The organism is Streptomyces chengmaiensis, from assembly GCF_029846775.1.
Classification (GTDB): Bacteria; Actinomycetota; Actinomycetes; order Streptomycetales; family Streptomycetaceae; genus Streptomyces; species Streptomyces chengmaiensis.
This window is the reverse complement of record NZ_JARWBG010000003.1, coordinates 229,570-287,240: the sequence shown is the minus strand read 5'-3', so window position 1 is coordinate 287,240 and position 57,671 is coordinate 229,570. Positions and strand designations below refer to the sequence as shown.

45 protein-coding genes and 2 tRNA genes (2 of these 47 only partly in view) are annotated in these 57,671 nt (G+C 72.5%); 26 read left to right on the top strand and 21 right to left on the bottom strand.

Annotation, left to right across the window (positions count from 1 at the left end; genetic code table 11):
• A protein-coding gene (locus tag QCN29_RS04595) for a transketolase (protein ID WP_279926375.1) crosses the window boundary here: on the bottom strand, nt 1–412 show its 5' portion. 293 nt of this gene lie to the left of the window's left edge; 412 of the gene's 705 nt are visible here — the first part of the coding sequence; the start codon lies at nt 410–412; its stop codon lies beyond the left edge, outside the window.
• Nucleotides 413–635: 223 nt separating this feature from the next.
• Here QCN29_RS04595 and QCN29_RS04590 point away from each other — a divergent pair.
• The 7 genes from QCN29_RS04590 (at nt 636) to QCN29_RS04560 (ending at nt 7,092) form a co-directional block, all read left to right on the top strand.
• Nucleotides 636–709 (top strand) — tRNA-Pro (locus tag QCN29_RS04590).
• A gap of 315 nt (nt 710–1,024) precedes the next feature.
• Nucleotides 1,025–1,729, top strand: coding sequence for a hypothetical protein (locus tag QCN29_RS04585; protein ID WP_279926374.1), 705 nt, complete (start codon nt 1,025–1,027; stop codon nt 1,727–1,729).
• A gap of 167 nt (nt 1,730–1,896) precedes the next feature.
• Complete coding sequence (locus QCN29_RS04580) at nt 1,897–2,670, top strand: sigma-70 family RNA polymerase sigma factor (RefSeq protein ID WP_279926373.1); 774 nt, start codon at nt 1,897–1,899, stop codon at nt 2,668–2,670.
• A 207-nt stretch (nt 2,671–2,877) separates the two neighbouring features.
• Nucleotides 2,878–4,104, top strand: a complete 1,227-nt coding sequence (locus QCN29_RS04575) for a cytochrome P450 (protein WP_279926372.1) — start codon at nt 2,878–2,880, stop codon at nt 4,102–4,104.
• Between the two features lie 143 nt (nt 4,105–4,247).
• Entirely contained in the window at nt 4,248–4,967 is a 720-nt protein-coding gene (locus QCN29_RS04570) for a (Fe-S)-binding protein (protein ID WP_279926371.1), read from the top strand.
• Nucleotides 4,964–6,427: a lactate utilization protein B gene (locus tag QCN29_RS04565; RefSeq protein WP_279926370.1), complete on the top strand. Its 1,464-nt coding sequence runs from the start codon at nt 4,964–4,966 to the stop codon at nt 6,425–6,427. Before QCN29_RS04570 ends, QCN29_RS04565 begins: the two co-directional genes overlap by 4 nt.
• Nucleotides 6,424–7,092, top strand: coding sequence for a LutC/YkgG family protein (locus QCN29_RS04560; RefSeq protein WP_279926369.1), 669 nt, complete (start codon nt 6,424–6,426; stop codon nt 7,090–7,092). The genes QCN29_RS04565 and QCN29_RS04560 overlap by 4 nt, the downstream gene beginning before the upstream one ends.
• A gap of 2 nt (nt 7,093–7,094) precedes the next feature.
• Here QCN29_RS04560 and QCN29_RS04555 read toward each other — a convergent pair whose 3' ends face one another.
• Nucleotides 7,095–7,631, bottom strand: a complete 537-nt coding sequence (locus QCN29_RS04555; RefSeq protein WP_279926368.1) for a DUF309 domain-containing protein — start codon at nt 7,629–7,631, stop codon at nt 7,095–7,097.
• A 142-nt stretch (nt 7,632–7,773) separates the two neighbouring features.
• Here QCN29_RS04555 and QCN29_RS04550 point away from each other — a divergent pair.
• The 6 genes from QCN29_RS04550 (at nt 7,774) to QCN29_RS04525 (ending at nt 12,414) form a co-directional block, all read left to right on the top strand.
• A tRNA-Pro gene (locus QCN29_RS04550) sits at nt 7,774–7,847 on the top strand.
• A gap of 612 nt (nt 7,848–8,459) precedes the next feature.
• A complete protein-coding gene (locus QCN29_RS04545; RefSeq protein ID WP_240137100.1) occupies nt 8,460–8,834 on the top strand; it encodes a hypothetical protein in 375 nt (124 codons plus the stop codon).
• Between the two features lie 199 nt (nt 8,835–9,033).
• Nucleotides 9,034–9,405 (top strand): ArsR/SmtB family transcription factor, encoded by a 372-nt coding sequence (locus QCN29_RS04540; protein ID WP_279926367.1) that lies wholly within the window; start codon nt 9,034–9,036, stop codon nt 9,403–9,405.
• Between the two features lie 429 nt (nt 9,406–9,834).
• The gene (locus QCN29_RS04535) at nt 9,835–10,398 is read left to right on the top strand and encodes a TetR/AcrR family transcriptional regulator (RefSeq protein ID WP_279926366.1); all 564 of its coding nucleotides are present in this window, start codon (nt 9,835–9,837) and stop codon (nt 10,396–10,398) included.
• Nucleotides 10,395–11,288 carry an aldo/keto reductase gene (locus QCN29_RS04530; RefSeq protein WP_279926365.1) on the top strand — a complete coding sequence of 298 codons (894 nt, stop codon included), beginning with the start codon at nt 10,395–10,397 and terminating at the stop codon, nt 11,286–11,288. The genes QCN29_RS04535 and QCN29_RS04530 overlap by 4 nt, the downstream gene beginning before the upstream one ends.
• Before the next feature lie 106 nt (nt 11,289–11,394).
• On the top strand, nt 11,395–12,414 hold the full coding sequence (locus tag QCN29_RS04525; RefSeq protein ID WP_279926364.1) for an NADPH:quinone reductase: 1,020 nt from the start codon (nt 11,395–11,397) through the stop codon (nt 12,412–12,414).
• A gap of 110 nt (nt 12,415–12,524) precedes the next feature.
• Here the strand turns inward: QCN29_RS04525 and QCN29_RS04520 are convergent, their stop codons facing one another.
• The 5 genes from QCN29_RS04520 to QCN29_RS04500 all read right to left on the bottom strand — a co-directional run bounded on the left by QCN29_RS04520 (nt 12,525) and on the right by QCN29_RS04500 (nt 18,318).
• A complete protein-coding gene (locus QCN29_RS04520; RefSeq protein ID WP_279926363.1) occupies nt 12,525–13,295 on the bottom strand; it encodes an AfsR/SARP family transcriptional regulator in 771 nt (256 codons plus the stop codon).
• Between the two features lie 321 nt (nt 13,296–13,616).
• On the bottom strand, nt 13,617–14,834 hold the full coding sequence (locus QCN29_RS04515) for an alpha/beta hydrolase family protein (RefSeq protein ID WP_279926362.1): 1,218 nt from the start codon (nt 14,832–14,834) through the stop codon (nt 13,617–13,619).
• Between the two features lie 247 nt (nt 14,835–15,081).
• Nucleotides 15,082–15,711, bottom strand: a complete 630-nt coding sequence (locus QCN29_RS04510; RefSeq protein ID WP_240139877.1) for a TetR/AcrR family transcriptional regulator — start codon at nt 15,709–15,711, stop codon at nt 15,082–15,084.
• A gap of 3 nt (nt 15,712–15,714) precedes the next feature.
• Complete coding sequence (locus QCN29_RS04505; protein WP_279926360.1) at nt 15,715–17,325, bottom strand: DHA2 family efflux MFS transporter permease subunit; 1,611 nt, start codon at nt 17,323–17,325, stop codon at nt 15,715–15,717.
• Between the two features lie 153 nt (nt 17,326–17,478).
• A complete protein-coding gene (locus QCN29_RS04500; protein ID WP_279926359.1) occupies nt 17,479–18,318 on the bottom strand; it encodes a 4'-phosphopantetheinyl transferase family protein in 840 nt (279 codons plus the stop codon).
• A 216-nt stretch (nt 18,319–18,534) separates the two neighbouring features.
• Between QCN29_RS04500 and QCN29_RS04495 the strand changes: the two genes are divergently transcribed.
• The 8 genes from QCN29_RS04495 to QCN29_RS04460 are packed head-to-tail and all read left to right on the top strand — an operon-like array spanning nt 18,535 to nt 28,242.
• The gene (locus QCN29_RS04495; protein WP_279926358.1) at nt 18,535–20,388 is read left to right on the top strand and encodes a fatty acyl-AMP ligase; all 1,854 of its coding nucleotides are present in this window, start codon (nt 18,535–18,537) and stop codon (nt 20,386–20,388) included.
• 48 nt (nt 20,389–20,436) lie between these two features.
• Complete coding sequence (locus tag QCN29_RS04490; protein ID WP_279926357.1) at nt 20,437–20,802, top strand: acyl carrier protein; 366 nt, start codon at nt 20,437–20,439, stop codon at nt 20,800–20,802.
• Nucleotides 20,799–23,942, top strand: a complete 3,144-nt coding sequence (locus tag QCN29_RS04485) for a type I polyketide synthase (RefSeq protein ID WP_279926356.1) — start codon at nt 20,799–20,801, stop codon at nt 23,940–23,942. Before QCN29_RS04490 ends, QCN29_RS04485 begins: the two co-directional genes overlap by 4 nt.
• Nucleotides 23,939–24,961 (top strand): 3-oxoacyl-ACP synthase III family protein, encoded by a 1,023-nt coding sequence (locus QCN29_RS04480; RefSeq protein ID WP_279926355.1) that lies wholly within the window; start codon nt 23,939–23,941, stop codon nt 24,959–24,961. Before QCN29_RS04485 ends, QCN29_RS04480 begins: the two co-directional genes overlap by 4 nt.
• Entirely contained in the window at nt 24,958–26,967 is a 2,010-nt protein-coding gene (locus tag QCN29_RS04475; protein ID WP_279926354.1) for an HAD-IIIC family phosphatase, read from the top strand. Before QCN29_RS04480 ends, QCN29_RS04475 begins: the two co-directional genes overlap by 4 nt.
• Complete coding sequence (locus QCN29_RS04470; RefSeq protein ID WP_279926353.1) at nt 26,964–27,218, top strand: acyl carrier protein; 255 nt, start codon at nt 26,964–26,966, stop codon at nt 27,216–27,218. Before QCN29_RS04475 ends, QCN29_RS04470 begins: the two co-directional genes overlap by 4 nt.
• Nucleotides 27,215–27,397, top strand: coding sequence for a hypothetical protein (locus tag QCN29_RS04465; protein WP_279926352.1), 183 nt, complete (start codon nt 27,215–27,217; stop codon nt 27,395–27,397). Before QCN29_RS04470 ends, QCN29_RS04465 begins: the two co-directional genes overlap by 4 nt.
• A complete protein-coding gene (locus tag QCN29_RS04460; RefSeq protein ID WP_279926350.1) occupies nt 27,394–28,242 on the top strand; it encodes a thioesterase II family protein in 849 nt (282 codons plus the stop codon). Before QCN29_RS04465 ends, QCN29_RS04460 begins: the two co-directional genes overlap by 4 nt.
• Here the strand turns inward: QCN29_RS04460 and QCN29_RS04455 are convergent.
• From QCN29_RS04455 to QCN29_RS04440, 4 genes are read right to left on the bottom strand one after another with little or no spacing between them, the layout of a single operon-like run.
• Nucleotides 28,202–29,062, bottom strand: coding sequence for an MBL fold metallo-hydrolase (locus tag QCN29_RS04455; RefSeq protein WP_279926349.1), 861 nt, complete (start codon nt 29,060–29,062; stop codon nt 28,202–28,204). The two genes, QCN29_RS04460 and QCN29_RS04455, sit on opposite strands and share 41 nt — an antisense overlap.
• Before the next feature lie 27 nt (nt 29,063–29,089).
• Nucleotides 29,090–31,069 carry an AMP-binding protein gene (locus QCN29_RS04450; protein WP_279926348.1) on the bottom strand — a complete coding sequence of 660 codons (1,980 nt, stop codon included), beginning with the start codon at nt 31,067–31,069 and terminating at the stop codon, nt 29,090–29,092.
• Complete coding sequence (locus tag QCN29_RS04445) at nt 31,069–32,241, bottom strand: thiolase family protein (protein ID WP_279926347.1); 1,173 nt, start codon at nt 32,239–32,241, stop codon at nt 31,069–31,071. The genes QCN29_RS04450 and QCN29_RS04445 overlap by 1 nt, the downstream gene beginning before the upstream one ends.
• Nucleotides 32,241–33,647 carry an MFS transporter gene (locus QCN29_RS04440; RefSeq protein ID WP_279926345.1) on the bottom strand — a complete coding sequence of 469 codons (1,407 nt, stop codon included), beginning with the start codon at nt 33,645–33,647 and terminating at the stop codon, nt 32,241–32,243. Before QCN29_RS04440 ends, QCN29_RS04445 begins: the two co-directional genes overlap by 1 nt.
• Nucleotides 33,648–33,774: 127 nt before the next feature.
• Here QCN29_RS04440 and QCN29_RS04435 point away from each other — a divergent pair, with 127 nt between their 5' ends.
• A complete protein-coding gene (locus QCN29_RS04435; RefSeq protein WP_279926344.1) occupies nt 33,775–34,392 on the top strand; it encodes a TetR/AcrR family transcriptional regulator in 618 nt (205 codons plus the stop codon).
• A gap of 109 nt (nt 34,393–34,501) precedes the next feature.
• Here the strand turns inward: QCN29_RS04435 and QCN29_RS04430 are convergent, their stop codons facing one another.
• Complete coding sequence (locus tag QCN29_RS04430; RefSeq protein WP_279926343.1) at nt 34,502–37,741, bottom strand: AAA family ATPase; 3,240 nt, start codon at nt 37,739–37,741, stop codon at nt 34,502–34,504.
• A 185-nt stretch (nt 37,742–37,926) separates the two neighbouring features.
• On the bottom strand, nt 37,927–39,741 hold the full coding sequence (locus tag QCN29_RS04425) for a S8 family peptidase (RefSeq protein ID WP_279926342.1): 1,815 nt from the start codon (nt 39,739–39,741) through the stop codon (nt 37,927–37,929).
• Between the two features lie 488 nt (nt 39,742–40,229).
• Here QCN29_RS04425 and QCN29_RS04420 point away from each other — a divergent pair, with 488 nt between their 5' ends.
• Nucleotides 40,230–41,018: a VOC family protein gene (locus QCN29_RS04420; protein ID WP_279926341.1), complete on the top strand. Its 789-nt coding sequence runs from the start codon at nt 40,230–40,232 to the stop codon at nt 41,016–41,018.
• A 196-nt stretch (nt 41,019–41,214) separates the two neighbouring features.
• Here QCN29_RS04420 and QCN29_RS04415 read toward each other — a convergent pair whose 3' ends face one another.
• The 8 genes from QCN29_RS04415 to QCN29_RS04375 all read right to left on the bottom strand — a co-directional run bounded on the left by QCN29_RS04415 (nt 41,215) and on the right by QCN29_RS04375 (nt 50,261).
• Nucleotides 41,215–43,218, bottom strand: a complete 2,004-nt coding sequence (locus QCN29_RS04415) for an ABC transporter ATP-binding protein (RefSeq protein ID WP_279926340.1) — start codon at nt 43,216–43,218, stop codon at nt 41,215–41,217.
• 152 nt (nt 43,219–43,370) lie between these two features.
• Nucleotides 43,371–43,793: a DUF350 domain-containing protein gene (locus QCN29_RS04410; protein ID WP_240135757.1), complete on the bottom strand. Its 423-nt coding sequence runs from the start codon at nt 43,791–43,793 to the stop codon at nt 43,371–43,373.
• A gap of 389 nt (nt 43,794–44,182) precedes the next feature.
• Nucleotides 44,183–45,061 carry a carbohydrate ABC transporter permease gene (locus tag QCN29_RS04405; protein WP_398859112.1) on the bottom strand — a complete coding sequence of 293 codons (879 nt, stop codon included), beginning with the start codon at nt 45,059–45,061 and terminating at the stop codon, nt 44,183–44,185.
• A complete protein-coding gene (locus QCN29_RS04400) occupies nt 45,058–46,014 on the bottom strand; it encodes a carbohydrate ABC transporter permease (RefSeq protein WP_279926339.1) in 957 nt (318 codons plus the stop codon). The genes QCN29_RS04405 and QCN29_RS04400 overlap by 4 nt, the downstream gene beginning before the upstream one ends.
• A gap of 24 nt (nt 46,015–46,038) precedes the next feature.
• Entirely contained in the window at nt 46,039–47,421 is a 1,383-nt protein-coding gene (locus QCN29_RS04395) for an ABC transporter substrate-binding protein (RefSeq protein WP_279926338.1), read from the bottom strand.
• Between the two features lie 15 nt (nt 47,422–47,436).
• Nucleotides 47,437–48,420, bottom strand: a complete 984-nt coding sequence (locus QCN29_RS04390; RefSeq protein WP_279926337.1) for a sugar-binding transcriptional regulator — start codon at nt 48,418–48,420, stop codon at nt 47,437–47,439.
• A 9-nt stretch (nt 48,421–48,429) separates the two neighbouring features.
• Nucleotides 48,430–48,912: an ATP-binding protein gene (locus QCN29_RS04385; protein WP_279926336.1), complete on the bottom strand. Its 483-nt coding sequence runs from the start codon at nt 48,910–48,912 to the stop codon at nt 48,430–48,432.
• 401 nt (nt 48,913–49,313) lie between these two features.
• Nucleotides 49,314–50,261, bottom strand: coding sequence for a methionyl-tRNA formyltransferase (locus QCN29_RS04375; protein ID WP_279926335.1), 948 nt, complete (start codon nt 50,259–50,261; stop codon nt 49,314–49,316).
• A 247-nt stretch (nt 50,262–50,508) separates the two neighbouring features.
• Here QCN29_RS04375 and QCN29_RS04370 point away from each other — a divergent pair, with 247 nt between their 5' ends.
• From QCN29_RS04370 to QCN29_RS04360, 3 genes are all read left to right on the top strand, one after another.
• On the top strand, nt 50,509–51,861 hold the full coding sequence (locus tag QCN29_RS04370; RefSeq protein WP_279926334.1) for a lysine N(6)-hydroxylase/L-ornithine N(5)-oxygenase family protein: 1,353 nt from the start codon (nt 50,509–50,511) through the stop codon (nt 51,859–51,861).
• A gap of 135 nt (nt 51,862–51,996) precedes the next feature.
• Nucleotides 51,997–53,049, top strand: coding sequence for an iron-siderophore ABC transporter substrate-binding protein (locus tag QCN29_RS04365; RefSeq protein ID WP_279926332.1), 1,053 nt, complete (start codon nt 51,997–51,999; stop codon nt 53,047–53,049).
• 145 nt (nt 53,050–53,194) lie between these two features.
• Nucleotides 53,195–57,671, top strand: the 5' portion of a protein-coding gene (locus tag QCN29_RS04360; RefSeq protein ID WP_279926331.1) for a non-ribosomal peptide synthetase. 9,959 nt of this gene lie beyond the right edge of the window; only the first 4,477 of its 14,436 coding nucleotides appear in the window; the start codon lies at nt 53,195–53,197; its stop codon lies beyond the right edge, outside the window.

The window sequence follows — 57,671 nt, the reverse complement described above, 5'->3', positions numbered from 1 at the left end:
CGGTCAGCCCCTGAGCCCGCAGCCCGTGCACCGCCCCCACGGCCAGCGGCAGTCCGTGCCCCAGCGATCCGCTGCCGATCTCGGCGCCCGGGACCAGCGTGGCGTCGGGGTGATGGCCGAGCGGGGAGTCGTACGAGCCGAAGCCGGGCAGCCACTCCTCGGGGAAGAACCCCTTGGCGGCGAGGACGGCGTAGTACGCCATCGGCCCGTGCCCCTTGGAGAGCAGGAACCGATCCCGGTCGGGCGCCTCCGCGGTCGCGGGGGACACCCGCAGCACCCGGTCGTACAGCACCCACAGGGCGTCCAGTGTCGAGGTCGCGGCCGGGCCGTGCTTCTCGTCGCCCGTCATCTGAGCCATCAGCCGGTCGAGTTCGCGGATGGCGCCGGCCGAAGCCGCTGCTGTCGTCGTCATGCGCCCACCGTGCAACTTGAAGTCCGGTTGAGGTCAACCGGTCCTCAAGCGGAAGGCGGCCGGGATCCCGAGCGGCGGCCGGGATGGCGGGCGGCGGCCGGGCCGGAAAGCGGTTCGTGACCAGCTGCCGATGTGCGGTATTGTTCTCGTGCGCGTTCGGCCGGGGGAAACCCCAGGCCAGANTGCGCGTTCGGCCGGGGGAAACCCCAGGCCAGACGGGCATCGGGACGTGGCGCAGCTTGGTAGCGCACTTGACTGGGGGTCAAGGGGTCGCAGGTTCAAATCCTGTCGTCCCGACACAGAAAACGCCCCTCTGATCTGGGAAGCCTGCAGATCAGAGGGGCGTTTTTCAGTTTCCGGGGAGTGGCGGGCGGTCCGCTTGCCGGTCGGCGGGTCAGGCCGGAAGCCTGCGGCGGTGGAGTGACGCCGGGCCGCCGGTTGCGTCCATGGGCGGTCCCGGCGCGCTGCGGCACTGCCGCCGCTCCAGCCGCACTCCTGTGTGTCCTGAGTCACAGGTGTAAAGCTGAGTGCCGCGAGAGTCGTCTGCGTAACCCACGGTGAGGCCCGTACGGCGACGTACGGCGATCACGGCAGCGATGGGGATGGAGCCGGATGACGGCGGGGCGAGGGACGCGCGCGGTGCGTGCCGCGGTGTTCGCCGTCGTCTGCGTGCTGCTCGCCGCCCTGGGGCATGCGGTGATGTCCGGCACGCCGGTGCCCCGCTGGGCCATGGCCGCCGGATGCGCGGCGACCGCCGCCGCTGCCTGGGCCCCGACCCGGCGCGAACGCGGCCTCGGCGCGGTCACCGCGGCCACCGTGGCGGTGCAGACGCTGCTGCACAGCGGTTTCTCCCTCGCCCAGGCGATGGAAGGGGCCGCCGCTCCCGGCGGCCGCTCCTCGGCCGTCGACAGCTGGCTGGGCCATGTCACCAGCGGTCTGCTGGGCACGCTCCATCCCGTCGGCGGCACGGCCGCGTCCGCGGGCCACGGCCATGCCGGCCACGCTCCGGACTCCGCCGCCCTGGCACACGGGGCGGTCGGCATGGACCCGCTCGGCATGGACCCGCTCGGCATGGCCGCTGCCCATGTGCTGGCCGCCCTGATCTGCGGGCTGTGGCTGGCCCACGGCGAGCGTGCCGCCTTCCGGGTCCTGCGCGCCGCGGCTTCCCGGCTCGCCGCGCCGCTCCGGCTGCCGCTGAGCGTGCCGCTGCCGACGCCCCGCCCGCCCCGGTCACGGCGGTTCCGCGACCACGCCGTACGCGCGCCGCGACGCCTGCTGCTCGTCTACGCCACCCCACTGAGAGGTCCTCCGTCGTAGCCGCTGTCGAGCGCCGACAGCCGGAGCCCCGAAGCGTGTGCGGCCGCCGCCGTGCGCCCTCGGGCATCCGGCCCCGCCGATCGCGCGGGGCCGCTGTGACGTACCGGCCCGTCCCCGTCCGGGACGGGGCCGGAATCCCGAGGACCTACCACGAGGGACATCAGGCGATGACCACTGCCCTGCCCTGCCCGACCGACCCCGACGACATCTCCGCACACCGTGCCCCGGCCGGTGTGCCCGCCCCGCGCGACGCGGCCGTGACCGGCTGGGCGCTCAAGGCCCGCGGCGGCGACCCCGAGGCGGTGGAGCACTTCGTCCGTGCGCTGCACCGCGACGTCTGGCGCTACGTCGCCGCGCTCAGCGCGGACCGCCAGTCGGCCGACGACCTGACCCAGGACACCTTCGTACGGGCCCTCGGCAGCCTGCACCGCTTCGAAGGCCGCTCCTCCGCCCGGACGTGGCTGCTGTCGATCGCGCGCCGCACGGTGGTCGACAGCCTGCGCCGCGCGGCCGCCCGGCCCCGGCTCGCCGGGGCGGACGACTGGCAGTCCGCCGCCGAACGCGCCCAGCCGCGCGGCCTGCCCGGCTTCGAGGACGGCGTCGCTCTGCTGGAACTGCTCGCCCTGCTGCCTGCCGAGCGGCGCGACGCCTTCGTCCTCACCCAGCTCCTCGGGCTGCCGTACGCGGAGGCCGCCCGGGTGTGCCGCTGCCCCGTCGGCACCGTGCGCTCACGGGTGGCGCGGGCCCGCGCGATGCTGATGGACCTGCTGTACGACGCCGAGGGTCCCGCGGCCTCCACCGCTGAGGCGCCCGCGGCTGAGCCCGCGCCGCGCAGATGCCGGGCCAGCGCGCCCGTCGACGCGCCCGAGCCGACTCCGCCGACGACTGACAGCCGGTCCTGTCCGGTCTCCCGGCGGACGTGGTCGGAGACCGACCGGTAGCCGAGGCAGTGGACGTCGTCGTGGTACTGGCGCATCCAGTGGTACTCGGGGTGCTCGCGAAGGAACCCGCGGCAGGCTGAGACGCCGGGCGGCCCGACTCCGTGTCCCGGGCGTGTTCTGTGGACTCGTGTGCTCCGAACTCCCGTACTGTGATGTTCACTTGCCAGGGCACGCCCGTACCAGAACAGCGACCGGGAGGCGAACTGCGTGACGACGAGAAGAGACCGGACCAGGCTGGACGCGCTGCGGCGCGACTTGTATCCGCACTACGCACAGGCCCGTGACGCCGAAGGCCTCACCTATGTGCCCGAGCTCCAGGCCTGGCTGGTCTCCCGCGACGCCGACGTGCGGGAGGTGCTCCGCAGGCCCGACGAGTTCTCCTCGGCGCATGCTCTGCTGCCCGACGCCTTTCCCTCGCCGGCCGCGCTGGAGGTCCTCGCCCAGGGGTTCGGCAAACGCCCCACCGTCGTGTCCACCGACGGCGCGGCCCATCAACGCCACCGGGCCCCGCTGAACCGCGCCCTGACGGCCTCACGGGTCGCGGACCTCGTGCCGTACGCGGCCGAACGGGCCGAAGCGCTGGTCGAAGCCTTCGCCGCACAGGGGCGCGTGGAGCTGATGCAGGCGTACGCACGGCAGCTGCCCGGCCAGGTGATCGGACGGCTCGTCGGGCTCGACCCCGTGGATGTGCCCGCCGCGGTGCACGGCGGCCACCGGGCGGAACAGCTGCTGTTCCGCCCGCTGGACGCCGGCGAACAGCTCCGCTGCGCCCATGACGTCGTCGCCCTGCAGCTGATGCTCGACGGCTATATGCGCGCACGGCGCGAGAACCCGCGCGACGACCTGTGCTCCATGATGGTGGCCGCGTACGCGCCGGACGAAGGCGAACTCACCCTCGACCAACGCCATGAGCTGGTCTCCAACCTCCAGAACTTCCTGATCGCCGGTCATCTCACCACCACCGCGCTGATCGGCTCCACCGTCCTCAACCTGCTGCGCGACCGCGCCCAGTGGGAGGCGATATGCGACGACCCCGGGCTCATTCCCGCAGCAGTGGAGGAAGCGGCCCGGCATGACAGCCCCGTCCAGGGATTCCGCAGGACCACCACCCGACCGGTGACCCTCGCGGGAACCGAACTGCCGGCCGGGGCCACGCTCTTCGTCTCCTACGGCTCCGCCAACCGCGACGAACGCCGTCATGAGCGGCCGGACCGCTTCGATGTCACACGCCCCCTCTCCCGCCGCCATCTGGCCTTCGGCCACGGCGCCCACGGCTGCCCCGGCGCACAGCTCGCCCGCGAGCAGCTGAGGCTGACGCTCGCGCTGCTCGCCCGCCGCCTGCCCGGACTGCGCCTGGACGCCGAACGCCCGCTGCCGGTCATGCGGCCCACGCTGATCCACCGGTCTCCGGAGGAGCTCCACCTCACCTGGTGAGCCGCCTGTTCGGGACGATGGCCGCGGCGGGGCCGGCCGGCCCTCGGGACCGGTGGCCGCGGCGGGCCGGCCGTGGCTCAGGACGCCCGACCCGGCGGGGTGGTGGCCCAGGCGGGGCGGCACGGAGGCATATCCTCCGGACCATGCGTGTCGCTCTCTTCGTCACCTGCGTCAACGACGCGGTGTATCCCGCCACGGGCATCGCGACCGTCGAGCTGCTGGAACGGCTGGGTGTGACGGTGGACTTCCCCGCCGGACAGACCTGCTGCGGACAGCCCGCCTTCAACACCGGATACCGGCGCGAGACGCTGCCGCTCGTACGGCGCACCGTGCACGCCTTCCAGGGGTACACCCATGTGGTGACCCCCTCCGCGTCGTGCGCCGCCATGGTGCGGAGGCACTATCCGGGGCTGGCCGGGGCGGCCGGAGCGGAACTGGCCACGCGCACCTACGAGCTGACGGAGTTCCTGGTCGACGTCCTGGGAGTGGTCGACGTCGGGGCCTGCTTCCCCCGCAGAGTCACCTACCACCCCTCCTGCCACGGCACACGCCTGCTGGGCCTGGGAGACCGGGCGCATCGACTGCTCGCCGCGGTCAAGGGGCTGGAACTCGTCGAACTGCCCGGCGCGGACGAGTGCTGCGGCTTCGGCGGCACCTTCGCCGTGAAGAACCCGCAGGTCTCGACGGCCATGGGCCGGGACAAGACGGCGAGCGCCCTGACCACCGGCGCGCAGGTGCTGTGCGGGGCGGACAACTCCTGTCTGATGCACCTCGGCGGGCTGCTGCGCCGCCAGGACGCACCGCTGCGCACACTGCATATCGCGGAGATCCTCAACAGCACGGAGGAGAACCCCCGCCCATGAGCCGATCCACCACACCCGCCCACGGCGCCGCCCCCGTGCACCTCGGCATGCCGTCCTTCCCCCGGGCCGCCGCCGAGGCCGTGCACGACCGCACACTGCGCGCCAACCTCCGCCACGCCACCCACACCATCCGTGAGAAACGCGCCGGGGCCGTCGCGGAACTCGACGACTGGGACCGGCTCCGGGAAGCCGGGAAGCGCATCAAGGACCACACACTGCGCCACCTCGACCGCTACCTGGAGCAGCTGGAGGAAGCGGTCACCGGGGCGGGCGGCGCCGTCCACTGGGCCGAGGACGCCGCCGAGGCCAACCGCATCGTCACCGCCCTCGTCAAGCAGACCGGCGAACGCGAGGTCGTCAAGGTCAAATCGATGGCCACCCAGGAGATCGGCCTCAACGAGGCGCTCCGTGCCGAGGGAATCGCCGCCTACGAGACCGACCTCGCCGAACTCATCGTGCAACTCGGCGACGACCGGCCCTCCCATATCCTCGTGCCCGCCATCCACCGCAACCGCGGCGAGATCCGCGACATCTTCGCGGACCGGATGGGCCGGTGGGGCCGCCCCGCCCCGGAGGGCCTCGGCGACGACCCCCGAGAGCTCGCCGAGGCGGCCCGGCTGCATCTGCGGGAGAAGTTCCTGCGTGCGAGAGTCGCCGTCTCCGGGGCCAACTTCATGGTCGCCGAGACCGGAACGCTCGTGGTCGTCGAGTCCGAGGGCAACGGCCGGATGTGCCTGACCCTCCCCGAGACCCTGATCTCCGTCGTCGGCATCGAGAAGACCGTTCCCACCTGGCGCGACCTGGAGGTCTTCCTGCAGACCCTGCCGCGCTCCTCGACCGCCGAGCGGATGAACCCGTACACCTCGATGTGGACGGGGACCGCCGCAGCACGGGCCCGGGACGGCGACGGCCCGCGGACCTTCCACCTCGTCCTCCTCGACAACGGCCGCACCGGGGTGCTCGCCGACGACGTCGGGCGGCAGGCGCTGCGCTGCATCCGCTGCTCGGCCTGTCTGAACGTGTGCCCCGTGTACGAGCGGGCCGGGGGCCATGCCTACGGCTCCGTCTACCCCGGCCCCATCGGGGCGATCCTCAGCCCCCAGCTCCGCGGCATCGGCAGCGACGTCGACGCCTCGCTGCCGTACGCCTCCTCGCTCTGCGGGGCCTGCTTCGAGGTGTGCCCCGTCGCCATCGACATTCCCGAGGTGCTGGTCCATCTGCGGGAGCGGGTCGCGGACCGCGGCGGCGCGGGGCGCCGGCTGGAGAAAGCCGCCGTGAAAGCGGCCGGATGGCTGCTCGACCACCCCGGCGCCCTGGCCGCCGTCGAGCGCACCGCCTCCCGGACTCGGGCGCTGCTCCCGAACAGGCCGCCCGGCGCCGGAGCGTGGACCGCGGAGCGCGAGGTTCCCGAACTGCCCCCCGAGCCGTTCCGCGACTGGTGGAGGAAGAACCGCACATGACGTCCCCCGAACCCCGCGCACCCCACACGCCTCAGTCATCACGCGGCCGCATCCTCGCCCGCGTACGCGCCGCGGTCGCCGGCGCCCCCGAGGCCCCCGAACCGGCCCGCGACCACCTCGCGAGCCATGCCCCCGATGACCCCGCCGGCCTGGCGGACCTGCTGCACGCCAACCTCGCGGACTACCGGGCCGTCGTCCACCGCACGGATGGGCCCGGGCTCCCCGCACTGATCGCCCGGCTGCTGGCCGGCCACGGCGCACGCAGCGTCGCCGTGCCCGACGGGCTGCCGGACCACTGGCTCGGCGACGCCGACGCCGAGCGGCGCACCGACGAAGAGCCGCTGACCACCCGTCGGCTCGATGAGACGGACGCCGTTGTCACCGGCTGCGCGCTGGCGATCGCCGAGACCGGCACGATCGTGCTGGACGGCGGACCCGGCCAGGGCAGACGCGCCCTCAGCCTCATCCCGGACCTGCATATCTGCGTGGTGCGCGCTCCCGGTCAGATCGTCGCGTCCGTGCCGCAGGCCCTGCCCCTCCTCGACCCGGTCCGCCCTCTGACCTGGATCTCCGGACCCTCCGCCACCAGCGACATCGAGCTGGACCGGGTGGAGGGCGTCCACGGCCCGCGCCGGCTGGAGGCCGTCCTGCTCACGGGGGCGTAACGCTAGCGGGCCGCCGGCTGCCGACCGGGCCCGGAGCGCAGCAGGGGCGAGACGGCCGCCGCGTCCACCGCACGCTCCGGCTCCTCCTCCAGCCGGGCCGCCAAGTGCCGGGCCCAGAGAGTCAGTCCGGGCACGTCGATGCCGTACGGACGGGCCTCGCCGGTCAGCTCCGTGTGCTCGCGGATGCGGTTCGCACCCCGCAGCAGCAGCCGGGCGCCGCCCTTCGCATTGCCCCGCGCCCCATGCGTCAGTCCCACCGCCAGCTGGGCGAGCCCGCGCCACAGCTCCGCCTCGGACGCCGGGCCCGACTTCCACGCGTCCTCGAACACCTCGTGCGCATGGAACGGCATGCCCGCGTCCAGCAGCCGCTGCGCCTCCGCCACCGTCTCGCCGGGGGAGCGCACCACCCCCTCGGGCTGCCGCTCCACCCCCGCCGCCCCATAGGGAAGCGGGCGGCCCAGACCGTCGCGTGGCCGCGCGCTGCGGGCGCGCCCCTCGTCGTCGCGGTCCCGCGACCGTTCGCCTCGTCCTCCGTCCATCCGTCGATTCTCGACCAGCGGACCTCCGCGAGGCCACTCGAGGCACTCTCGACCCTCGGGGCCCGATGTGATCCGGGCACGGGGAGTGAGGTAATGTTCTTCTCGCACGCCGGGGCCGGGAAGCACCGGGAGAGGCGGGCATCGGGACGTGGCGCAGCTTGGTAGCGCACTTGACTGGGGGTCAAGGGGTCGCAGGTTCAAATCCTGTCGTCCCGACTTGTGAAAGTCACAGGTCAGGGGCCGTTTCAGAGTAATCTGAAACGGCCCCTTGATCATTTTGGGGACCAGTTGGGGGCCAATCGCCCTGACCGTGTCACCGGGTGGCGACGATCGGGCTTCACGGCATCGTCCCACTGGGTCGCGTCGCGCAGGACCGCGGCGGGGATTCGGCCGCCCCGGGGGCCCGTGAACTGCGGGCGTCACAAGCGGGGCCGACAGGCTCAAGGTCGAGTACATCCACCCGCACTGCTTCGCCACCACGCCGAGGCGCGTCTGAGGATTGCGACCTGGATCGCGGACTTCCTCAACACGCGCCGCAGACACAGCACGGCCGGCGGACTGGCTCCGGTGGAGTTCGAGCGAACCGTCACCGAAGCGCGGTCCCGCTGGCATCAGGAGGCTCAAGCCGCATAAGGAAGTCCTCCACGTTTCCAGGGGATTGTCATATGCCGCTTACCGGCGATCAACAACGCTCAAGTTATGCGTTCTTCTGATACTCCTCAATCGACCCTGGAACAACTCAACTCCCCACCGGACACAGTGCGTAAGGTCCCAGACACGACCTGAGGCCGACAGCCTCGGGCAGGAACGACAGGGAGCACACGCGATATGGCAAACGTGGAGATCTCGCTCAAGGAAGCGCTGACCTCGGTCGAGGGCGCCATGGGGGTCGCCTTGGTCGACTACACGAGCGGCATGGCACTGGGCACCTTGGGAGGCGACAAGAACCTCGACCTGTCCGTCGCCTCCGCCGGCAACACCGACGTGATCCGCGCCAAGACGCGCACCATGGACCACCTCGGCCTCAAGGACGACATCGAGGACATGCTGATCACGCTCGGCAGCCAATACCACCTCATCCGGCTGTTGACGGGGCGCGGCGGCAACGGCCTCTTCCTCTACCTCGTGCTCGACAAGGCGAAGTCCAATCTGGCGATGGCCCGCCACCAGCTCAAGCGCATCGAGGCCGAACTCGAGATCTAGACAGCGCTTCCGTCCGGGCTTCACATGCCCATGAGTTGAAGATTTCTTCATGTAGCCACATCCAGATCAGGCCAAAATTCTGGGTGTGCGGGGCCCGGACCAGGAAGGATCGAGGTGCAGGACGCCGTGCGCGGCAGCCGTCACCGGTCGCCGCGCAGGACACAGCCCGTCAAACGCGGCAGGGAGCGAGCAATCCACCATGCAGGTGCCCCTCTACCAGGCCAAGGCCGAGTTTTTTCGCATGCTCGGACACCCCGTGCGCATTCGGGTCCTGGAGCTACTGCAGAACGGGCCCGTCCCCGTGCGCGACCTGCTGGACGACATCGAGATCGAACCCTCCAGCCTTTCCCAGCAGTTGGCCGTGCTGCGTCGATCCGGGATCGTGGTGTCCATCCGTGAGGGCTCGACGGTGAGCTACGCCCTGGCCGGGGGTGATGTCGCCGAACTCCTGCGCGCCGCTCGTCTGATCCTCACGGACCTGCTGGCGGGGCAGAGCGAGCTGCTGGCCGAGCTTCGGCAGGCGGAGGTCCAGCCGAGCCTGGCTTCGGGCGGCGCCGAACGGCCCACGTGACCCGGACGCGGCCATGACACCGCCCTTTCGGCGGTCATGACCGCCACCACGGCTTGAAGCCGCCTCGGACGGGGCGGCCGAGCCGAGCACCGTTCGGGGAGGCGAACCCGACGCCCGCCCCACCGCCTCCGTCCACCGTTCCGGCACCGGGAACGCCGACCGGGGGGCGGCGCAGCAGAGAATCCTCCGGGGCGGCATGGCGGCCGCGCCGCCCGCTCCCGGGAAAGTCGTCTGCCCGTCGATACGTCCCGCGCGCCAAGCCGCTGGCCGGGGAGAACAAGCCGCTGGCCGGGGAGAAGCGGACGGCCGCCGAGTCGACGGTGCTCACCCCGCTCGGGCTGGAGAGTGAACCGGCCGGACACATACAGAACGGCGATTCTGCTAGTGTCCTCCACAAGAAGAACAGCCCTTCTTTTTGTGGGAGGTGTGGTGCCTCGGCTCACCGACGCGCGCAAGGAACTCCGGCGTACTCAGATCGCCGAGGCCGCCGTCCGCTGTTTCAGCCGCAACGGGCTGGAGCGGACCTCGATCGCCGACATCACCGCCGAGTCCGGCCTCTCGGCCGGCTCGATCTATGCGCACTACCGCAACAAAGCCGACCTGGTCCGGGTCGCCGCCCGCGAGGTGCTCGCCAAGCGCGCCGACGTCCTCGGCGAGTACGCCGCGGCCGACGCCCCACCCGGCCCCGACGAACTGCTCTCCCGGCTGATCGCCGCGATCGACCCCGCCGAGGCCCGGGTCGGCGTGCAGACCTGGGGTGAGGCGACCACCGACCCGGCCATCCACGGCATCGTCGTCGACATGACCGACCGGATGCGCGCGATGCTGCGCGACTGCGTCACGGCGTGGCTGGTCAAGGTCGAGCACCACGAGCCGGCCGAGGCCCGGGAGCGCGCCGTTCCGATCGCCCGCCGGGTCATGGCGCTCTACCAGGCCGAACTGCTGTACACCGCCTTGCGAACACCGCCACCGACCGAGGAGACCGCGTCATGACCACCGCGACCGCTTGGTTCGCCGCCCGCACCGTTTCCAGGGTCGGCTACGGCGCGTTGCAGCTCGAGCGTCTGCCCGACCGCCGCGGCGAGGCCGTCGCGTTGCTGCGCCGCGCGGTCGAGCTGGGCGTCGACCACGTGGACACCGCCCAGTTCTACGGCTTCGGCTTCGCCAACGACGTGATCCGCGAGGTGCTGCGCCCCGAGGACGGCGTCCTGGTCGTCACAAAGGTCGGCGCCGACCCCGACCCGGGCGGGGATCTGCCGTTGCGTCTGGCGCAGCGGCCCGAGCAACTGCGCGCCAGCGTCGAGGACAACCTGCGCAGTCTCGGTCTCGACCGGCTCCCGGTGGTCAACCTGCGGCGCCTCGACTCCGGCCCCGGGCTGCGTCCCGAGGGCGACCAGGTCGTCGACCTCGACGACCAGCTCGCCGTGATGACCGCCCTGCGCGACGAGGGCAAGATCGGCGCGATCGGTCTGAGCAGCATCACCCTCGACGTCCTGCGCCGCGCCCTGCCGGCAGGCATCGTCTGCGTGCAGAACGCGTACAGTCTCGTCTCCCGTGATGACGAGGACATGCTGCAGCTGTGCGCGTCCGAGGGCATCGCCTGGGTGCCGTTCTTCCCGCTCGGCGGAGCCGTCCCCGGCCTGCCCAAGGTCACCGACGAGCCGGCGGTGCTCGCCGTGGCCGAGTCCCTGGGCCTCACGCCCTCCCAGATCGGCCTCGCCTGGCTGCTGCACCATGCGCCCAACGTGCTGCTCATCCCCGGCACCGCCAACGCCGCCCACCTGGAGGCCAACATGGCGGTCGGCGAGATCACCTTCGACGCCGCGACCCTCGCCGCCCTCGATGCCGTCGAGTCCCGCTCCAACGAAGTCCCCGTCGGCTGACCGGAACCAACGCGGCCCGGGCCGCGAACACACCCCACACCGGACACCCTGACGAACCGCCAGGCCACGCCGGGAACCCCGCTCTACCAGGCTCCAAGGACGGATCATGAAGGCCATCATCTACCGCGACAACGGCGCCCCCGACGTTCTCCAGTTCGTCGACCGTGACCTGCCGGCGCCCGGCCCCGGCGAGGTTCGCGTCCGGGTCGCCGTGTCCGGGGTCAACCCGACCGACTGGCAGGCGCGCTCCGGCGTCGGCCATCCCAAGCACTTCCCCGAGATCACCCCGCACCTCGACGGCGCCGGCACGATCGACGCCGTCGGTGAGGGTGTCGACCAGAGCCGGGTCGGTCAGCGGGTCTGGCTGTTCATGGCGGCCGCCGGGCGGCCCACCGGCACCGCCGCCGAGTTCACCGTCGTGCCCGCCGGCCAGGCCGTGCCGCTGCCCGACGAGGCCGGCTTTGACGTCGGCGCCGCACTGGGAGTCCCCGCGTTGACCGCGCACCGCGCGCTCACCGTCGCCGAGGACGGGCCGCGTCGGCTGCGGCCCGGGGCGCTCGACGGGAAGGTGGTGCTCGCCGCGGGCGGGGCCGGAGCGGTCGGGCACGCGGTGATCCAGCTCGCCCGATGGGCCGGCGCTACCGTAATCAGCACGATCAGCAGCCCGGAGAAAGCCAGGCTGGCCACCGCCGCGGGAGCCCACCATGTGATCAACTACCGTGAGGGCGACCCGGCCGCCGAGATCCGCAGTATCGCCCCGGACGGCGTCGACCTCGTCGCAGAGGTGGCGCTGGGCACGAACCTCTCACTGGACCTGGCCGTGCTGCGAACCCGCGGCACGATCTCGACCTACGCCAACGACGGTGGCAAGCCGGTCGAACTGGACGTGCTGCAGAACATGGTGCTGAACACACGCCTCCAGTTCCTGGTGCTCTACACGGCCGGTCCGGAGCCACGCGCCGCGGCCGCCCAGGACGTCGCCGCCGCAGTGCGCGACGGCGCGCTGCCGGTCGGCGAGGAGCACGGCCTGCCGCTGATCCGCTTTCCCCTCGACCGCACCGCCGACGCGCACCGAGCGGTCGAGAGCGGCGCGGTCGGCAAAGTCCTAGTGGACGTCAGGCCCTGACGCCCAGTCGGCGAGCGCCCGGCCGCCCGGGGGAAGACTCAAGAGTGGTCCGGACCCCCTGCTGACACCTGCCTCCCCAAAGGCCTGCCCGAGCCGTGCGGTACGGACGGTCAGTGGGCGAGCGGCGCCACGCCCGCCGTGTCGAGGAAGGCCGCGTCGGCGCGCAGGATGGCTTCCTGGGCGCGGCGCAGCCCGGGGCCCGGTTCGACGCCGAGCTCCTCGTGGATCACGCGGCGGGCGCTGCGGTACACGTCCAGGGCGTCGCCCTGACGGCCCGCCCGGTACAAGGCGATCATCAGCTGCCGGTAGAACGGTTCGCGCAGCGGATGCCGGACGACGAGGCCCATCAGATCCTCGATCACCTCATGGTGGCGGGCGAGCTCCAGGGCCGACGCGATGCTCAGCTCGGTGCAGTTGAGCCTTTTCTCCTCCTCGATCGCGGCGAAGGAGTCTGTGCCGCAGGAGCCGGAAATTCCGTCCAGCACGGGTCCGCGCCATATTTCGAGTGCCCGTTGGAGCAAGTCCGAGGCGAGCGCGAAGTCCCCGGCGGCATAGTGCACCCGCCCGATTTCATAGAGCTTCTCGAACTCCGCGGCATCGAGCGTCGCCGTGCTGATGTCGAGGATATAACCGGGCGGCGCCGTCAGGATCGGCGAGCAGCCGCCCGGATGGTTGAGCAGCTTGCGCAACTGCGACACATACACCCGCAGGCTGGCGGTCGCGCAGCGCGGCGGATCCTGCTCCCACAACTCCGTCACCAGCCGGTCACCGGGGATGGTCTCGCCCGAGTGCACGATCAGCAGGGCGAGCAGCTTGGCGATCTTGGGCGGGGCGGGCGTCAGGTCGACGCCGCCCCGGGTCACCCGGAGGGGACCCAGCACTTCGTATCGTATTGGACGGTCGGCCTGCGCGGAGGACCGGGACACGTGAACCCCCTGAATGCGTGCTGCGCATTCACATAGAGCATCATTCCCCCGTCGGCTCCTAAGCGTAGCGGCAGACAGTGAATGTGTGGCGGATCGGTCGTTATTCCCAAGCTATCATCGGTCGGCGACGTCCGGCTCACGGGCTGTTGCAGGCCCGTTAAGTGATGGGAAAATGGCCTGCTTCAATTCAATTATTGAGGTGGGCAAAGGTGGCTGAAAAACGGTTCAGGCCGGCAGGGCGCCGGCCTGAACGCAAGCTGTGCGACCCGACATACGTCAGGCGGCGCCCGTCCTGAGCGGGCCGAGCGTCTGCGACAGCCATGAGAACAGCCGGTCGTGGTACAGATGCATGGCCCCGGAGTGGCAGTGCGCCCCACCGCCTTCCTCACGGGTGAAGACATGCAGGGTCTTTGGGGAGTTCAGCGCCGCGTACACCTTCTTGGCGTGTTCCAGCCCGGCGAAGAACATGTCCTCCTCGGCGTCGAGCACCAGCACGGGGCAGTCCACGGCGCCCAGGACCTCGGAGAGGCCGAACGCGGGCAGCCTGCGCAGCAGTTCGGCGGGGGTGTCCGCGCCGAAGGTCCACATCGCCTGACGCAGCAGCCAACGGGTGAACGTCTGCTGCGCGGCTATTCCGTACATCACCGGGTTGGCGAAGTCGTCGCAGCCCTGCTCGACCCATTCCAGCACGAAGGGCGGCAGGGCCACCACATCGCCGAGCTGCCAGACCGCGTCATGGGCGACGCATCCGGCCAGCCGGTGCTCGAACGCCGCGGCCCGCAGGCACAGCAGGCCGCCCAGGCTGGTGCCGACCAGCGCCAGCCGGGAGGCGTCCACCCCCGGGAGGGTCAGCGCATAGTCCACCACCGGCCCGACCACCTCCTCCCAGTCCGGGCGGAAGGTGAGCCCCTGGTCGCGCAGGACCGACCCCTGGCCGGGCCCCTCGAAGCACAGACAGTGGTAGCCGCGCGCCATCGCGGCGGCGGCGATGAAGAAGTAGCCCTCCTCCAGCGTCGAGTCGATTCCGCCGTGGTGGATGATGGTCGGCCGGGGGGCGCCGGAGTCGTCCGCCCGGTAGAAGTGGCCCGGAAGCCAGGTGTTCTCGTACGGGATGCGCACCGGCTCGGGCGGCCGCTCCAGCAGCACGGCGGCCTGCGAGAAGACGTCCTTCGACGCCTTGAACAGACGCAGCGCCGCGGCGTCCCGGCCGGGGTCGTCGCGCAGGAAGAACTCCGCCGTGCGGTAGTAGTTGTGGGCGCGCAGCAGCGAGGCGCGCGCGTCGGCGGTCCGGTCCTCGTCCAGCGCGTTGTAGCCCAGCCGGGCGACCCGCTCAGCCAGGGCGGACCACTCGCGGCACCAGGAGTCGGTGTCGCCTTCCGGGACGCGCGAGGTGACCGCCATGACCTCGCCGAGCTGCGCGCCGCCGAAATCGGCGTATCCGGCCGTGCGCAGCGCCTGGTAGTCAAAGGCCGGGTCGTCGAAGAGGAATTTCATCGGTGCGGCTCCTGACATCGATGTGTGCCGTGAGGCAGGTGTGCTGCCTGCTGGGGCATGGGGATGGGGCCGTGCGGTGGTGTTGGGGCTGGTGGTGCCGTGCGTACGCGTACGCGTCGTGGCGTCCGCGCCGTGCGTACGCGTGGTGCTGATGGTGCTGTCCGCGTGCGTGGTGCCGGTGGCGCCGTCCGTGCGCGTGGCGTTGGTGGTGCCGGTCGTGCGTGCCGGGCGCCGTCGGGCGGGGCCGTCAGCGGCCGGGGCGGCTCCGTGTGCCGTTGAGGAACATGTCGACGACGGACTCCGCGAAGGCCGCCGAGTCCACCGGCCGCTGACGCAGGATCAGCCGGGAGAGCATGGGCCCGGTGAGCATCTCGATCGCCTGGTCCACATCCAGGTCGGCGCGGAGCTCTCCGCTCTCGACGCCTTCGGACAGGGCCTGTTCGAAAGCCCTGCGCCGCTGGGCCACCACCGTCTCCTCGAAGCGCTCGACGAGATGGGGGCGGCGCGCCGCCTCGCCGACCAGGCCGGCGAGCAGCCGGTGCAGCAGGGTGTCCTGGCCGCGGTGCCGGATCTGGTCCACCAGCGCCACCAGCTTGTCGCGCAGGGGCAGCCCCTCGAGGTGCGGGACGGGCAGGTCCAGGCTGCCCAGGGCCGCAAGCACCAGCTCTTCCTTGTTGCGCCAGCGCCGGTAGACGGTGGCCCGGGCCACCCCTGCACGCTGGGCCACCAGGTCCATGGACAGATCGGCGAAGCTGCAGCCCTCCCCGAGCAGGGCCAGGGCCGCCTCCAGGATCGCGCGGTCGGCGGCGGGGTCGCGTCGGCGGCCGCCCCGGGACGGGTGTCCCGGGGCGGCCGCCCGATGAACGTGCGGTGGCATCAGTCAGACCTCCGTTGGCTGGGTGGCGGGGGATGTGCGCTCGGCGGCCCCGCGTCCCGCGCTCGTACGGGGAGGCAGGAGCAGCAGGCTGACCAGGGCCCCGAGCAGGGTGGCCGCGGCCGCGGCCAGGGCGGTGGTGTGCATGGCCGATACAAAGGCGTGGACGGCCGAGTCGGCGAGCGCCTCGCCGCGGGGGCCGAGCGAATCGGCGGCGGTGAGCGTTCCCTCGACGGACTGCAGCGCCCGGTCCCGTGCGCCCTCGGGGAGGCCGAGGGGCAGCCCGGCGAGCCGGTCCGTCATGTCCGAGCGGTAGGCGCTGGTCAGGAGCGAGCCGAGCACGGCCACCCCGAGCGCCCCGCCGACCTGGCGGAAGGTGGTGTTGACGGCGGATCCGACGCCCGCGCGCTCCTGGGGGAGGGAAGCCATCACGGCGGCTGTCGCGGGCGGCATCACACAGGCGATGCCGACGCCCATCACGAAGAAGACGGACTCGATCGCCCACAGGGAGGTGTGCTGGTCCACCGCGGCCATCGCCAGGAGCGACAGCGTGGCCAGCAGCATGCCGGCACAGCACACCGGGCGTGTGCCGATCCGCCGGGCGGCGAGGCCGGCCGGGACCGCGAACGCCAGCTGGGCGACGGCCAGCGGCAGCAGCCGCAGCCCTGCCTGCAGGGGCGACCAGCCGCGCACGCTCTGCAGATAGAAGACGAGGAAGAACGTCGCCCCGAGCAGCGCGAAGAACACCAGGCCGATGACCGTCACGGCGGCCGAGAAGCGGGGGACCCGAAAGAGGCCGACGTCCAGGGCGGGCAGGGCGGTGCGGCGTTCCCAGGACACGAACCCCGCGAGCACGGCGATTCCGCCGAGCACCGGCGCCCACACCTCCCGTTCCGTCCAGTCCGCGGCTTCGCCGCCCTTGACGGCCCCGTACACCACGAGCGCGAGGCCCGTGACCGACAGCAGGACGCCGACGGGGTCGAAGCCGCCGCGGCAGGGGTTCGCCGACTCGGGCACCACGAGGAGGGCGGCGACGATGCCGACGGCCACGATGGGGATGTTGATCAGGAAGACCGAGCCCCACCAGAAGTGCTCCAGCAGCGCGCCGCCGACAACCGGCCCCACGGCGACGGCGAGTCCGGCCGCACCGGCCCATACGCCGACGGCCTTGGCGCGCTCGTCCGGCGGGAACACCCGCATGATGATCGCCAGGGTGGCGGGCATCACCAGGGCCGCGCCCACGCCCAGTGCGGCGCGTGCCGCGATCAGTTCGGCCGTGCTGTCGGCATAGGCGGACCAGAGCGAGGAGAGCCCGAAGACGGCGAGGCCGGTCACCAGGGTGCGTTTGCGTCCCCAGCGGTCGGCGAGCACGCCGGTGCTGATCAACAGCGCAGCGAAGACGAGGGTGTAGGAGTCCACCGCCCACTGGAGGCCGCTGGGCGAGGCGTCCAGACCGATGGGTGCGGGCTCGGCGAGCGTCTTCAACGCGACATGGAGGATCGATGTGTCGAGGACGACGAGCAGCAGGCTGACCAGCAGGACGCTCAGCACCAGCCAGCGGCGCGGATCGGCTTGGCGGGGTTGCTCGGCGGGACGGAATCGGGTCTGGGACGTCACGTTTTCCGCTCCTCGGAAGAAGAGGGTGCTGCGTGAACGGATGGACGGGGCGCTGCATGCGCGGATGGAGCGGCATGCGCGGGTGAGGCGAATCAAGGGACGGCGTGGAACCGAGGGCCGTGCGCACGAGGTTAGACCCGCCGTCCAGTCGAGTCAATGCCGTATCGAAACATCTCTGTCTCGTAATTCGGCGCCCGTCTCTCCGGCACCTCCCCCTCGAGGCGGCGGTGTCCGCGGGCCGGCCGGTCCGACCGCGCAGGCGACCACGAATCGCCGCGCCGCCGTGCCGCTGACGAAGCACCAGCCCGGCGCGGCGGGTGAGCGCCACCGCCTGCCGTCCCCCCGCGCCGCACCGCACGCCACGAAGGGCACACCCGACAGATCCAGCCGCAGCCCCACCCCCAGGGCCTTGGCATACGCCTCCTTCAGCGTCCAGCGGTGCACCAGCGCCCGGTTGCGCTCCGCGGCGGGCAGCCGCGCGAGCCGCGCCAACTCCTCGGGGTGACAGAACTTCTCCGGCAGCGGCGGCATCGACAGCGGCCGGTCCCGGTGCTCGGCGTCCACACCGATCCGCCGTCCACGGGCCACCCCCACAACCAGCAGATCCCCGGTATGGCTGATGCCGACGTCGAAACCCGCGGGGGCACACACGGCAGGGCGCCCGCCCGCGCCGCGCACCAGCTCCACCAGCGAGGGGTCCGCATCCGCGGCCGCCGCCACCGCATGGCGGGCCAGCAGCCGCGAGCCGAACAGCCGCCCGCGCACCGCCGGTTCCCGCGCCGAGCGGTACCGGGCCCAGTCCGCGCCCGACAACTCCCGTGCGGGGGTTCCCGGCGCGGCGGCCCAGTCGGTCAGCAGTCCGTGGCACACGGCGTGCCCGTCGCGCAGCACACGGCCGCGGACATACCGCCATCCATGGTCCGAGCCGTCCGTCCCACTGCTGTGAGCGGCTGGATGAGGGGGCGGCAGCGGGCCGATCGAGATCCCGGTCATGGAGGCTCCTTCACAAGGCACCGCGTGTCAGGCAGTGGATGGAAGACCGCTGGCGAAGCCGAGTCTGCCGCACCGCCCAGCGCCGCGACGTGCACCCCAAGTCGTGCTTTACGCGGCCTTTTCAGAGCACCCGAACGATGAGGAAAGCCGGTGGCACCACGTGCCGCTCCGGCCCTCGCACCACCCGGGCACCACCCGAGACAGAGAGGACGTGCCGTGGCACTGCCACCCCAGCACCGGACGTTGACGGACGCCGTACGCGCCGGCGTGGAGCACTGCCCCGAACGGGCCGCGTTGGTGTATCTGCACGAAGACGGCAGCGGAATGCGGCCCGAGCGGCTCAGCTACGCGGAACTGGACCGCCGGGCCCGGTCGATCGCCGTCCGGCTCCGCGAGGCGACCTCCGCCCGCACCGCCCGCCCCGTTCTGCTGCTCTTCCCGCCGACCGTGCAGTTCGTCACCGCCTTCCTCGGCTGCTTCTACGCCGGGCGCACCGCCATCCCCGCCCCGCTTCCCGACGAGCCGGGCGAACGCCTCGCCAGGGTCAGCGCCATCCTGCGCGACGCCTCGGCCGGCGCCGTGCTGACGCTGCCCGAGCACCGGCAGGCGCTCGCCGCCTGGCTGGCCGCCTCCGGAGAGGGCGACGTGGCATGCCTGGCCGTCGGCGGCGACGGCGAGGACCCGGCAGCGGCCGGGATGTGGACCGCGCCCCGTGTGCGGGACACGGACGTGGCCTTCCTCCAGTACAGCTCGGGCTCCACCAGCGAACCCAAGGGCGTCATGGTCACCCACGCCAATCTCGCCGCCAACCAGCAGGCCATAGGCCGGGCCATGGCCATCCCGCCGGGCGTCGTCGCCGGCAGCTGGCTGCCCCTGTACCACGACATGGGGCTCATCGGGATGACGCTGCACCCGCTGTGGATGGCGGGCACCAGCGTCCAGATGTCTCCCGTCTCCTTCATCAAGCAGCCGCACCGCTGGCTCCGCATGATCCATGACTTCCGCGTCCAGGGCACCGCCTCGCCCGACTTCGGCTACGAACTGTGCACCCGGCGCGTCACCGAGGAGCAGTCCGCGGGGCTGGACCTGTCCAGCCTCCATGTGGCCCTCAACGGCGCGGAGCCGGTGCGCTCCGACACCCTGCGCGCCTTCACCGCCCGCTTCTCCGCCCACGGGCTGCGCCCGCAGGCCCTGGTGCCCAGCTACGGCCTCGCCGAGAACACCCTCCTGGTCTCGGGCGCGGTCACCGGGCGGCCGCCCGGCGAGCTGAAGGTCGACGCACACGCCCTGGAGCAGGACGAACTCCGCGAGCCCCGGCCCGGTCGCACCGTCAGGACCCTGGTGTCCTGCGGCACGCCGCAGGACACCGAGGTCCTCATCGTGGACCCGATGACGCTGCGCTCCCTGCCGGACGGGCGCGTCGGCGAGATCTGGCTGCGCGGCCCCTCGGCGGCCGCCGGGTACTGGAACCGGCGGGAGCTGACCGCCGAGACGTTCCACGCCGAGACCGCGGACGGCCGCGCCGGGTATCTGCGCACCGGCGACGTCGGCGCACTCCACGACGGGCAGCTCTACGTCACCGGACGCATCAAGGAGATGCTCATCCACTGCGGCCGCAACCTCTACCCCCAGGACCTCGAACTGGCAGTCCAGGAGATGGGCCCCGCCTTCCGGCGCGGCGGCGGCGCGGTGTTCACGGTCGGCGACCCGCATGCCGGCCGGACCGGCGTCGTCGTGGTCCAGGAACTGCGCCCCCGGTGCTATGACGAGGCGGGCCTCCCGGCGCTCGCCGTGTCGGTGCGGGCGCTGCTCAGCCGCGAGTTCCAGCTCTCCGGGGCCAGCGTGGTGCTGGTGCGCCCCGGAGCGATCCGCAAGACCACCAGCGGCAAGACACAGCGCACGCTGATGCGGCAGCTCTTCCTCTCGGGCGATCTGCCCGTCCTCCACCAGAGTCTGGAGCCCGCCGCCGCGGCGCTGGCCGACGAACACCCGCCGCAGCCGACGGCCGCGGCAGGGCGGGCCGCGCACTCCGCGGCCACCGTGATCCCGCCGGCCGGCCCCGGCCGCTGAGGCTCCGTGGCGGACTCCATGTCAGGCACCATCCAGGGAAGGGCATCCATGCGCACCGACACCGACACCGTCGCCGACAGCGTCAACGACGCCTTCACCGTCGGCGGGTCCCGCACCGACGCCCCCGGCCGGGCCAAGCCCGGCCACACCGCACGGGAACTCGAGAGCTGGCTCACCGAACGCGCGGCGTTCCACCTCCATCGCACACCCCGCGACGTCGACCCCGGCACACCGCTGGCGGACTACGGCCTCGACTCGGTGGCCGCGCTCAGCATCTGCGGAGAGATAGAACAGCATCTGATGCTGCCCGTCGCCCCGACGATCGTCTACGACTTCCCCACGGTCCGGGCCATCAGCGCCCACCTCGCCGAGCGGCTCGGCGGCACTGCGCATGACGCGGGGACGCCGTCATGACGGCACGCGAACCGATCGCGGTCGTCGGGCTCGACTGCCGCTTCCCCGGCGCCCGCGACCCCAAGGAGTACTGGGACCTGCTGATCCAGGGCAGGGACGGCACCGGCCGGGTGCCGCAGACCCGCTGGGACGCGGCCCGCTACCACCGCACACCCTCGGCCGACGGCCCGCAGCCCGGGCGCGCCAACACCCTGCGCGGCGGCTTCATCGACGACCCCGACGCCTTCGACCCCGGCTTCTTCGGCATCTCCCCGCGCGAAGCGGCCGCCATGGACCCCCAGCAGCGGCTGCTGCTCCAGTGCTCCTGGCGCGCCGTCGAGGACGCCGCCCTGGCCCCCGCGGACCTGGCCGCCACCGACACCGGCGTCTTCGTCGGCGTGATGGCCAACGAGTGGGCCTGTCTGCATCTGACGGACTACGAGAACATCACCGCGCGCCACGGCTCGGGCAACGGCTACTTCATGGGCGCCAACCGGGTCTCGTACCACCTCGACCTCAAGGGCCCCAGTCTCGCCGTCGACACGGCCTGCTCCTCGTCCCTCGTCGCCGTGCACCTCGCCCTCGCCGCCCTGCGCTCCGGCGAATGCGACTACGCCCTCGCCGCCGGCACCAACCTGATCATGACCCCGGCCATCAACATCTTCTACACCCAGGCCGGACTGTCGGCCCCCGACGGCCGCTGCAAGCCGTTCAGCTCCGCGGCGGACGGCATCGGCCGCGCCGAAGGCGTCGCCGTGCTGCTGCTGCGCCGCCTCGGCGACGCCCTTGCCGACCGCCAGCCCGTCTACGCGGTGCTCAACGAGACGAGGGTCAACCAGGACGGCCGCAGCAACGGCATCACCGCACCCAGCCGCTGGTCCCAGCAGCGGCTGATCGAGGGCGCCTGGCGGGCGGCCGGCGTCACAGCCGACGACATCCGCTTCATCGAGGCGCACGGCACCGGAACGGTCCTCGGCGACATGATCGAGGCCCAGGCCCTCGGCCGGCTCACCGCGGAGCGCGGCGCGGGCGGCAGCATCGCGCTGGGCTCGGTCAAGGGCAACTTCGGACACGCCGAAGGAGCGGCCGGCCTCGCCGGGCTGGTCAAGGCCGTGCTCGCGCTGCACCACCGCACCGTGCCGCCCAGCCGATACGCCGACGAGGAGAACCCCGAACTCCAACTGCCCACACGGAGGCTGGCACTTCTCAAAGCCCCGCAGCGGCTGCCGTCCGGCACCGTGCACGCGGCCGTCAGCAGCTTCGGCATGGGCGGCACCAACGCCCACGCCGTCCTGTCCTCGCCGCCCCGCACCCCGCACCGGTCATCCGGCCGCGCCCCCGGAGTCTTCACCCTCTCCGCCCGCACCCCCGAGCGGCTGCGGCCCAATCTGCTGGCCCAGGCCGACGCCCTCGCCCGCCAGCCCGCCGACCGGCTCGCACAGCTGTGCTGGACCAGCAACCGGGTCAAGTCCCGCCTCCCGCACCGTGTCGCCGTCGCCGCCCATGACCTGCCCGGTCTCGTCAGAGGCCTGCGCGCCGAAGCGGAACGCCACGGCCGGACGCAGAGCGGCGAGAACCCCGGCCGGGGCACGGCAGCCGCACCCGCCGTCGCCTTCGCCTTCACCGGGCAGGGCGCCCAGCACGCCGCCATGGCCGCGTCCTGGTACACCGCCTCACCCGTGTACGCACGACTGCTCGACGAGATCGACGAGCTGCTCCGGCCCCATGTCGGGCGCTCGCTGCGGGACGCGATCCTCGAAGGCGACGAGGACTTCCGCCGTACCGGACTGGCCCAGCCCGCCCTCTTCGCCGTCGAGTACGCCATGGCGGGCGCCCTGGCCGACTCCGGAATCACCCCCTCCTTCGTGATCGGGCACAGCATCGGCGAGTTCGCGGCCGCCTGCACGGCCGGAGCGCTGGACGCGGCCGACGCCGCCCGGCTCGTCGCCCGCCGCGGAGCGCTCATGGACGCCCTGCCCGACGGCGGCGGCATGCTCGCCGTGCCCCTGGACGCCGCCGAGGCCGGCAGCCTGCTCCAGGGCCGGCCGCGCCTCGGACTCGCCGCCGTCAACGCCCCCGGCCGCACCGTCGTCGCCGGCGACCTCGCCGAACTCGCCGCGCTGCGCGCCGCACTGGCCGAGCGGGGCGTCACCGCCCGCCCCCTGGACGTCTCCCACGCCTTCCACTCCCCGCTGATGCTGCCCGTCGTCGACGCCTTCCGCCGCGAGAGCGCGCAACTCGTCCCGCGTACGCCGGGACTGCCCTTCTACTCGACCGTCCACGGCCGGCGCAGCGCCGCCGGCGAGCCGCTCGACGCGGACTACTGGGCGCGGCAGATCACCGCACCCGTGCGGTTCGCCGACGCGGCGGCCGAACTGCTGGCCGCGGGCCCCACACACATCGTGGAGATCGGGCCGCGTGCGGTCCTCACCCCGCTGCTGGCCCGGCTGCGGCAGGACGCCGCCGACGACGCCGCGGTGAGCTGCCACGCCGCCCACCCGGGGGAGCACGCCGCCCGCTGCCGACCGCAGCAGCTCCTCGGCGAGCTGTGGTGCGCCGGCCTCAGCCCGCGCTGGGACGCGGTGTACACGGCGGAGGACCAGGTGCCGCTCAGGCTCCCCCCGTACCTCTTCGACGACACCTTCCGCGCCTGGCGCTCCGCCGCGCCGCCGCGCACTGCCCCCGAACTGACCGCGTCCACCCCCGTCATCCCGCAGGACGCGGCAGCCGCGGCCCCGCCCGGCAGAGGCCGCGGAGAGTCGTGCCCGCCGGCGACGGCCGACGACCTCCCCCATTCGGTCGGCGAACTGACGCACCGACTGGTGTGTCGCGTCGGCGGGCACGAACCGGCCGCCGTGCACCGCGGCTCCCGGCTGCACGAGGACCTCGGGTTTGACTCCATCCAGGTCATGGAACTCAAGGCGCGCATCGAGAAGGAGCTGCCCCGGCTCGGCAGCCTGCCCGTCGAGGACCTCCTCGCCAGCCTCAGCACGCTCGGCGACCTCATCGACTATCTGAGCGAATGCCTCCTCACGGACCCCGGCGACGCCACGCCAGACCGCCCCACCGCGGACGGCGCCGCGAGCACCGCTCCGGACCGCGCCCCGGACCCGCCCGTGGAACGGCTCAGGGACTCCCTTCCGGAAGGAACCCCCTCATGACCGCACCCGCCGTACACCTCGCCTCGGTCGGCACCTGTCTGCCGGGGGACCCGGTGGACAACGCGACGCTCGCCAAGCTGGTCGGCATCGACGAGCAGTGGGCCGAGATGTTCATCGGGAACACCGCCCGCCACTTCGCCGTCGACCTGGCCACCGGCCAGGTCCGCGACACCCTCGCCGACATCGCCGCCGCGGCCGCCGACCGGGCCCTGGCCCAGGCCGGACTCGACGCCGCCGACATCGACTGCGTCGTCATGGGCACCGCCACCCCCGACCAGCTGATGCCCGCCACCGTGAACCTGGTCGCCGACCGGCTCGCCATCGACAACGTCCCCACCTACCAGCTCCAGTCCGGCTGCGCCGGCGCCTTCCAGGCACTCGACGTGGCCCGCTCCCTGCTGCTCGCCGAACGCTGCGCCACCGTGCTCGTCATCGGCGGCGACGTCTGCGCCAAACACCTGGAGACCGACTACGACCCCGCCTCCCGAAGCTCCGCCGAACTCGTCAACTACGCCCTGTTCGGCGACGGAGCCGGGGCCGCGGTGCTGACCGCGGACCCCCTCGGCGAGTCCCTCGCCGTCCGCCAGATCCTCAACCGGCTGGTGGGCCTGGGCAGGGAGCCCGGGCAGGTCATCGACTGGTTCGGGCTCGGCGACCGGCACAGCGACCGCACCGCCGTCTTCGAGGACTACAAGGCGATCGAGTCCGCCGTGCCCCTGCTGGCCCGGCAGATGTTCTGGGAGCTCCTCGACGACGTCGGCTGGCGTGCGGAACAGGTGGACTATCTGCTGCCCCCGCAGCTCTCCGCCCGGATGAGCGAAAGGATCTCCGCCGCCATGCCCGCCCCCGACGCCGTACGCGTCAACGTCGTCGGCTCCGTCGGCAACAACGGCAACGCCCTGCCGTTCCTCCAACTCGCCGAGCTCCTCCAGCGGTGGCGGGGGCCGGGACGCGTCGCCGCCGTCGCCGTCGAGTCCAGCAAATGGATCAAGTCAGGTCTCGCCCTGGAGCGCATATGACCCTCAGAGCGCATATGACGACGACCGAACACGGCCATGCGCCGCCCGCCTCCGCACCCGACCCCGGATCCGACACCGCCGGACCCCCGCGCACCGGCGGCGACGGCCGCGGCGACCACAGGGGCGGCGACGCACTCGCCGCGCTGCGCGCCGCCTACGCCGCGGGACGACTGGAGGCCGAGTACGACACCGTCCGCACCCTCCTCGCCCGTCTGCCCGAGCGTCAACTGGCCGCCGCCGGACAGCTGCTGGCCCGCCTCGACCGCTCGCTGGTCCGAAGCCGCCACCCCGCGACCCCGACGCTCGCCGTCCGCATCACCGGCCAGTCGACCGTCGGGCCCCTCGTCGCCCCGCTCACCGCACAGCTCGCCCGCCACGGGATCCTCCTCGCCCCCGTCGTCTCCCCGTACGGCTCCTGTCTGCACGATCTGCTCGCCCCGCGGGCAGCCGCCCCGGACACCCCCGGACTCACCCTCTGCCTTCTCGACGCCCACACGGTGTTCGAGGAAGTCCCCTCGCCCTGGCGCGTCGCCGACGTCGAAGCCGCGGTCAGCTCCCGGCTCGAACTGCTCGGCAGAGCCGTCCGCACCCATCAGGAAGGCGACGGCGGGCCGCTGGTCCTCAACACCGTGCCGCTGCTGCGCGACCACACCCACCAACTCGTCGACCTGCGGTCCAGGGCCGCCCTCGGCGCGGTGTGGCGCGAGTTCAACACCGGTCTGCTCGCCCTCGCCCAGCACCACCCCGGCCTGGTCGTCATCGACCTCGACCCGCTGATCGCCCAGGGAGTCCCCGCGTACGAGCCGCGCACCGCCGTCTACGCCAAGGCGCGGCTCGGCGACCGGCTGCTCGCCGCCTACGCCCGCGAAGCCGGGCACCTGGCGCGCGCCCGGCTGGGAAAGACCCGCAAATGCCTGGTGCTGGACCTCGACGGCACACTGTGGGGCGGCGTCCTCGGCGACGACGGACCCGACGGGATCGAGATCGGCTCCGGGCTGCGCGGCGAGGCGTACGCGGAGTTCCAGCGGACGCTCAAACAGCTCTCCTCACAAGGGGTGCTCCTGGCCGTCAGCAGCAAGAACGACGCGGACAACGTGCTCAGGGCACTGCGCGAACACCCCGCCATGCCGCTGCGCGAAGGCGACTTCATCCAGATCAACGCCAACTGGCGGCCCAAGCACGACAATCTGCGGGACATCGCCGACAGCGCCAACCTGGGACTCGACGGCTTCGTCTTCGTCGACGACAGCTCCTTCGAACGCGGCCTGGTCCAGGAGCGGCTGCCCGAGGTCGCGGTCGTCGCGGTCGACGAGGAACCCGCCCTGCACACCCCCGCGCTCCTGGCCGACGGCTGGTTCGACGTCACCGATCTCACCGAGGAGGACCGGGAGCGCACCGCCCGCTACCGCACCGAGGCCAAGCGGCGCGAACTGCGCGAGGACGCCCCCTCGTACCAGGAGTACCTGAACGGCCTCGGCATCGAGGCGGCCCTGTCCCCGCCCACCCCGGCGGAGCTCACCCGGGTCGCCCAGCTCACCCTGCGCACCAACCAGTTCCACCTGGCCACCGAGCGGCTCCGGGCAGACGACGTCCAGCACCTGTGCGCCCGGCCCGGCCACCGGGTGCTCGCGGTGCGGGCCCGTGACCGCTTCGGCGACCACGGCCTCGTCGGCGTCGTCTTCCTGCGCCGTGACGGGGCCGTCCTGCGGATCGACAACTATGTGCTGAGCTGCCGGGTGTTCTCACGCGGCATCGAGAGCGCCTGTCTGACCGCGGTCCTCGAGCACGCACGCGCCACCGGCGCCCGCAGTGTGCTCGCCCGCTATCTGCCCTCCCCGCGCAACGCCGCCTTCGCCGGCTTCTACACCGACCACGGCTTCGCCCCCGAGGGCGCCGGTCACGCCGACGACGACGCCTGCTTCTTCCGGCACCGCCTGCACACCCTCCCGCCCACGCCCGCGCACATCCGTCTGCACGCCGACTTCGAACAGGAACACCAGCCATGAATCCGAACGCGAACACCGTCAGCGTGGCCGATGCCGCCGAGTTCTGCTCCCTGGTCACGGAGGAGCTCGGAGTGGCCCTCACACCACAGGACCTGGACCGGCCCCTGGACGACTTCCCGGAGTGGGACTCCGTGTATCTGCTGCGCCTGGTCACCGTGGTGGAGAGCGTCACCGGCCGGCGCATCCCCGTGGCCGATCTGATCGAGGCCGCCACCTTCCGCCAGATGCACGAGGCGGTGGTGCGCGCATGACCGCCGTCGACCGGCGTCTCGTCGACCGCCGCACCGGTGCGCCGGGACGCTGCCTGTACCTCAGGGCGCTCTTCCTCGACACCCCGCTGGTCCTGGTCTGGGACCCCGGGCTGGCGCGGCGGGCGGCCGGGGCCATGGGGCGGCTGGTGCGCAGGGCCGGAGCCAAGGGGGGCCGATGACCGCCGCGTCCGCCGAGCCGGTGTCCGCCGAGCCGGTGTCCGCCGAGCGGGCGTGCGCCGCCCGACAGACGCCTGCCTGCCTGGTGCGCGCACCCCGTGAGAACGCCCCGCTGCGCCTGTTCTGCTTCCACCACGCGGGCGGCGGCGCGTCGTTCTTCGCACCGTGGCCCGGCCGGGTCGTGCCATCCGTCGACGTGCTGCCCGTCCAGCTCCCGGGGCGCGAAGCCCGCTACCGGGAGCCGCGGTTCGACGACGTCGGGCGGCTCGCCGAGGCGCTGGTCCGCGAGCTGGAGCCCTGGCTCCGGGAACCGCACGCCTTCTACGGGCACAGCATGGGCGCCCTGGTGGCGTTCGCGGTCGCGGCGGCCCTGGAGCGCGCGGGCGGGCGCGCGCCGTCGGCCCTCTTCGTCGGCGCGTACGCGGCGCCGCACCGCACACCGCCGCTGCCGCCCGCCGACCGGTACGGGGACGCGGAGCTCGCGCGCTTCCTCGTCGACGTCGGGGGGCTGAGCCCCGAGTTCCTGGGAAGGGACGAGTGGCTGAGCGCGCTGCTGCCCGTCGTCCGCGACGACCTGCGCATCTGCGCCAGCCATCGGAAGGCCGGGCTCGTCGTGCCCGCACGGCCGTCGCTCGACGTCCACGCCTTCGCGGGCGCGGACGACACGCTGGTCGACCCCGAGGCGGTACGCGCCTGGGAGCGGTACGCCCGCACCTTCCGCCTCACCCGCGTCCCCGGCGGGCACTTCTTCCCCCGTGAGGCGCCGGCTCCCTTCTTCCGGGAGCTCAACGCCGCGCTCGTACGGCTCATGCCGGGGCGGGCGGGGCGATCCGCGGGACCCGGCTGATCCGGCGGGCGATCTCCTGGGCGTTCTTCTCGTACAGCGCGGGCTGGCCCCCGATGCCCGGCATGATCCACTCGGTCCCCTGCTCCGAGCGGTCGGCGAAGGTCAGGCCCCGGGCGTCGGGGCGCAGCCCGGTCACGGTGAGGCAGAACGGCTCCACATACTCGATCTCCCTGCGGGAGGTCAGCCGGAACGGCCGGTCATGGCCCGGGTAGATGACGTCGGCCAGGTCCACCACCCGGTCGATGCTGCGTACGGCCTGCTCCACATCCCAGAACACCAGCGGGTTGCGGCGGGTCCTGGCGACCTGGGCGAAGTGCAGCGCATCGCCCGTGATCACGCTCCGGCCGGCGTCGGTCTCGACGACCACGCCGACGCTGCCCGGTGAATGGCCGGGCAGGGCCAGGATGTGCACGCCGGGTATCACCTCGTGGCCGTCCCGCACCTCGCGGATGGGCAGCTGCTCCAGGAGCAGCCCCGTCCAGGAGGGCGTGGCCCAGTCGTTGGCGTGGGGCGTGTGGGCGTAGCGGCGTTCGGCCGCGTGGATCAGCAGCGTCGCATGCGGGAAAAGATCGATGTTCTGCACATGGTCCCAGTGGGCGTGGGTGAGCACCACGGTGTCGATGTCCGGGGCGGCGAGCCCGTGCGAGGCGAGCGCCTCCCACAGGAAGGGCCGCCGCCCGACATGGGCGGCGTCGACGAGGATGTTCCGGCGCTCGCCCGTGCCGGCGCGCCCTCGGATCAGGAACACTCCGCAGAAGGCCGGATACCCCTGGTCGGTGTCGATGGCGTAGCCCGGCAGCAGTATGTCAACGGTGGGCATGGGGCTCCCCTCTTGGTGTGGCTCGGTTCATCTGGGCTGCGAACGCACCGCGGCGAGGATCGCGTCCATGACGCGGGCATCGACGAGCGCGGACAGGTCGCCGGGCGGGTCGCCGCTGATCAGGTCGCTGATCAGACGGCGCATCACCTTGCCGTTGCGTGTCCTGGGCAGGCCCGGAACGGCCACCACACGGCTGGGCCGGAAGGCCGGGCCGAGGGCCGCCGCCACCCGTTCGCGTATGCGTGCCGACTCCGCCTCGGCGAGGGGCCCTTCCCGGGTCACGACGAAGCACCAGAGCGACTCGCCCTTGACCGGGTGCGGCACGCCCACCGCGGCCGCCTCCACGACGCGGGGGTGGCCGAGTACCGCCTGCTCCACCTCGGCGGGGCCCAGGCGTTTGCCCGCGACCTTGATGACGTCGTCCATACGGCCGTGTACGAACCACTCGTCGCCGACGCCAGAGGCGAGGTCCCCGTGGGACCACAGGCCCGGCCGCCGCCGAAAGTAGGTGTGGGCGAACCGCCCCGGGGCACGCCACAGGCCCCGGGTCATGCCGGGCCAGGACTGCCTGACGACCAGTTCGCCCTTCTCGCCTTCGGCGGCCGGCTCGCCTGCGGCGTCCACGATCGCGGCGTCGACGCCCAGGCAGGGTCCGGAGAAGCTGCACGGGGACTGCGGCAGGGTGGGCGCCGAGCCCAGCAGGGAACCGCCGACCTCGGTGCCGCCGCTGATGTTGATGACGGGGCACCGTTTGCCGCCGAACTCCGCGGAGTACCAGTGCCAGGCGTCCTCGGTCCACGGCTCGCCCGTGGAGCCGAGGATGCGCACGCGGCGCGGCGCGGCGGCGTCCGGCAGCGGGCGGCCCATCAGGGACCGCGACAGGCTGGGGGAGCTGCCGAAGACGGTGACGGCGTGGTCCTCCAGCAGCCGCCACAGCCGGGTGGGCTCAGGGTGGTCGATCGCGCCGTCGTACGCGAGGACGCTCGCGCACGCCAGCGTGCTGCCCACGGCGACGAGCGGGAACATCACCCAGCCCGGGTCGGTGACCCAGAACACCACGTCGCCGGGTCTGACGTCGAGGTTGTAGCGGACCTCGGAGCCGACCTGCACCGGGAACCCGCCGTGGGTGTGCACGGCTCCCTTGGGCCGGCCCGTGGTGCCGGAGGTGTGCAGCAGCAGAAACGGCGCGGCGGCGGGGAGAGACACCCGGGGACACGGCGGTGACGCGGTGAGCTCCTCCCAGCGCACGGTCTCCGGCCGGGGTGCGGCCCGGCCGGAGACCGGCCTGACTCCACCCGGGCTTTCCGGGAGGCTTTCCGCGCCGTCGCGGCCGACGACGACGAGATGCCTGACCGTGTTCGCCTCGGCGGCGGCCCGGCGGGCGATCGCCGCCATGTCGTGCCGTACGCCGCGCCGCGCGGTGGCGTCGGCGGTGACGAGCACCTTGGCCCGGGCGTCGGCCAGCCGCTCTGCCAGCGCGTCGACGCCGAAACCGGAGAACATCGGCACCAGCACCGCGCCCATGTGCGCGCAGGCGAAGAGCAGTTCGAACGCCTCGCGCCCCGGCGGCAGGTAGGCGCCGACCCGGTCGCCCACGCCGATGTGCAGCGCCCGCAGCCCCGAGGCGATCCTGGCGCAGCGCTCGGCCAGCTGCCGGTAGTCGAGGAGCCCTCCGGTCCCGTCCTCGGTCTCCCAGCGGAAGGCGATCGAGTCGCCGCGGCCCTCGCTGATGTGGCGTTCCAGACAGGAGTCCACCAGATTGGTGCGGCCGCCCGGGAACCAGCGGGTGGTCGCGATGCGGCGGTCCTCGCCGCGGATCCGGAGCGGCGGGACATCCCAGACGACGCCGATGTCCCGCATGGCGTGCGTCCAGAACCAGTCCGGGTCGGCGACGGAGCGCCGCTGCAGTTCGCGATAGCCGTCGACGCCGAGTTTCCGGCACAGCACGGCGACGTTGCTGTGCTCCAGCAGCTCCTGCGTCGGATGCCAGGCGTGGTCGGGCGTCATCAGCGGCCGTCCGGGTTCTCGATCAGGGCGGCGATGCCCTGGCCGCCGCCGATGCACATGGCGACCACGCCGAACCGGCCGCCGGTGCGGTGCAGTTCATACGCGGCCTTGAGCAGCAGGATCACGCCGGTCGCCCCGATGGGGTGGCCCAGCGCGATGGCGCCGCCATTGGGATTGACCACGGCGGGGTCGAGTTCGAGGTCGTCCATGACGGCCAGCACCTGGGCCGCGAACGCCTCGTTGAGTTCGATCACATCGATGTCGTCGGGGCTCAGTCCGCTGCGCCGCAGCAGGCTCCGGATCGCCCCGGCGGGCGCGAACCCCATGATCTCCGGCTCCAGAGCGGTCACCGCCACGTCGCGCAGCCGGCACAGGGGAGTGACGCCCGGGCTCATCGCCGTACCGCGCTGCAGCACGACGGCTGCCGCGCCGTCGTTGACGCCCGACGAGTTTCCCGCGGTGATCGTGCCGTCTGCGGCGAAGGCGGGCTTGAGCGTGGCGAGGATCTCCACGGTCGTTCCCGGGCGGGGGTGTTCGTCGCGCTCCACTGCGCCGTCCGGAGTGATCACGGGCACGATCTGGCCGCTGAACCTGCCCTGCTCCATGGCCGCGGCGGCGCGCCGCTGGCTCTCGGCGGCCCAGGCGTCCTGCCGGATCCGGGAGACGCCGAACCGGTCCGCCACGATCTGGCCCGTCGTCCCCATCGGATAGCAGCCGAACGGGTCCCAGGTCAGCGATGCGGTGCCGTCGATCCGGGCGGCGCCCTTCAGCTCGTCGGGCGCGCGCTCGCCGTAGTCGAGCAGCGGCTGACGGGTCATCGACTCGTTGCCGCCCGCCACCGCGGTCTCGGCCCCGCCCAGGGCCAGGCTCTGTGCGGCCGACCACACCGCCTGCAGCCCGGAGCCGCACAGCCGGTTGACGTTGTAGGCGGGCACCTGGACCGGCAGTCCGGCGGCCAGCGCCGCCCGCCGGGCGTTGAACGCCTCCGGGCCGACCTGACCCACGCACCCCATGACGACTTCGCCGACGCTGTGCGGATCGACGCGGGCGCGGATGAGCGCCTCCTGGACGGCGAGCGCGCCCAGCCGGTGGGCGGGCAGCGAGCGCAGCGCGCCGTTGTAGCGGCCGACGGGGGTGCGGGCACCCTGGACGACGGCGATGTCGGAGAGCATCAGCACTCACTCCTTCGTGGCGGGGAGAGCGGGGAGGCGGCCGCCCGCCGGAGAGCGGCGGCGTCGCGGTCCGGGCGGATCAGCAGCGCCGAGACGACCGCGCCCGCGATCAGCAGCCAGGCCGCGACGTCGAAGGCGTGGGCGTATCCGGCGGCTTCGTGCGGCGCGGCGTCGATGATCCGTCCGGTCACATAGGGGGCGAGCAGGCTGGAGAGCGCGGCGGCGGCGTAGGAGAGCCCCAAGGCGGCGCTGCTCCGCGCCGGCGGGCAGACGTCCGCGATGGCCGCCTGGGTCAGCGGGGTCTGCCCGTTGCCCGCGGAGAACGCGATGACGACCAGCGGCAGCAGCAGCGCGGCCGCTGTGACGCGGGTGGTGAGCAGCAGACACAGCCCTGCGGCGAGCGGCAGCAGCGCGCCGACGAGGCCCTGGGCGAGCCGTGCGGTCGCGCCGCGCCGCAGCAGCCGCTGGGCGACGGCGCCCGCGGTCAGCACCAGGACGGCCATGGACAGGGCGGGCAGTCCGATGATTCCGCCGATGGCCGCGTCGCTGAAGCCCGCCTGCTCCTCCAGGAAGAGCGGCAGCCAGGCGAAGCCGAGCGCCAGGGTCCACATCACGGCGAAGCCGGAGAAGGTGGCGCCCAGCCAGGTTCCGGTGGTGACGATCCGCCAGAGTCCGACGTCGGTCGCCCGGCCGGTCGCCTGGCCGGCGCCCGCGACGGCGTCGCTGCCGGTTCCGGCGGCGGTGTCTTCGGCGGTGTCTTCGGCGGGCGCGGGCCCGGCGACGTCGAGGGAGCCCGTGTAGGGCCCGCTGCCGCCGACCCTCAGCCAGAGGAGCGTCCAGACGACGCCGACTGCGCCGAGCAGGCCGAACGCGGCCCGCCAGCCAAGGGTGTTGCTCACCAGGATCACCAGGGGGGCGGCCACGACCGTGCCGCCCGCGGCCCCGGCCATCACCACGGCCGAGGGGAGTGCCCGCTCACGCTCGGGGAACCAGGTGAAGGCGGTGTGGTTGGCGAGTGGATAGCCCGGACCCTCGCCCGCGCCGAGCACCACCCGGGTGGCCACCAGAGCCCCGAACCCGGCGGCCGGCAGCAGGATCGGCAGCTGGGCCGCGGCCCACACCAGTGCGAGCGCCGCGAGCAGCGGACGGGCGCGGATCCGGTCGCCGAGGAGGCCGACCAGCACCGCCGAGACGCTGAACAGCAGGTAGAAGCTGCTGGCGATGGTGCCGAACTCGGTGGCGCTCAGCCCCAGATCGTCCTTGATGGGATCGGCGGTCAGCCCCAGCACGGCCTTGTCCGCGGCGTTGATCACGATGAACAGCGCCAGGACGACCAGGACGACCCGGGCCCGGTGCGGCGGCACCTTCGCGGCGTCCGTACGAGCGGCGGCGGGCTCGATCCTCATGGTGTCACCGGCCCCTCGGCAGACCCCGACAAGAACGGAACGGTACCGTTCCGCATTCCTTGGCCGGGAAAGCTACACCCGGGAACAACGAAACGCAACGGTTCCGTTCCGTGTTACTCTCTGGATCATGGCCATGCGCAGCGAGACCTCGCCCAGCCGGCGGCCCGCGGGCTCCGCGGTCCTGCGGGAGTCGGTCACCGTGACGATCAGACACGCCGTCTTCGAGGAACTCGCCGAGTCCGGCTACGCCCGCATGTCCATGGAGGCGGTGACCCGCCGAGCCGGCGTCGGCAAGGCGGCCCTCTACCGCCGCTGGCCCTCGAAGGAGGCCATGGTGCTCGACCTGGTCTCCGAGGTGGCGGAGGAACACCTGCCCACCACGGAGGACTCCGGATCGCTGCACGGCGACATCGAGCGCTTCATCAGGGACGCCATGGACGCACTCCGGCATCCCCTCGTCGCCCGAATCGTCCCCGACCTGCTCGCCGAGTCGACGCGCAACGGCCGGCTGGGCAAGAGCCTGCACGAGTCGGTCATCGTGCCCCGCAGAGTGGCGGTGGCGACCGTGCTGCGCCGCGCCGTGCACCGCGGCGAACTGCCCGCCGACATCGATCTGAGCCTGGCCATCGATCTGTTCGGCGCGCCCCTGTACTTCCGTGTGTTCGCCGCGGGAGGGGCCACCGACGACGCCTATGTCACCCGCCTGGCCAACGCCGTCCTCGCCGGAGTGAACGCCAGCCGCTGACCGCCCAGGACCGGCCGCCGCCCGCCCAGGACCGGCCGCCGACCCTCGGCCGGCCCCCCGAGCCCTGCGTCGGGCGCAAGAGGAGCGCGGGGGCCCCGGTGCAGAACAACTAGCCCGGGACCGGCGTGGCACGCGGCGCCGCGCGCCCCCCGGGCCGGGCGCTCAGCGCCGTAGCCAGCTGTGCACGGGAGCGTACGTCCAGCTTCTGGTAGATCCGGGTGAGCCGGGCCTCCACCGTCTTCACGCTCAGGTACAGCCGGGCCGCCGCCTCCTGGTTGCTCGCCCCCTGGCCGACCAGCTGCGCCAGCCGCAACTCGGCCTCGGTCAGCAGCGACAGCGCGCTGCCGTCCGCGGACGCGGCGGCCTCGGCGCGGGCCGCCCGCGAAGGACGCGACGGGCCCTCCGCGGCCAGCTCCAGCCAGGGCGCGGCCCCCGCCCGCTCGAAGACCCCGGCCGCCGACTGCAGCGCCTGCTGCGCGGCCGACCGCCGCCGCCGGCGCCGCTCCACCCGGGCCAGCGCGATCAGACAGCGCCCCTGCTCCAGCGGCAGGCCGTGCGCGGCGAACTTCTCCGCAGTCCCCGCCAGCATCCCGGCTGCCTCCTGGGGCTTGCCGCCCGCCGCCAGACACAGCGCGTACACCCGGTCGAAGCCCAGCAGCACCGTCCTACGGCCCAGCCGTTCGGCCACCGGGCCGACGTCCGCGAGCAGTTCCTCGGCCTCCTGGAGGGCGTCGTTCGCCAGCAGCGCCTCCGCCAGCTCCTCGTGCCAGCGCAGCATCGACGGGTCGGCGGTCCCATGGGCGCTCTCTCCCTCCTGCACCCGGCGCAGCGTCTCCAAAGCGCCGGCCACATCCCCCACCGCCAACTGCACCCGGCCCAGCGCGTACAGACTGCGGGAGAGAAAGACATGGTCGCCCTCCTCCTCCGACGCCTGGGCGCTGCGCCGGGCGTAGCTCGCGGCGCGGGCGAAGCTGCCGCCCGCGGTCTCGGCCACCGCCAGTGCGAACCACGCGGGCCCCGGCGACAGGCCGGCCTCCAGGGTCAGCGCCAGCGACCGCCCGGCGTGGGACAGCGCCGCCGTGCAGTGGCCGCGCCGCGACTCCACCTCGGCCAGTGTGCGGAACAGCTCGATGGAGTCCTCCACCGGGCCGCGCCGCTCCACCAGCGGCAGCAGCGCGTGCAGCCGGTCGCGGGCGTCGTCCAGACGGTCGTCGAACAGGGCATGACGGATGGTCAGGATCTGGGCCGTGTTGCGGATGCCGAGCGGTCGGTCCGCCATCTCCAGCGCACGCGCCTCGGTGAGCGTCTCCTCGGCCTCCGGCGCGCCGAGCACCCGGTCCATCCGGGCCTGCTGCGTCAGCGCCTGCGCGGCGGTGTGCCGGTCGCCCGCGGAGGACGCGAGCCGGGCGGACTCCACGGCGGCGGACCGCGAACGCACCGGATCCCCGTCCGCCAGCACGTACTTGATCGCGAGCCGCAGCAGCACCGCCGCACGCAGCCCGGGATCGCCCTCGGAGTCCTCCATCGCGTGCACATAGAGCTCGTCGAGATCCGTCAGCCCCTGCCCCGCCGTGTCCAGCACGGCGAGCCGTGCGCGCACCCGGTCTGCGGGCTCGGCGTCGCGGGCCAGCAGATCGCCGGCCGCGCGCAGCGCCAGATCGGCGCGCGCGGCGCGTGCGGCCTCCTGCGCGGCGTCCGCCAGCCGGGTCAGCCGCCGGCCGGCCGGCAGGCCCGGCGTCGACACGGCGGCGAGGAGGGCCAGTTCGGCGGCCAGCGTGCTGTTGCCGAGCCGGCGCGCCGTCCGCGCGGCCTCGGCGACCTCCGCGGCGAGCTGCTCGTCGGGGGCGTCGGCGGCCAGCGCCCGGTGCCGTACGGCCTCCACCGGGTCGTCCGCCACGGTGGCCAGCGCCGCATGGCCCTCGCTGCGCGCCGTCCAGCTTGTGTCGTGGACGAGCGTCGAGGGCAGCAGACCGGCGGTGAACGCCACCGTTCCGTCCTCCGCCAGCGTGACCAGACCGGCCCGCTCCGCGGCGGCCAGCTCCGCCTCGGCGTCCGGGCGTCCGGCCCGCCGGATCAGCGATGCAGTCGGCCGCAGCGCGAGCGCGGCGAGCAGCAGCGAGGCCCGTACGGAAGGGCAGGCGGCCGCCAGCATCCGGCGCGCCAGATCCCGGGCGCGCCCGGACAACGGCAGCGCCTCCGCGTGGTGTACGGGTGTCGTGGCGTCCGCGAGGGACCGGCCGACGGCCAGCGCGAGCCGCGGATTGCCGCCGCTGGCGCGGTGGATGCGGCCCGCCATCCGGGAGGGCAGCCGGTGGTGGACGAGGAGTTCGGCGATCTCGTCGGCGTGCAGGGGCGGCACCAGCAGCACATCGGCCTCGGACGGCACCCACAGGGGGAGCCCTCCGGAGTCCACGGCCGCTGGCGTCGTATGGGGTCCCGCCGGGAGGGCGCCGTACGCCGGGTACGCGCGGTCGCCGCCCGGCGTCGGCCCGGGCGGCGGGCCTTCGGTCGGCTCAGCCGCATCCCCTGTGCGGAGCGGGCTCAAACCCGCGGCCGGACCGTCGCCTCCGCCGTCGGGCGCATGGGGGACATCGCGCCCCACATGCGTACCGGGCAGGTCCTCTTCCTCGGCGCGGCGCCGGGGAGACTCCTGTCGGCTCGCGTTCCCGGGCGGCCGGCCGCCGCCGTCCGCCGCTCCGCCCCGTCCCGGCGCGGCCTCGGCGCCGTGTGTCCTCGGGGGGTCCGGTCGCCGGCCGCCGACCGGCGGAGCCAGGGGCGTGGCGGACTCCGCGAGCGGCGCCGGGGCGTACGGCGCGGGGGTCTCCACGGTGAGCACACGCAGTTCCGGCGGGGCGAGACGGAGCGCGAAGCGCAGCAGGTCCGCGCTGTCCGCGTCGATGAGCTGGACGTCGTCGACGACGAGCAGCACGGGACCGTGAGCGGCGAGGGTGCGCAGGATGTGCGCGACACCCAGCCGCAGCGCGATCGGGTCCCAGCCAGTCTCGGGGGCCTCGGCCTCCCGGCAGAGCACCGAGACCGCGGTCCGCTGCGGCTCCGGCAGCCCGTCCAGCGCGAAGGAGGGCACGGAGGCGACGAGCGCGGCGGCGGCCGCGCCGGGTATACGGCGGTCCGCCGGCTGCGGGGCCAGCCACAGCACGGTGTCGCCCAGCGCGCCGGCGCGCGCCGCGGCGGCCTGGGCGACCTCGGTCTTGCCGACGCCTGCCGCCCCGGTGAGCAGGGCGCGCCCCCGCCTGCGCAGCACACCCGTGAGGCGGTCGAGGAGGTCGGCCCGCCCGACGGGCGTGGCGCGCCCCGCTGTCGGCTTCACCCTGCCCACCCCCTCCGGCATGCGCGGACCCCCTGCCCCCGCGAGTTGAGCAGAGGATACGAACTCGGCCAGCGGAATCCAGGCCCCTTGTCCGCCATGTGGACAGCAGGGGGCTTCGGGCCCCCCGGCAGCGGGACGGGGCGCGCCCGCGGCGAACAGCCGCTGACACGCCCCTGACCAGCACTGATGTCAAGTTTCCCGGTCGGTCAGAAGGTGAGGCTCCAGGCGTCGATGTAGCCGGTGTCACCCCGGTACACATCGCGGACCTGCAGCTGCCAGACGCCGGCCGCGAGCTCCGAGGAGGCGTCGACCGTGTATGTGCCGAGCACATCGTCGGCCGAGTCGCTGCCGCTGGAGTTCTTCAGCCGGTACGCGCTGCCGTCGGGGGCGATGAGGTCGATGACCAGGTCGCCGCGGTAGGTGTGCACGATGTCCACCCCGACCTTCAGGTCGGACGGCGCGTTGCCGGTCACCCCGGTCACCGAGAGCGAGGACACGGAGGTGGAGTTGTCCGAGATGGTGACGTTCGAGGTGTTGCTGAAGGTGCCGCCCCCACCGCCGCCGGGCGTGCCGCCCGTGACAGCCTCGACGGTCTTCGCGGCGTCGGCGATGCCCACGCCGCAGCCGCCGGAGCAGCTGCCGGGCACCGGACGGGCGTTGTCCTTCATGGCGGTCTCGATCTCGGCCGGGGTCAGCGAGGAGTCGGCCGACTTCAGCAGCGCGGCGAGACCGGCGATGTGCGGGGCCGCCATGGAGGTGCCCATGTACGGCTCGTAGTTCTCCGAGGACCGGGTGGTCGCACCGGAGTTCAGCGTCGAGAGGATGCCGTTCTCGGGGGTGGTGACGGTGCCCGGGGTGTCGGTGGCGCGCCGGGTCTCGCCGCCCGGGGCGGAGATGTCGATGCCGCTGCCGTAGTTCGAGTAGAAGGAACGGTTGCCCTCACGGCTGGTGGCCGCCACGTTGATCACGTTCGCGCAGTTGGCGGGCGTGAAGCCGGACACGTCGGCGTTGCTGTTGCCGGCCGCGACGACGACGGTCGTACCGCGCGAGACCGCGCCGTTGATGGCGTTGCGGTAGACGCTCGGGCAGGTCGAACTGGCGCCGCCGAGGCTGAGGTTGATCACCTGGGACGGGTTGGGGTTGGCCGGGACGCCGGGCACGGAGCCGCCCGACGCCCAGGTGATGGCGTCGGCGATGTCCGAGGATGCGCCGCCGCACTTGCCGAGCACCCGAACATGCTGGACCTTCGCCCCGTAGGCGACGCCGGCCACGCCCTTGTTGTTGTTCGCGGCCGCGGCGACGGTGCCCGCGACATGCGTGCCGTGCCAGGACGAGTCGCCGGCCTTTGAGCCGAAGTAGCACTCGTTGTCGGTGGCGTTCCAGTCGCCCTCGTCCGTCGGGTCGCCGTCCCTGCCGTTGCCGTCACGAGCGTCGGCGGAGTCGGAGATGAAGTCGTAGCCGGACACGGTGTTCGCGCTGAGATCGCTGTGCCCGGCGTAACCGGTGTCGATGACGGCGACGGTGACGCCGCTGCCCGTGGTGGTGTCCCACGCGCCGGGCACGTTCATGCCGCCGGTGGACTCGAAGAAGTCCCACTGCTTGGCGTAGTCCGTGTCGTTCGGGGTCACGGCCATGGGGAAGGCGCGGATGTCGGGCTCGACGGACGCGACGGCCGGGTCGTCGCGGAAGGCGTCCATGACCTCCGTGACGTCCTTGGCGTCGGCGCCGCCGCCGAGGTCGACCAGCGCGCCGCCGCCGGCCAGCCGGCGTTCAAAGGACAGCTTCTCGCCGGTCTTCCTGCCCTTCTCGGCGGCGTCGGTCTTCGCCGCGGAGTTCGAAGTCGCCTCGGCGGTCCGTGACTTGTAGGTCACGATGACCTTCTCCACGGGCGCGGCGTCGGGCGCGTCCTGGGCCATGGACTGGGCAGCGGGGGCGACGGGCCGGTCGGAGGGGCCCGCCTGTGCGGCGACGGCCGCGGACGAGGTGGCGGTCACGCCGAGGATCGTGGCGGCAGCGGCCACGACGGATATGAGTCTCCGCCTGGAACCGTTCAAGGTGATCCCTTTCAGGGCGGCTCCGGCGACTCCCGGAGCGGCTGACGGGTCGGAGCGCGAAGCGGGCGGCGCGGGGACTGCGGTGCTTCGTGGGGGTCGCAGTCCGCAGTCCCCTGGGGCCGGGTACGCCCGTGCGCCGCCGCCGGCGCGACGGCCCCCCGTACGGGGCCGTCACCGGTCGGAAACCCGTGCGTTACATGCACCTGACAGTCAGGAGTCAGCAGGGGGAACCGCCGGTGCGGGAGACAGTAGGGAAACCGCGGAGGAAGCCGATACGGGGAAAACCCTTGTCACTGCTCAGGGGCGGAAGGGTCGGCTCGAGGGAGGGGCCTGTCCGGGGGAGGGACCGCGGTGTCGGCCCGGCCGCTGTCAGTGGCGGGTGCCATTCTGAGCACGACCGATCAACCACGTCGTCACCCCCGTATGTCGGGGGGAGGCGAGGAAGGCAGGTTGCGATGCTGACGACTTCCTATGTCGCGGGCGCACCCAACTGGATCGACCTCGGCACACCGGACGTCGAGGCGGCCGCGGGCTTCTACGAGGCCCTGTTCGGCTGGGAGCTCGAATCCGCGGGCCCGGAGGCAGGAGGGTACGGATTCTTCAAGCTCGACGGGAAGACCGTCGCCGCCGTCGGCCCGCTCACGGAGGAGGGTGCGGGCTCCGCCTGGACGCCGTACTTCCAGACCGCCGACGCCGACGCCACGACCAAGGCGGTCGAACAGGCCGGCGGACGGGTGCGGGTGCAGCCGGACGATGTCTTCACGGCCGGCCGCATGGCCGCGTACACGGACCCGGCCGGCGCGGACTTCGCCGTCTGGCAGCCGCGCGACACCGCGGGCCTGGAGGCGGTCACCGACGTGAACACCCTGTGCTGGCTGGAGCTGTACACCACCAACGCCCCAGCCGCGAAGGACTTCTACCGCTCCGTCTTCTCCTGGGACCTCCAGGACATGGACTTCGGCCCCACGGGCTACACCATCGCCTCTTCGCCCGGCGGCGGTCAGGACGCCTCGCACAGCGGCATCATGCAGCTCGGCCAGGAGAATCTGGACGCCGGTTCCCGCCCCGAGTGGCACCCCTACTTCGAGGTGGCGGACTGTGACGTCGTGTACGCCAGGGCCATTGAGCGGGGCGCGACCACCCTCTTCCCGCCGATGGACGCGCCCGGCGTCGGCCGGATGGCGATGTTCCTCGACCCGTACGGCGCGGTGGTCGGCATCATCAAGAGCGACTCGGGCGCCTGAGGTTCGGCGTCTCCGCCCCAGCCCCCCGTTCCCGGGGGCTTCGCCCCGTACCACCGCGCCTCCGAGGCCGGCGAGGCCGGAATCGGGCGCAGCCCGATTCCAGCCCGTCCGAGCGTGCCTCCCCGTCCGAGCGTGCCTTTGTGGGGATGCCCCCGGACGGAGTCCGGGGAGGCGGCCGCACCCCGTCCCGCAGGCGTCACGCTCCGCCACCCACCTCCCCGCGTCCGTTCTTCTGCGCCGGGACCGCCGCCTTCCCCTCGTGCCCGTACTGCCGGGACTGCGTCAGATACATCCCGCGGAAGACACCCGGCCCATGAGGCCGCATCAGCTCCTCGAAGGTGCCCTGCTCGATCACACGGCCGCGCTCCAGCACATAGATGTCGTCGGCGTGCCGGACGCTGTGCAGGCGATGGGTGATGAGGACGACCGTCTGGCCCTCGGCCGCGAGGTCGCGGATCTGGTCAAACACGCGCTGCTCCGCCTCCGCGTCCAGCGCGCTGGTCGGCTCGTCCACGACCAGGACGGGCGCGTCGCGGTGGCGGGCGCGGGCGATGCCGAGGCGCTGCCACTGGCCGCCGGAGATCTGGTGGCCGCCCTTGTAGCCGCGGGCCAGCAGGGTGTCCCAGCCGAGGGGGAGCGCGGCGACCGTCTCGTCCGCCCCTGCGTAGCGGGCGGCGGCGTCGAGGAGTTCCTCGTCGCTGGGGGCGTCCGGACGGCCGATGGCGACGTTGACCCGGGCGGTGAAGGGCCAGCGGAAGAAGTCCTGCGCGACGACGGCGACCCGGTCGAACAGGGCGGTGCGGTCGGCCTCGGCCGCGTCGACGTCGTCCCACAGGACACGCCCCGAGTCGGGCACGTACAGCCCGCAGAGCAGTTTCACCAGTGTGGACTTGCCGCTGCCGTTGTTGCCGACGAGCGCGACGATCCGTCCCGTGCGGATGGTGACGTCCACACCGCTCAGCGCGGGCTCGTCGCCCGCCGCGCCGGGGTAGGCGAACGAGACGTTCTCGAAGCGGATCGCGCGCACCTTCTCCGGCAGCGGCCGCCCCGCCTCGGGGATGAGCCGGCGGTCCGCCTCCCGGCAGAGCCGGTCGAGGTCGGCGACGAACAGGCTCTCCTCGTAGAGCAGGTTGAGCTGGATGACCAGTCCCTCGAGACTGGCGGAGCCGGTGCGCACGGCGATCACGGCCGTGCCGGCGACGGCCAGGTCCATGCTGCCGGACCACAGCAGCAGACCCAGGGTCAGATAGGTGGCCGCGGCGGTGAGACCGGTCCAGCCGGACGCGATGAGCCCCGTGCGGGCGGCGAGCCGGGCGAGCCGGGTCTGCTCCCGCTCTCCGGTCTCGGCCATGGTGCGGAAGTGCCGCAGCAGAAACGGGCCGATGTTGTGGACCCGCACCTCCGGGGCCGCCTGGGTGTCGATCAGCAGCCGGCCCAGCAGCTGCCCCGCCCGCGCATGCTGCACCCAGGTGTGGAACGAGACATAGCGGCGGCGGGCGATGGTCAGCGAACTCCACGCACTCGGCAGCGTCATGGCGGCCAGCAGCGGCAGCAGAGCGGGGTGGAGCACCGTCAGCACACCCGCGGCGGCGATCAGCGAGATGGCCGCCGTCATCACCGACGTGCAGAACCTGATCATCCGGCGGGCGGACTCCGCGCCCCACTGGGCGGAGTCCAGCAGCTTGTGGAACTCCTCGTCCTCCACCGCCGCCAGCTCGACTCGCGCCACCCGCTCCAGGTACTTCTCGGTGGCGACGCGGAACACCTTGGGCTCCAGCCGGCCGGTCCCCGCGGTGGAGGCGGACTTGAACAGCGCGCCCATCGCCGCCGCTGCGGCGACCAGGCAGAGTGCGGGGACGGCGGCCGCCAGCCGCTCACCCGTCGCCCCGCCGCCCAGCAGCCCGGCCAGCGCCTGATTGACCGCGACGAGCCCCACGGCCTGGGCGAGGCCGCCGCCCAGCTCGGCGCCGGCCACCCAGCGCAGGGCGCGGGCGTCGGCGCGGTGGGCCAGCCGGACCGTGGCGGCGATCAGCCGGGGCATCCGTGCGAGCATCGCCCGCAGGCTCAGCTCGAGGAACGAGCCGTCGTGGTGGTTCCAGCCTCCTTCGTAGCGGAGCGGCCCGCCGAACAGCAGCCGCTCCGACTCGGACACTTCCTGTGGGCCCGCCTGATGGGCGCGGGCGGCCTTCCTGCGCCTCATGCCGGGGTCCGATCGGTTCCCGGGTGAACACGGGCGAGGGTGAGCGCTGGCATCCGGTCTCCTCAGTCGAAGATGAACGGGTCATATGCCAGGCCAACGCCGCGGGCCCGGCGCGATAACGGCGCCGGGCCGAAGGTCGGGCGGTGATTACGTCAGGCGATGGAGGCGGCGACGACGGCGGACACCGCGAGATTGCAGGAGGCGGTCACCCACACCGCCGGGTGCGGTTCCTCGTCGACCAGCGTCGCGCCCAGCTTGCCGGGCGTCAGCAGATCCACCACCCAGAAGGCCACCGCCATCATCGCAAGACCGAGCAGCCCGAACGCGGCGGTCGAGACAAGGCCCTTGCCGAAGTCGTCGTACGTCGTCCAGATGGACATGAACACGATGCCCCCGACGCCGAGCAGCGCCGAACTCAGCAGGATCGCCGCGTTGCGGTTGCGGCGCTCCCAGATCAGCCGGGTCAACCTGCCGGGGGTGAGCACGTCGACGAGGGCCATGCCCAGGATCAGCAGCACCACGCCGAGTGCCCCGTAGGCGCCGGCGCGGCCAAGTCCGCTGACGATATCGGATATATCTTCCATACCAGAGTTCAGTCTCCGTGTCGGAACCAGATGACGCAGGTCAAGAGCGTGCAAAACCTATCGCACAGTGCGCCCGGCCCCGACGGTCCCACCCGGCCCCGTCCGTGAGGGGCATCTCACCCACTGCCGGCACCGCTTGCGCGCCCGCGCCGCGCTGACGGGCATCGGCGAGCAGCCGGACGCAGCGCTGACGCGCAGCCTCCTGCCGTGGGGAGGCCCCGAGGCGCCCGGCAGCCGGTGCGCACCGACGACCTCCGTCGCGAGGTCGGCCCCGGCCGCCGCCCTGAGACAGCCGGCCGCACCGGCCGACGAGAGCGGCGCGGGGCGCAGCCGCAGTCAGCCGGGCCGGGCGGCCGGTTCCGCCGTCAGCGGGTCGGCCGTCATTTGACCGCTCCCAGGGACAGGCCCTGGACCAGTCTGTCCTGGGCGGCGAATCCGGCGGCGAGCACCGGGAGCGACACGGCGACGGCCGCCGCGCACAGCTGAGCGAGGAACAGCCCCTGGCTGGTCACGAATCCGGTCAGGAAGACCGGGGCGGTGGCCGCCCGGACACCGGTGAGCACACGGGCGAACAGCATCTCGTTCCAGCTGAAGATAAAGCAGATCAGCGATGTGGCGGCGATGCCGGGTGCGGCCAGCGGGATGATGACGGAGCGGAAGACGGTGAGCAGTCCCGCGCCGTCGATCGCGGCCGCCTCCAGGATCGACACCGGGATATCCGCGAGGAACGACCGCATCATCCACACGGCGATCGGCAGGTTCATCGCGGTGTAGAGGACGGCCAGCAGCCAGATGTTGTCCAGCAGCCCGAAGTACCTGGCCGCCAGATAGACGGGCAGCAGGCCCGCGACAGCCGGGAGCATCTTGGTGGACAGGAAGAAGAACAGCACGTCGGACGAGCGGCGCACCGGCCTGACCGCCAGCGCGTAGGCGGCCGGGATCGCCAGTGCGAGCACAAGCCCGGTCGACGCGACGGCCGCGATCGCGGAGTTGGCCAGCGTCGGCCAGGGGCTGGCTCCCGTGGAGGCGCCGAAGAACTCCCGGTAGCCGTCGACCGTCAGCTCCGCGGCGACCGAAGGGGGATTTGTCGCGGCGTCGGTCTCGCTGTGGAAGGAGGTCAGGACCATCCAGGCGGCCGGAAGCAGGAAGAACAGCCCCATCGCCCAGGCGGCCAGTCCCCAGAGGGCGTTCGTGTGCCGTCGCAGGAAGCCGGGGCCGCCGGCCGTGCCGCGGGCCCGGCCCGTAGCGCTGCTCTTCATCGCTGCTCCTCTCGCAGGAGTGTGGAGACCAGGCGCAGCGCGAGCGTCGCGATGACGACGGCGCCGAGGACGACCACGACTCCGGCCGCGGACGCCAGGCCGTAGTCATGGCCCTGGTAGAAGGTCCGGTAGATGGTGTACGGCAGATTGGCGGTGCCCAGGCCGCCGGAGGTGATGGTGAAGACCGCGTCGAAGTTCTGCACGATGTAGATCGAGCCCAGCAGTGCGGCCAGCTCCAGATAGGGCCGCAGATGCGGCAGGGTCAGATGGCGGAAGATCTGCCAGGCGTTCGCGCCGTCCACCCGTGCGGCCTCCGCCACCTCGGTGTCGCGGCTCTGCAGGCCGGCGAGCAGGATCAGCATCATGAACGGCGTCCACTGCCAGATCAGGCAGACCGTCACGGAGGCCAGCGGCCATCGGGTGATCCAGTCCGGCTGCGGCGGGTCTGCGGAGCCGAACAGGGACCACACCCAGGTCAGCGTGCCGTTGAGGAGCCCGTACTCGGGGTTGTAGAGCGCGTGCTTCCACAGCAGCGCGGCCGCGACCGGCACGATCAGAAAGGGCGTGATGAAGAAGGTCCGCACCAGCGCACGGCCCGGGAACCTGCGGTCGAGCAGCAGCGCCGCGACCAGTCCGAGCACCAGGCTGACCAGGACCGCTCCGGCCGTGAGCCAGATGGTGGTGAGCACCGACGCGCGCAGGTCCGGGTCGCCGAACACCTCCCGGTAGTTGTCGAACCCGGTGAATCCGCCCTGCCCGGGCCGCAGCGCGTTCCACTCCCAGAAGGAGATCACCAGGGTGGCGGCGAACGGCAGCTGGGTGAAGACCACAAGGAACAGCACGGCGGGCAGCAGGGGGCCGCGCCGTGCCCAGGCGTCCCGCCGCTGCCGGGCTCGCCGGGCCCGGTCGGCGTCCTCGGAGGGTTTCGGTCTGGGTGTGGGGGCAGTGCTCATCGCTGCGCTTTCTCGCGGACCGGCTCAGTCGGTTCGGTACTCGGCGGCGACCCGCTCCGCAAGATCCTGGCCGCGGTCCAGGGCCGCCGCCACCGTGGTGCGGCCCGCGATGGCCGCGGCGATCTCCTGGGAGACCCTGGTCGCCAGGTCGGGGAACTCGGGGATGTCCACGAACTGGATGCCGACGGTCGGGCGCGGCTGCAGCCCGGGATCGCGCGGGTCGGCGCTGACGATGGACTGCTCGGCGATCCGGTAGAAGGAGGACGCCGCCGCCTGGTACTCGGGGTTGGCGTACGTCGAGGCGCGCTTGCCGGCGGGCACTCTCGCCCAGCCCAGCTCCTCGCCGACGAGTTCCTCGTACTGTCTGCCGGAGGCCCAGGAGACGAACGCGGCCGCGGCCTCCTGCCGCTCGCTGGCCGCCTGGATGCCCCAGGCCCAGGAGTACAGCCAGCCGGACGCCTCGGTCCGGTGCACCGGCGCCATCGCATAGCCGACCTTGCCCGCCACCGGCGAGTCCTCGGCCTCCAGCAGCCCGGCGGCGGATGTGGCGTCGTACCACATGGCCGTCCTGCCCTGCTGGAAGCTGCTGAGGCACTCGGCGAACCCGGCCTGTGCGGCTCCCGGCTCGCCGTGCGCGCGGACGAGGTCCACGTACATCGTCGCCGCCTCGGTGAAGCCGTCGCCGTTCACCCGCGCCTGCCAGTCCTTGGTGAACCAGGTGCCGCCGTAGGTGTTGACCACGGTGGTCAGCGGTGCGAAGACCTCGCCCCAGCCGGGCAGGCCGCGCAGGCAGATGCCCTTCATGCCGGGCTCGGCGCCGTCCGCCTCTGCCGCGAGGGCCGCGACCTGCTGCCAGGTCGGCCGTTCCGGCACGCTCAGCCCTTTGGCGGCGAAGACGTCCTTGCGGTACATCAGAAAGGACGACTCGCCGTAGAACGGCTCGGCGTAGAGCTTGCCGTCGTCCCCTCTCAGCCCTTCCTCGATCGGCTCGAGGATGTCGGCCTGGTCAAAGGACGGATCCTTGGCGACGGTGTCGTCGAGGGGCGCCAGCCAGCCGTACTTTCCGTAGAGGGGGGCCTCGAAGTTGCTGATGGACGCCACGTCGTAGACCCCGGCCTGGTTGGCGAACTCCTGGCTGATCTTGTCGCGTACGTCGTTCTCCGGCAGGACCGTGAAATGGACCTCGATGCCCGTCTGCGGGGTGAAGTGGCTCTTCGTCAGCCGCTGCAGATCGGTCATCTGCGGGTTGTTCACCATCAGCACGTTGACCGCGTTCCCGCCGCTGTCCGCCAGGCCGCCGCCCCCGGCCCCGGCGAAGCACCCGGAGAGCAGCAGGGCGGCGCTCGCGATGAACGCGGTGAGCACGGCGGGGAGCCTCGGCCGCGCGGTGCGGGGTTCCGTCCTCATGTGACTCACCCGTCCTCAGGCCAGCAGGCGCTCGGCGACGCCCGTGTCCGTGACGAGGCCGTTGAACAGCCCGGTCCGCAGGGCCGCGGCGGTGGCCTCGGACCTGACGACCCCGTCGGCCAGCAGAATGACCTCGGGTGTCTCGCGCAGCTCGTCAAGGCTGATGGCGAGGATGCGCTCCGTCAGTTCCGGGGCGACGTCCCGCCCTTCCGCGTCGAGCAGATGGCCCGACACCTCGGCGCACGCCCCGCGGAGCCGGTACTCCTCGCGCTCCGCGGCGCTCAGCGCGTCGTAGACGGTGGACAGCCCGGGCCCCCAGGCGCCGACCGTGATGACGGCCTTGGTGATCCGGTCGAAACGGCTGACCGCCTCGACGATGCCCGGCTGGCGGCGCAGCATCCCCGCGGTCGCGGCGTCGGGCAGCAGCAGGGGCGCGTAGACGGGGTAGACGGGGCCCCTCGCCACCGACGCGGCCCGGCGCACCGCCTCCACGGCGTTCGCGTCGACCGGTCGCAGCGGCGTCACCCCGCAGAGCTGTACGACGGAGCACCGGGCCAGTGTGGTCAGCTCCGGGCCGAGCGCCTCGATCTCGGGTCCCCAGATGAGCCCGAGGACGTCGTCGTCCATGACGATCTCGGACAGCAGCCCGGCCGTGACGCTGCCGAGGCGCCGAGTCACCTGGGCCGGGTCGTCGGCGTCCTCGGGGCGGCAGCGGAACACGATGCTGTGGCTGAGACCGTAGCGGGTGCGCAGGGCGTCGGAGAGCTCGTCGTCCAGTTCGGCGGGCAGCCGGACCTCCAGCCGCACCAGTCCGTCGCGCACCGCGGCTTCAAGGGTCCTCGCCACCTTGAAACGGCTCAGGCCGAACTCCTCCGCGATCTCGATCTTGGACTTGCCCTCCAGATAGAACCGCCGTGCCATGGCGGCCGTCTGCACCAGTTCCTCGGGGCCCGGGTGGTGGGCGCGGGCCCCGCGGTTCGGCTTGTCCTGAGCGCTCATGACCACACCTCACCGAGCGGGGCCGGCGGGGGAGCGGGACAGGCTGGCTCGCACCCACTTGCCGCCGTCGGAAGCCAGGCCGCACGCCCAGGACTCGGCCAGCGCCTCGATGATCATCAGTCCGCGGCCGCAGTCGTCGTCCCGGCCTGCGGTGCGCGGGAGGGGCAGGACCGCGGAGCCGTCCCGCACCTCGATGTCCAGGGCGTCGGGGCGGAGCGTCAGCACCAGGGTGATCCGGGGGGCGGGCGTCCGGGCGCCTCCCTGTCCTGCGGAGTCCCGCGCGCCGTGTCGGATCGCGTTCGTCGCCAGTTCGCAGACGACGAGCAGCGCCGGGTCGACGAGGTCGTCCTCGCCCCACCGGCGCAGCCACGTGCGGGTGAAGGCCCGTGCCCGCCGGGCGGAGGGCTCGACGGCCCGCAGCTGGAGCGCGGCAGAGGAGCGTGGTGCTGCAACGGCGCCGGGGATGACAGCGCATTCGATCGCCGTGGTCATTTTCTCGGCCCTTCAGGATGATCCGCCGCACGCTCCGCATCAGGCATAAGGCATAAGGCGAATTCTGCTCATATGAGCATTCCTTTCTCATATGCTCACTCCTCCATTAAAGATCCGCATTTATCAGAGTCAAGGCCTGAAGGGTGGTAAATGAGGAATTTGTTAAAAGATGTGCGTGGAATGCTCAGATGTGCACGATCGGCGCTGATGGGCAGGTCCGGGCCCGGGCCCGGAAACGCCGATGCCCCGGGACCGTCCGGGGCATCGGGGTGCAAGGGGGCTGCGCGCGTCGAGCCCCAAGGCGGCCGCGTCCTCGTCGGCGGCGACCGCTGTGTCGGGGAACAGCCGGCGCAGCGCGGCGAGGCTGCCAGGCGAGAACGCCGGCGGGCAGCAGGCGATGGTCAGGGGCGGCTGGTGAGGTAGCCGCCCATGGAGGTGAAGTACTCGGCCGCGGGCATCTCCCGGCCGTCCTCGGTCCGTACGCGGGTGACGGCCAGGCCGTGGTTGCGGCCGGTGCGGGCGTCGGCGCCTGCGACGATCACCACGCCGTCGCCCTCGCGGTAGAAGATGCGGCCCGGCGTGCCGCCGTAGCGGCCCTGCGACACCACGGCGGAGAGCACCTCCAGGCGCTTGCCCCTGTGGAAGGCGTAGGCGCTCGGATAGGGGGCGGACTGCGCGCGGACCAGCCGCTCCAGGTCCTCGGCCGGCCAGTCCCAGTTGATGCGGATGTCCTCCTCGGACCGCTTGTGGAAGAAGGTGGCCCGCGAGCGGTCCTGCTTGGTGAACTCCGCCTGTCCGGAGGCGATCAGATCGAGCGCTCCGATCGTGACCGGCGCGATCAGGTCGACGGTCTTGTGGAACAGGTCGGTGGCCGTGTCCGTCCCTTCGACGGCGACGGCGCGCTGCATGACGATGTCGCCCGCGTCGAGTTCCTCGTCCATCATGTGCGCGGTGACGCCGACTTCGGGCTCGCCGTTGATGAGCGCCCAGATCAGCGGGGAGAAGCCGGCGTACTTGGGCAGCAGGGAGTCGTGCACATTGAGTGTGCCGTGGCGCGGCAGGCCGTAGATGCGCGGAGGGATCCAGGTGCGCCAGTTGTTGGCCACGATGATGTCGGGGTCGGCCCGCTTGAGGATCTCGAACAGTTCGTCGTCGTCCGGCCGGTTGCGGATGACCACGGGGACGCCGTGCTCCTCGGCCAGGTCGGCGACCGAGTCGCTCCAGATCTTCTCGTATGCGTGCTCGCTCTTGGGGTGGGTCACGACCGTCACCACGTCGTGCTCGGAGTCCAGGAGCGCTTGCAGGGTGCGGTGGCCCCAGGTCTGATAGCCGAACATGACGACCCGCATCGGGTTCCTCCTCTGAAGAGCGATTGACCGCAGGCAAGTAAAGCAAGCCTTACCTAAGGCTGCAAATGGGCCGTGTTGTCAGGCAGTTTGACGGTGCGATGGGTGAAATGTCTCTTTTGCCCACGTCGACAGGTTGGCCAGATCAGGTTAGCTTTACCTAAGTTCCGCTTGGCCGCCGCTCCGGTGTGTCCGGCGTCTTGTTCTCACCCACGCCTCACAGGCGGCTGTCCCGCACGATGGGAGTGACATGTCTCAGGTTCTTCCTGGCGACGCACCTCTGGTCCATGACCTCATAGGCATCGGCTTCGGCCCGTCGAATGTGGCCATGGCGATAGCGCTCAGCGAGCACAACGCACGCGTCGGCAGGCAGGAAGCGGTCACCGCCCACTTCTTCGAGCGGCAGCAGAGCTTCGGCTGGCACCGCGGCATGCTGATCGACGACGCGACCATGCAGGTCTCCTTCCTCAAGGACCTGGTGACGCTGCGGAACCCGGCCAGCGAGTACAGCTTCCTGTGCTACCTGCAGGACAAGGGCCGCCTGATCGACTTCGTCAACCACAAGAACCTCTTCCCGCTGCGCGTGGAGTTCCACGACTACCTCGAGTGGGCCGCGGCGAAGGTCGACGACATGGTCTCCTACGGCCACGAGGTCATCGCCGTCGAGCCCGTCGAACGCGACGGCGTGGTCGAGTACCTGGAAGTCACCGCCCGTTCCGGCGCGGAGCTCGTGGTCCACCGGGCGCGCAACCTGGTCATCGGCACCGGCCTGCGGCCGGTGATGCCCGAGGGCGTCGAGCGTTCGGACCGCGTCTGGCACACCTCCGAGCTGCTGGCCAAGGTCGACGGCCTCGAAGGCGCCGAGCCCGAGCGCTTCGTCGTCGTCGGCGCCGGCCAGAGCGCCGCCGAGAACGTGGCCTATCTGCACCGCCGTTTCCCCCGGGCCGAGGTCTGCGCCGTCTTCTCCCGCTACGGCTACAGCCCCGCCGACGACTCCGGCTTCGCCAACCGCATCTTCGACCCCCAGGCCGTCGACGAGTACTTCACGGCCCCCGACGACGTGAAGCGCAAGCTGATGGACTACCACGGCAACACCAACTACTCCGTGGTGGACATCGACCTGATCGACGATCTGTACCGCCAGGCGTACCAGGAGAAGGTCCTCGGCGCCGAGCGCCTGCGCTTCCTCAACGTCTCACGGCTCACCGGCGTCGACGACTCCGGCGACAAGGTCCGCGCCACCGTCACCTCCCTCGTCACCGGCGAGGACACCACCCTCGACGCCGACGTGGTCGTCTACGCCACCGGCTACAGCCCTGCCGACCCCACCGGTCTCCTCGGCCCGGTCGCCGACCTGTGCCACCGCGACGAGCAGGACCGGATCAGCGTCCAGCGGGACTACCGGATCGCCACCCGGCCCGAACTGCGCTGCGGCATCTACCTCCAGGGCGGCACCGAGCACACCCACGGCATCACGTCGTCCCTGCTGTCCAACACCGCGATCCGGGTCGGCGAGATCCTCGACTCGGTCCTTGGCCAGGGCCTCGCGCCCGTCCCCGCCGAGACCCGGCAGATCGCCGACGGCATCGGCTCGGCCCGCTGAGACCGCGGAGGCCTCAGGGCCCCGCAGGCCTTCGCCGGCCACCCCCCCCCACACACACACCGCCCGCACGCCGGTAGCGCCGTCATATCCGGCGGGCGCGGCACGCACTGTGAAACCCCCGTGAAAGGAACACCCGTGACCACTGGTCCACGCCCCGCTCTGGCGCGGCTCGTCAGAAACGTCCCCAGGGCGGCCGTCGCCGCAGCCGCCGCCCTCGCGCTCACCGCCTGTGGGGGCGGCGCCGAGAAGACCGAGTCGAAGCCGTCGAGCGACACGTCGAACGCCGCCGAGTCCTCCTCCGCCTTCCCGGTGACGGTCGAGCACAAGTACGGCAGCACGACCATCGACAAGGAGCCCAAGAAGGTCGTCACCCTCGGTCTCTCGGACCAGGACGCGGTGCTGGCCCTGGGGATCAAGCCGGTCGGCGCGGTCGACTGGTTCAAGGAGGACCCGTACGGCAAGTGGCCCTGGGCCAAGGACAAGTGGGGCTCCGACAAGCCGCAGATCGTCGGCGAGCGCGACGAGTACAACATCGAGAAGATCGCGGCGCTCAAGCCGGACCTGGTCGTCGCCCAGTACTCCGGCATGAAGAAGGAGCAGTACGACACCCTCTCCAAGTTCACCAAGGTCGTGGCCCAGCCCAAGGACTTCCCGGACTACGGGGCGCCCTGGCAGGTCATGACCAAGCAGATCGGCAAGTCGCTCGGCAAGGAGAGCGAGACCGAGAAGCTCATCTCCGACGTCGACGCCCGCTTCAAGGCCGTCCGCGACAAGCACCCGGAGTGGGCAGGCAAGACCATCGCGGTCGCCGACAGCTTCGAGGCCGGCAAGTACTCCGCCTTCACCAAGACCGACCCCAAGGCGATCTTCTTCTCCGAGCTCGGCTTCAAGCTCAAGCCCGAGATCGACACCATGGCCAAGCCCGGCTGGAACGTCGCCGAGCTGAGCGCCGAGAAGCTGAACGTCCTCGACGTCGACCGGCTCGTCTGGGTCACCTCCAGCACCGAGGCCAACGACCGCATCAAGGCCGAACCGCTCTACAGCAAGCTGAAGGTCCACCAGGAGAAGCGCGACCTGTTCGTCCCGTACCAGGACCCGGACATCGGCGCGGCCTTCTCGTTTAACACCGTTCTGTCGATCCCCTACGCGATCGACGAGATCGAGCCGCTGCTGACGGCCGTCAAGTGACGGCGCGCCGCTGACGCGCGCACCCGAGCCGGCCGGCGCGACCACGCCGGCCGGCTCGGTCGGCTCCGGCGCGCCGGTCATGGCGCTGCCGCTCCGGCGGGACCCCCAACACTCACGCACCACCAGGGAAAGGCCACTTCGTACGATGTTTGACGTCGAGTCGGACCGGACGTCCGCTTCCGGGATGCCCCTCACCGGCGGGCAGTCCGGCATCTGGCTGGCCCAGCAGATCGAGCCGGACAGCTCTGCCTACAACATCGTGTTTGCCCTGGACCTGCGTGGCGACATCGACCTCGACCGCCTCGTCGGCGCCGTCCGGCAGACCGTCACGGAAGCGGAGTGCCTGCACATCACCGTCGCCCCCGACGAGGACGGTCCGCGCCAGACTCCCGCCGCCGCCCTCCCCGACGTTCCCGTCGTCGACCTCCGCGACGCCGCCGACCCCGAGGAAGCGGCCGCCGCATGGATGGAAGCCGACCGGGACCGGCCCGCCGACCTCGCCCGCGGACCGCTCTTCGCCCAGGCCGTCCTGCGCCTCGCGGACGACCGGGTCTGGTGGTGCCAGCGCTACCACCACATCCTCGTCGACGGCATGGGCGTCGCGCTCATCACCCGCCGCGCCGGAGAGATCTACACCGCCGGCGACGACGCCCCCGCCCCCCGTGACTGGTCGCTCGCCCGGCTGGTCGCCGCCGACCGGGAGTACCGCGACTCCGAACAGCACCGGCAGGACCGCGCCTGGTGGCGCGAGCGCATGGCCGGCCTGCCCGAGCCCGTACGCCTCGTCGAGCGCGCCCCCGCACCGATGACCCGCCGGCTGCGGCGCACCGCCGAACTGCCCGACGCCGACCTGAATCTGCTGGAGACCGCCGCCCGGAGCGCGGGCGTACGGTCCTCCCGGCTGCTGATCGCCGCCGTGGCCGCCTATCTGCACCGGGTCAGCGGAGAGCAGGACCTCGTCATCGGCCTGCCGCTCGCGGCCCGCCACGACGCCGTGTCTGCCGACATACCCGGCATGGTCTCCAACGTGGTGCCGCTGCGGCTGACCGTCCGCCCCGGCGCCACCGGCGCCGAGCTGGCAGCCGACGTCTGCCGCGCGGTCGGCGACGCCGTCGCACACGGCCGCTGCCGCGCCGAGGACCTGGCCAGGGACCTCGGCCTCGCCGACGGCGTGCAGCAGCTCGTCGGCCCCACCGTCAACATCCTGCCCCGCCCCCAGAGCCTGCGCTTCGCGGACCTCGACGCCGAACTCGACCCGGTGTGGCTGGGCGCCGTCAGCGACCTCGCCGTCAGCTTCGCCGAAAGCCGGGGCGGCAGCGGCATCCGCGTCTGCCTCGACGCCGACGCCGACGTCTGCGACGAGCAGACCCTCCGCGACCACGAGCGCCGCCTCCTCGCCGTGCTGCGCGCCCTGTCCGAGGACCTCGCCCGCCCCGTCGGGCACATCGAGCTGACCTCCGCGGACGAACGCTCCCGTCTCCTCGGCACGTTCGGCGTCTCCCCCCGCGAGGTGCCCGAACTGACCTGGCCCGCGGCCTTCGAAGCACAGGTGCGCCGCTCGCCCGACGCCGTCGCCCTTGTGCACGAGGACCGCGAGATGACGTATGCGGAGCTCGACGCCGCCGCGAACCGGCTCGCCCGGCACCTCGTCTCCCGCGGCGTACGCCCCGAGGACATCGTCGGCGTGGCCCTGCCGCGCTCCCCGGAACTCGTGGTGTCGCTGCTCGCGGTGATGAAGGCCGGCGCGGCCTATCTGCCGCTGGACGCCGACCACCCCCGCGACCGCATCGCCTACATGCTGAGCGACGCCGGAGCCCGCACCGTCGTGACCGTGGGCGCGCTCGCGGGCGAACTCCCCCAGACCGGCGGCATCACGCTCGTACGGCTCGACGACCCGGCCACGGCCGACGCCTGCGCCGCCCTGGACGCCGCCGCCCCCGGCGTTCGGATCGCGCTCGACCAGGCCGCGTACGTCATCTACACCTCCGGCTCCACGGGCCGCCCCAAGGGCGTCGTCGTCCCCCACGACGGCATCGGCAGCCTGATCGCCACCGCCGCCGACCGCATCGGCGTCACCGCCGAAAGCCGCGTGCTGCAGTTCGCCTCCGTCGGCTTCGACGTGACGGTCTGGGACCTGGTCATGTCGCTGTGCACCGGCGCCCGGATCATCGTGGTGCCCGCCGAACGCCGCGTCGCTGGACCGGCCCTGACCGACTACATCGCCGAACACGGCGCGACGCATATGATCCTGCCCCCGTCGCTGGTGTCGGCGCTGCCCCAGGAGTGCGAACTGCCCGAGGGCGCCGTCCTCGTCGTCGGCACCGAGGCCGTGCCGAGCGAGCTGATCGCCCGCTGGTCCGACCGGCTCCGGGTCGTCGTCGCCTACGGTCTCACCGAGGCGAGCGTCAACTCGACCCTGTGGCTCGCCGAGCCCGGCCGGCCCGGCCCCGCGCCCATCGGCGAGCCCGACCCCAACACCCGCGCCTATGTGCTCGACTCGGCGCTCCGCCCGGCGCCCGTCGGCGCCGAGGGCGAGCTGTACATCGCGGGCCGCGGCCTGGCGCGCGGCTATCTGGGACGGACGGCGCTGACCGCCGAGCGGTTCGTGGCCGACCCGTACGGAGCGCCCGGGACGCGGATGTACCGCACCGGCGACCGCGTCCGCTGGAGCGCCGACGGCAACCTGGAGTTCCTCGGCCGCGCGGACGGCCAGATCAAGATCCGCGGCCACCGGATCGAGCCCGGCGAGGTCGAGAGCGCCTTTATGGCCTGCCACGGCATTGCCCAGGCGGCCGTCCTCGTCCGCGACGACCACCGGGGCGTCAAGAGGCTCGTCGCCTACCTCGTCCCGGAGGCCGCCGAGGCCGTCGACGCCGCCGACACCCCGGCCGCCGACGCCGAGGGCGCCCTCGAGGCCGACGACGCCGTCGCCGCCGCGCGGGCCCGGGTCGCCGACACCCTGCCCGACTACATGACGCCCTCCGCCGTCGTCGTCCTCGACCGCCCATTGCCGCTGACCCCCAACGGCAAACTGGACGGCCGCGCCCTGCCCGAGCCGGACTGGACGGCCGTCAGCGGCGCCGACGCGCCCTCCACCGCCGCCGAGGCCACGCTCGCCGCACTCTTCGCCGACGTCCTCGGCCTGCCCGCGGCGGGCGTCCACGACAGCTTCTTCGAGCTGGGCGGCGACAGCATCGTCGCCATCCAGCTGGTGAACCGCGCCCGTGCAGCGGGCCTCGCCCTCACTCCGCGCGACGTCTTCCGGCAGCGGACCGTCGCGGCCCTCGCCCGCGTCGCCGGGGAAGCGGCCGCCGCTGCGAGCGGCCCGGCGGCCCTCGCCGACCTCGACGAGGACGCCCTGCCGGTCTCCCCGCTCCAGGAAGGTTTCTTCTTCCACGCGGAGTACGACGCACAGGCCGCCGACCTCTACCTGGTACAGGAACTCCTCGACCTCGACGGGCCAGTCGACCCCGAGCGGCTGCGACAGGCGCTGCAACTCCTCCTCGACCGGCACCCGCTGCTGCGCGCCTCCTTCCGCCAGCTGCCCTCCGGCCGGGTCGTCCAGCGCATCGCCGACCGGGCCACCCTGCCCTGGCGGCAGGCCGACACCTCGACCACGCCGCTCGAGGAGCTGCTGCGCGCCGACCGCGACGAGCCGTTCGACCTCGCCCGGCCGCCGCTGCTGCGCGCCGTCCTCATCCGGGACGGGCAGCGCTCACGGCTGCTGCTCACCCTGCACCACATCGTCGCCGACGGCTGGTCCGTCTCCGTCCTGCTGCGCGAACTGACCGCCGCCTACCGCGGCGAGCAGCTGCCCGAGCCGCCCGCCGTGCGCCCGTACCTCTCCTGGCTGGCCGGCCGCGACGCGACCGCCGCACGCGAGGCGTGGCAGCAGGCGCTGGCCGGACTGGACGGCCCCACGAGGCTGCTGCCCGCGCTCGCCGGCGCGGTCCCCGACACCGACGCCGACGCTGAGAACGCCCCGGCACGGCCGGAGCACGTCGACAGCAGGCTGCCCGAGGACCTCGTCGCGGAGCTCACCGCCTACGCCCGCCGCCACGGCCTCACCCTCAGCACCGTCGTCAACGGCCTGTGGGGCCTCCTCCTCAGCGCGCTGACCGGCAGTCAGGACGTGGTCTTCGGCACCACCGTCTCCGGACGGACCACCGAGGTGCCGGGCCTGGACGCGGCCGTGGGCCTGTTCATCAACACCGTCCCCGTCCGGGTGACCCCGCGCGCCGACGAGACCCTCACCGATCTGCTGCGGCGCGTCCAGGACGAGCAGGCGGCGCTGCTGGACTGCCAGCACCTCGGCCTCGCCGAGATCCAGCGCCTCGCCGGCGGCGGAGAGCTCTTCGACACCCTCGTGGTGTTCGAGAACTACCCTGCCGGGGACCGTGCCACGGCCGCGGAGCCGGACGCGCTGCACATCACCGGCGCCGAGGTGCTCGACGCCGTGCACTACCCGCTGGCCCTAGTCGTCGAGCCGTCCGCGCCGTCCGCGCCGTCTGGGGGATCGCTGCTGCTGCGGTTCAAGCACGACGCCGCCCGCCTCGACACGGTCTCCACGGCCGTCCTCGCCCAGCGGTTCACGGCGCTGCTGCGCACCCTGGTGACCGCGC

Coding starts and splice junctions, on each gene's coding strand:
- QCN29_RS04585 (WP_279926374.1), top strand. CDS start 1,025: ATGACGGCGGGGCGAGGGACGCGCGCGGTGCGTGCCGCGGTGTTCGCC.
- QCN29_RS04450 (WP_279926348.1), bottom strand. CDS start 31,069: ATGACGCCCGACCACGCCTGGCATCCGACGCAGGAGCTGCTGGAGCAC.
- QCN29_RS04375 (WP_279926335.1), bottom strand. CDS start 50,261: ATGCGGGTCGTCATGTTCGGCTATCAGACCTGGGGCCACCGCACCCTG.
- QCN29_RS04445 (WP_279926347.1), bottom strand. CDS start 32,241: ATGCTCTCCGACATCGCCGTCGTCCAGGGTGCCCGCACCCCCGTCGGC.
- QCN29_RS04560 (WP_279926369.1), top strand. CDS start 6,424: ATGACGTCCCCCGAACCCCGCGCACCCCACACGCCTCAGTCATCACGC.
- QCN29_RS04370 (WP_279926334.1), top strand. CDS start 50,509: ATGTCTCAGGTTCTTCCTGGCGACGCACCTCTGGTCCATGACCTCATA.
- QCN29_RS04480 (WP_279926355.1), top strand. CDS start 23,939: ATGACCGCACCCGCCGTACACCTCGCCTCGGTCGGCACCTGTCTGCCG.
- QCN29_RS04515 (WP_279926362.1), bottom strand. CDS start 14,834: ATGAAATTCCTCTTCGACGACCCGGCCTTTGACTACCAGGCGCTGCGC.
- QCN29_RS04475 (WP_279926354.1), top strand. CDS start 24,958: ATGACCCTCAGAGCGCATATGACGACGACCGAACACGGCCATGCGCCG.
- QCN29_RS04500 (WP_279926359.1), bottom strand. CDS start 18,318: ATGACCGGGATCTCGATCGGCCCGCTGCCGCCCCCTCATCCAGCCGCT.
- QCN29_RS04525 (WP_279926364.1), top strand. CDS start 11,395: ATGAAGGCCATCATCTACCGCGACAACGGCGCCCCCGACGTTCTCCAG.
- QCN29_RS04540 (WP_279926367.1), top strand. CDS start 9,034: ATGCAGGTGCCCCTCTACCAGGCCAAGGCCGAGTTTTTTCGCATGCTC.
- QCN29_RS04415 (WP_279926340.1), bottom strand. CDS start 43,218: ATGAGGCGCAGGAAGGCCGCCCGCGCCCATCAGGCGGGCCCACAGGAA.
- QCN29_RS04490 (WP_279926357.1), top strand. CDS start 20,437: ATGCGCACCGACACCGACACCGTCGCCGACAGCGTCAACGACGCCTTC.
- QCN29_RS04400 (WP_279926339.1), bottom strand. CDS start 46,014: ATGAGCACTGCCCCCACACCCAGACCGAAACCCTCCGAGGACGCCGAC.
- QCN29_RS04440 (WP_279926345.1), bottom strand. CDS start 33,647: ATGAGGATCGAGCCCGCCGCCGCTCGTACGGACGCCGCGAAGGTGCCG.
- QCN29_RS04390 (WP_279926337.1), bottom strand. CDS start 48,420: ATGAGCGCTCAGGACAAGCCGAACCGCGGGGCCCGCGCCCACCACCCG.
- QCN29_RS04395 (WP_279926338.1), bottom strand. CDS start 47,421: ATGAGGACGGAACCCCGCACCGCGCGGCCGAGGCTCCCCGCCGTGCTC.
- QCN29_RS04405 (WP_398859112.1), bottom strand. CDS start 45,061: ATGAAGAGCAGCGCTACGGGCCGGGCCCGCGGCACGGCCGGCGGCCCC.
- QCN29_RS04570 (WP_279926371.1), top strand. CDS start 4,248: ATGCGTGTCGCTCTCTTCGTCACCTGCGTCAACGACGCGGTGTATCCC.
- QCN29_RS04465 (WP_279926352.1), top strand. CDS start 27,215: ATGACCGCCGTCGACCGGCGTCTCGTCGACCGCCGCACCGGTGCGCCG.
- QCN29_RS04435 (WP_279926344.1), top strand. CDS start 33,775: ATGGCCATGCGCAGCGAGACCTCGCCCAGCCGGCGGCCCGCGGGCTCC.
- QCN29_RS04455 (WP_279926349.1), bottom strand. CDS start 29,062: ATGCCCACCGTTGACATACTGCTGCCGGGCTACGCCATCGACACCGAC.
- QCN29_RS04385 (WP_279926336.1), bottom strand. CDS start 48,912: ATGACCACGGCGATCGAATGCGCTGTCATCCCCGGCGCCGTTGCAGCA.
- QCN29_RS04485 (WP_279926356.1), top strand. CDS start 20,799: ATGACGGCACGCGAACCGATCGCGGTCGTCGGGCTCGACTGCCGCTTC.
- QCN29_RS04460 (WP_279926350.1), top strand. CDS start 27,394: ATGACCGCCGCGTCCGCCGAGCCGGTGTCCGCCGAGCCGGTGTCCGCC.
- QCN29_RS04580 (WP_279926373.1), top strand. CDS start 1,897: ATGACCACTGCCCTGCCCTGCCCGACCGACCCCGACGACATCTCCGCA.
- QCN29_RS04430 (WP_279926343.1), bottom strand. CDS start 37,741: ATGCCGGAGGGGGTGGGCAGGGTGAAGCCGACAGCGGGGCGCGCCACG.
- QCN29_RS04470 (WP_279926353.1), top strand. CDS start 26,964: ATGAATCCGAACGCGAACACCGTCAGCGTGGCCGATGCCGCCGAGTTC.
- QCN29_RS04530 (WP_279926365.1), top strand. CDS start 10,395: ATGACCACCGCGACCGCTTGGTTCGCCGCCCGCACCGTTTCCAGGGTC.
- QCN29_RS04510 (WP_240139877.1), bottom strand. CDS start 15,711: ATGCCACCGCACGTTCATCGGGCGGCCGCCCCGGGACACCCGTCCCGG.
- QCN29_RS04565 (WP_279926370.1), top strand. CDS start 4,964: ATGAGCCGATCCACCACACCCGCCCACGGCGCCGCCCCCGTGCACCTC.
- QCN29_RS04555 (WP_279926368.1), bottom strand. CDS start 7,631: ATGGACGGAGGACGAGGCGAACGGTCGCGGGACCGCGACGACGAGGGG.
- QCN29_RS04420 (WP_279926341.1), top strand. CDS start 40,230: ATGCTGACGACTTCCTATGTCGCGGGCGCACCCAACTGGATCGACCTC.
- QCN29_RS04545 (WP_240137100.1), top strand. CDS start 8,460: ATGGCAAACGTGGAGATCTCGCTCAAGGAAGCGCTGACCTCGGTCGAG.